The 56,957-nt window shown below is 63.8% G+C and carries 49 protein-coding genes and 6 tRNA genes; 40 read left to right on the top strand and 15 right to left on the bottom strand.

What is annotated here, in order from left to right; genetic code table 11:
* Positions 1–32 precede the first annotated feature (32 nt).
* Genes NMG10_RS21485 through phhA form a run of 3 tightly spaced genes read right to left on the bottom strand, consistent with a single transcriptional unit; the run spans position 33 to position 2,409 of the window.
* Complete coding sequence (locus tag NMG10_RS21485) at positions 33–1,229, bottom strand: amino acid aminotransferase (RefSeq protein ID WP_203651522.1); 1,197 nt, start codon at positions 1,227–1,229, stop codon at positions 33–35.
* Positions 1,226–1,582 (bottom strand): 4a-hydroxytetrahydrobiopterin dehydratase, encoded by a 357-nt coding sequence (locus NMG10_RS21480; protein ID WP_203651524.1) that lies wholly within the window; start codon positions 1,580–1,582, stop codon positions 1,226–1,228. The genes NMG10_RS21485 and NMG10_RS21480 overlap by 4 nt, the downstream gene beginning before the upstream one ends.
* Before the next feature lie 38 nt (positions 1,583–1,620).
* Positions 1,621–2,409, bottom strand: a complete 789-nt coding sequence (gene phhA / locus NMG10_RS21475) for a phenylalanine 4-monooxygenase (protein ID WP_062360651.1) — start codon at positions 2,407–2,409, stop codon at positions 1,621–1,623.
* Positions 2,410–2,664: 255 nt separating this feature from the next.
* Here phhA and NMG10_RS21470 point away from each other — a divergent pair, with 255 nt between their 5' ends.
* Entirely contained in the window at positions 2,665–4,224 is a 1,560-nt protein-coding gene (locus NMG10_RS21470) for a sigma-54-dependent transcriptional regulator (RefSeq protein WP_203651526.1), read from the top strand.
* Positions 4,225–4,446: 222 nt separating this feature from the next.
* Here the strand turns inward: NMG10_RS21470 and NMG10_RS21465 are convergent, their stop codons facing one another.
* Entirely contained in the window at positions 4,447–4,701 is a 255-nt protein-coding gene (locus tag NMG10_RS21465) for a DUF2790 domain-containing protein (RefSeq protein WP_023630669.1), read from the bottom strand.
* A 406-nt stretch (positions 4,702–5,107) separates the two neighbouring features.
* Here NMG10_RS21465 and acs point away from each other — a divergent pair, with 406 nt between their 5' ends.
* From acs to mgtE, 22 genes are all read left to right on the top strand, one after another.
* Positions 5,108–7,069: an acetate--CoA ligase gene (gene acs / locus NMG10_RS21460; RefSeq protein WP_254465090.1), complete on the top strand. Its 1,962-nt coding sequence runs from the start codon at positions 5,108–5,110 to the stop codon at positions 7,067–7,069.
* A 549-nt stretch (positions 7,070–7,618) separates the two neighbouring features.
* Entirely contained in the window at positions 7,619–8,404 is a 786-nt protein-coding gene (locus tag NMG10_RS21455; protein ID WP_203651530.1) for an ABC transporter substrate-binding protein, read from the top strand.
* 91 nt (positions 8,405–8,495) lie between these two features.
* Positions 8,496–9,185 carry an ABC transporter permease gene (locus NMG10_RS21450; RefSeq protein ID WP_028691070.1) on the top strand — a complete coding sequence of 230 codons (690 nt, stop codon included), beginning with the start codon at positions 8,496–8,498 and terminating at the stop codon, positions 9,183–9,185.
* Complete coding sequence (locus tag NMG10_RS21445) at positions 9,182–9,880, top strand: ABC transporter permease (protein ID WP_203651534.1); 699 nt, start codon at positions 9,182–9,184, stop codon at positions 9,878–9,880. The genes NMG10_RS21450 and NMG10_RS21445 overlap by 4 nt, the downstream gene beginning before the upstream one ends.
* Before the next feature lie 22 nt (positions 9,881–9,902).
* Positions 9,903–10,667 (top strand): ABC transporter ATP-binding protein, encoded by a 765-nt coding sequence (locus NMG10_RS21440; RefSeq protein WP_023630946.1) that lies wholly within the window; start codon positions 9,903–9,905, stop codon positions 10,665–10,667.
* A 103-nt stretch (positions 10,668–10,770) separates the two neighbouring features.
* Positions 10,771–11,751, top strand: coding sequence for a transcriptional regulator ArgR (argR, locus tag NMG10_RS21435; protein WP_254465089.1), 981 nt, complete (start codon positions 10,771–10,773; stop codon positions 11,749–11,751).
* Positions 11,752–12,091: 340 nt separating this feature from the next.
* Positions 12,092–13,312, top strand: coding sequence for an aspartate aminotransferase family protein (locus NMG10_RS21430; RefSeq protein WP_203651539.1), 1,221 nt, complete (start codon positions 12,092–12,094; stop codon positions 13,310–13,312).
* A 136-nt stretch (positions 13,313–13,448) separates the two neighbouring features.
* The gene (gene aruF / locus NMG10_RS21425; protein WP_203651541.1) at positions 13,449–14,468 is read left to right on the top strand and encodes an arginine/ornithine succinyltransferase subunit alpha; all 1,020 of its coding nucleotides are present in this window, start codon (positions 13,449–13,451) and stop codon (positions 14,466–14,468) included.
* 55 nt (positions 14,469–14,523) lie between these two features.
* Complete coding sequence (astA, locus tag NMG10_RS21420; RefSeq protein WP_232857738.1) at positions 14,524–15,552, top strand: arginine N-succinyltransferase; 1,029 nt, start codon at positions 14,524–14,526, stop codon at positions 15,550–15,552.
* Positions 15,553–17,016: a succinylglutamate-semialdehyde dehydrogenase gene (astD, locus tag NMG10_RS21415; protein ID WP_254465088.1), complete on the top strand. Its 1,464-nt coding sequence runs from the start codon at positions 15,553–15,555 to the stop codon at positions 17,014–17,016.
* Positions 17,017–17,039: 23 nt separating this feature from the next.
* Positions 17,040–18,389, top strand: a complete 1,350-nt coding sequence (astB, locus tag NMG10_RS21410; protein WP_234561803.1) for an N-succinylarginine dihydrolase — start codon at positions 17,040–17,042, stop codon at positions 18,387–18,389.
* A gap of 15 nt (positions 18,390–18,404) precedes the next feature.
* Positions 18,405–18,695 (top strand): hypothetical protein, encoded by a 291-nt coding sequence (locus NMG10_RS21405; RefSeq protein ID WP_011534960.1) that lies wholly within the window; start codon positions 18,405–18,407, stop codon positions 18,693–18,695.
* A gap of 10 nt (positions 18,696–18,705) precedes the next feature.
* A complete protein-coding gene (astE, locus tag NMG10_RS21400; protein WP_232857741.1) occupies positions 18,706–19,713 on the top strand; it encodes a succinylglutamate desuccinylase in 1,008 nt (335 codons plus the stop codon).
* Between the two features lie 731 nt (positions 19,714–20,444).
* On the top strand, positions 20,445–23,069 hold the full coding sequence (gene alaS / locus NMG10_RS21395; RefSeq protein WP_254465087.1) for an alanine--tRNA ligase: 2,625 nt from the start codon (positions 20,445–20,447) through the stop codon (positions 23,067–23,069).
* A gap of 83 nt (positions 23,070–23,152) precedes the next feature.
* Positions 23,153–24,388 carry an aspartate kinase gene (locus tag NMG10_RS21390; protein ID WP_028691060.1) on the top strand — a complete coding sequence of 412 codons (1,236 nt, stop codon included), beginning with the start codon at positions 23,153–23,155 and terminating at the stop codon, positions 24,386–24,388.
* A gap of 168 nt (positions 24,389–24,556) precedes the next feature.
* Positions 24,557–24,745 carry a carbon storage regulator CsrA gene (gene csrA, locus NMG10_RS21385; RefSeq protein ID WP_003254503.1) on the top strand — a complete coding sequence of 63 codons (189 nt, stop codon included), beginning with the start codon at positions 24,557–24,559 and terminating at the stop codon, positions 24,743–24,745.
* Positions 24,746–24,817: 72 nt separating this feature from the next.
* A tRNA-Ser gene (locus NMG10_RS21380) sits at positions 24,818–24,908 on the top strand.
* Positions 24,909–24,956: 48 nt separating this feature from the next.
* A tRNA-Arg gene (locus NMG10_RS21375) sits at positions 24,957–25,033 on the top strand.
* Positions 25,034–25,103: 70 nt separating this feature from the next.
* Positions 25,104–25,180: transfer RNA gene (locus tag NMG10_RS21370), tRNA-Arg, on the top strand.
* Between the two features lie 72 nt (positions 25,181–25,252).
* Positions 25,253–25,329 (top strand) — tRNA-Arg (locus NMG10_RS21365).
* Positions 25,330–25,400: 71 nt separating this feature from the next.
* Positions 25,401–25,477, top strand: a tRNA-Arg gene (locus NMG10_RS21360).
* 399 nt (positions 25,478–25,876) lie between these two features.
* Complete coding sequence (gene mgtE / locus NMG10_RS21355; protein WP_110738608.1) at positions 25,877–27,319, top strand: magnesium transporter; 1,443 nt, start codon at positions 25,877–25,879, stop codon at positions 27,317–27,319.
* A gap of 229 nt (positions 27,320–27,548) precedes the next feature.
* Here the strand turns inward: mgtE and NMG10_RS21350 are convergent, their stop codons facing one another.
* The gene (locus tag NMG10_RS21350) at positions 27,549–27,875 is read right to left on the bottom strand and encodes an Arc family DNA-binding protein (protein WP_003254499.1); all 327 of its coding nucleotides are present in this window, start codon (positions 27,873–27,875) and stop codon (positions 27,549–27,551) included.
* A gap of 346 nt (positions 27,876–28,221) precedes the next feature.
* Here NMG10_RS21350 and phnN point away from each other — a divergent pair, with 346 nt between their 5' ends.
* Positions 28,222–28,845 (top strand): phosphonate metabolism protein/1,5-bisphosphokinase (PRPP-forming) PhnN, encoded by a 624-nt coding sequence (gene phnN / locus NMG10_RS21340; RefSeq protein ID WP_254465086.1) that lies wholly within the window; start codon positions 28,222–28,224, stop codon positions 28,843–28,845.
* A gap of 74 nt (positions 28,846–28,919) precedes the next feature.
* A tRNA-Arg gene (locus tag NMG10_RS21335) sits at positions 28,920–28,996 on the top strand.
* A 23-nt stretch (positions 28,997–29,019) separates the two neighbouring features.
* Here the strand turns inward: NMG10_RS21335 and NMG10_RS21330 are convergent.
* Positions 29,020–30,222, bottom strand: coding sequence for a benzoate/H(+) symporter BenE family transporter (locus NMG10_RS21330; RefSeq protein WP_254465085.1), 1,203 nt, complete (start codon positions 30,220–30,222; stop codon positions 29,020–29,022).
* A 360-nt stretch (positions 30,223–30,582) separates the two neighbouring features.
* Here NMG10_RS21330 and NMG10_RS21325 point away from each other — a divergent pair, with 360 nt between their 5' ends.
* Both NMG10_RS21325 and NMG10_RS21320 read left to right on the top strand, forming a co-directional pair.
* Positions 30,583–31,974: a PLP-dependent aminotransferase family protein gene (locus NMG10_RS21325; protein ID WP_254465084.1), complete on the top strand. Its 1,392-nt coding sequence runs from the start codon at positions 30,583–30,585 to the stop codon at positions 31,972–31,974.
* 380 nt (positions 31,975–32,354) lie between these two features.
* The gene (locus NMG10_RS21320) at positions 32,355–33,353 is read left to right on the top strand and encodes a diguanylate cyclase (protein ID WP_203651564.1); all 999 of its coding nucleotides are present in this window, start codon (positions 32,355–32,357) and stop codon (positions 33,351–33,353) included.
* Between the two features lie 65 nt (positions 33,354–33,418).
* Here NMG10_RS21320 and lpdA read toward each other — a convergent pair whose 3' ends face one another.
* Genes lpdA through NMG10_RS21300 form a run of 4 tightly spaced genes read right to left on the bottom strand, consistent with a single transcriptional unit; the run spans position 33,419 to position 38,362 of the window.
* Positions 33,419–34,798: a dihydrolipoyl dehydrogenase gene (lpdA, locus tag NMG10_RS21315; protein WP_203651566.1), complete on the bottom strand. Its 1,380-nt coding sequence runs from the start codon at positions 34,796–34,798 to the stop codon at positions 33,419–33,421.
* A gap of 2 nt (positions 34,799–34,800) precedes the next feature.
* A complete protein-coding gene (locus NMG10_RS21310; RefSeq protein WP_254465083.1) occupies positions 34,801–36,069 on the bottom strand; it encodes a dihydrolipoamide acetyltransferase family protein in 1,269 nt (422 codons plus the stop codon).
* Positions 36,070–37,128: an alpha-ketoacid dehydrogenase subunit beta gene (locus NMG10_RS21305; protein ID WP_254465082.1), complete on the bottom strand. Its 1,059-nt coding sequence runs from the start codon at positions 37,126–37,128 to the stop codon at positions 36,070–36,072.
* A gap of 1 nt (position 37,129) precedes the next feature.
* Positions 37,130–38,362, bottom strand: coding sequence for a 3-methyl-2-oxobutanoate dehydrogenase (2-methylpropanoyl-transferring) subunit alpha (locus tag NMG10_RS21300; protein ID WP_110738599.1), 1,233 nt, complete (start codon positions 38,360–38,362; stop codon positions 37,130–37,132).
* A gap of 198 nt (positions 38,363–38,560) precedes the next feature.
* Between NMG10_RS21300 and bkdR the strand changes: the two genes are divergently transcribed.
* The 3 genes from bkdR (at position 38,561) to NMG10_RS21285 (ending at position 42,040) form a co-directional block, all read left to right on the top strand.
* Positions 38,561–39,049 (top strand): Lrp/AsnC family transcriptional regulator, encoded by a 489-nt coding sequence (gene bkdR, locus NMG10_RS21295; protein ID WP_203651586.1) that lies wholly within the window; start codon positions 38,561–38,563, stop codon positions 39,047–39,049.
* A gap of 296 nt (positions 39,050–39,345) precedes the next feature.
* Positions 39,346–40,587, top strand: a complete 1,242-nt coding sequence (locus tag NMG10_RS21290) for a glutamine synthetase family protein (protein ID WP_232857538.1) — start codon at positions 39,346–39,348, stop codon at positions 40,585–40,587.
* A gap of 130 nt (positions 40,588–40,717) precedes the next feature.
* Positions 40,718–42,040, top strand: coding sequence for an MFS transporter (locus NMG10_RS21285; protein ID WP_203651588.1), 1,323 nt, complete (start codon positions 40,718–40,720; stop codon positions 42,038–42,040).
* Positions 42,041–42,235: 195 nt separating this feature from the next.
* Here NMG10_RS21285 and NMG10_RS21280 read toward each other — a convergent pair whose 3' ends face one another.
* The 4 genes from NMG10_RS21280 to flgA form a co-directional block, all read right to left on the bottom strand.
* The gene (locus NMG10_RS21280) at positions 42,236–42,979 is read right to left on the bottom strand and encodes a flagellar brake protein (RefSeq protein ID WP_232857533.1); all 744 of its coding nucleotides are present in this window, start codon (positions 42,977–42,979) and stop codon (positions 42,236–42,238) included.
* A gap of 81 nt (positions 42,980–43,060) precedes the next feature.
* A complete protein-coding gene (locus tag NMG10_RS21275) occupies positions 43,061–43,528 on the bottom strand; it encodes a flagella synthesis protein FlgN (protein ID WP_186735519.1) in 468 nt (155 codons plus the stop codon).
* A 47-nt stretch (positions 43,529–43,575) separates the two neighbouring features.
* Entirely contained in the window at positions 43,576–43,890 is a 315-nt protein-coding gene (gene flgM, locus NMG10_RS21270; protein WP_203651596.1) for a flagellar biosynthesis anti-sigma factor FlgM, read from the bottom strand.
* Between the two features lie 177 nt (positions 43,891–44,067).
* A complete protein-coding gene (gene flgA / locus NMG10_RS21265; RefSeq protein ID WP_186714868.1) occupies positions 44,068–44,817 on the bottom strand; it encodes a flagellar basal body P-ring formation chaperone FlgA in 750 nt (249 codons plus the stop codon).
* A gap of 63 nt (positions 44,818–44,880) precedes the next feature.
* Here flgA and NMG10_RS21260 point away from each other — a divergent pair, with 63 nt between their 5' ends.
* On the top strand, positions 44,881–45,810 hold the full coding sequence (locus tag NMG10_RS21260) for a chemotaxis protein CheV (RefSeq protein ID WP_050706714.1): 930 nt from the start codon (positions 44,881–44,883) through the stop codon (positions 45,808–45,810).
* A gap of 51 nt (positions 45,811–45,861) precedes the next feature.
* Positions 45,862–46,689 carry a protein-glutamate O-methyltransferase CheR gene (cheR, locus tag NMG10_RS21255; protein WP_050706713.1) on the top strand — a complete coding sequence of 276 codons (828 nt, stop codon included), beginning with the start codon at positions 45,862–45,864 and terminating at the stop codon, positions 46,687–46,689.
* A 247-nt stretch (positions 46,690–46,936) separates the two neighbouring features.
* Here cheR and NMG10_RS21250 read toward each other — a convergent pair whose 3' ends face one another.
* Positions 46,937–49,519, bottom strand: a complete 2,583-nt coding sequence (locus NMG10_RS21250) for an autotransporter outer membrane beta-barrel domain-containing protein (protein WP_254465081.1) — start codon at positions 49,517–49,519, stop codon at positions 46,937–46,939.
* A gap of 348 nt (positions 49,520–49,867) precedes the next feature.
* Between NMG10_RS21250 and flgB the strand changes: the two genes are divergently transcribed.
* The 8 genes from flgB to NMG10_RS25980 all read left to right on the top strand — a co-directional run.
* Positions 49,868–50,275: a flagellar basal body rod protein FlgB gene (gene flgB, locus NMG10_RS21245; RefSeq protein WP_203651598.1), complete on the top strand. Its 408-nt coding sequence runs from the start codon at positions 49,868–49,870 to the stop codon at positions 50,273–50,275.
* Between the two features lie 2 nt (positions 50,276–50,277).
* Positions 50,278–50,721 (top strand): flagellar basal body rod protein FlgC, encoded by a 444-nt coding sequence (gene flgC, locus NMG10_RS21240; protein ID WP_198743001.1) that lies wholly within the window; start codon positions 50,278–50,280, stop codon positions 50,719–50,721.
* 15 nt (positions 50,722–50,736) lie between these two features.
* Entirely contained in the window at positions 50,737–51,435 is a 699-nt protein-coding gene (gene flgD, locus NMG10_RS21235) for a flagellar hook assembly protein FlgD (RefSeq protein ID WP_186735515.1), read from the top strand.
* Between the two features lie 30 nt (positions 51,436–51,465).
* Positions 51,466–52,839, top strand: a complete 1,374-nt coding sequence (flgE, locus tag NMG10_RS21230; RefSeq protein ID WP_203651599.1) for a flagellar hook protein FlgE — start codon at positions 51,466–51,468, stop codon at positions 52,837–52,839.
* Between the two features lie 72 nt (positions 52,840–52,911).
* Entirely contained in the window at positions 52,912–53,097 is a 186-nt protein-coding gene (locus tag NMG10_RS21225) for a hypothetical protein (RefSeq protein ID WP_050706708.1), read from the top strand.
* Between the two features lie 118 nt (positions 53,098–53,215).
* A complete protein-coding gene (locus NMG10_RS21220) occupies positions 53,216–54,946 on the top strand; it encodes a type I secretion system permease/ATPase (protein ID WP_232857535.1) in 1,731 nt (576 codons plus the stop codon).
* The gene (locus NMG10_RS21215) at positions 54,943–56,256 is read left to right on the top strand and encodes an HlyD family type I secretion periplasmic adaptor subunit (RefSeq protein ID WP_254465080.1); all 1,314 of its coding nucleotides are present in this window, start codon (positions 54,943–54,945) and stop codon (positions 56,254–56,256) included. The genes NMG10_RS21220 and NMG10_RS21215 overlap by 4 nt, the downstream gene beginning before the upstream one ends.
* Positions 56,257–56,322: 66 nt before the next feature.
* Positions 56,323–56,957, top strand: a 635-nt coding sequence (locus tag NMG10_RS25980; protein WP_368044648.1) for a calcium-binding protein, incomplete at its 3' end; no start/stop codon positions are given.

Genomic DNA, 56,957 nt, shown 5'->3' with positions numbered 1-56,957 from the left:
CGGCTAAAGCCGCTCCCACAGGTACTGCGATATCAGCGACAGACGTCGGCGATGGCCGCCGCCAGCTTCTCCAGGCGCTGCGCATCCGCCCCGGCGATGTTCGCCCGGCCGGTACCGACCATGTACACACTGTGCCGTTCACGCAGCAGGCGCACTTGCTCGGGGTTCAGCCCGGTGTAGGAGAACATCCCGCGTTGCGCGGCGATGTGCGCGAAGCGCTCGGCCAGGCCGTGTGGCGCCAGCGCCTGCACCAGGCCCTGGCGAAGCTCGGCAATGCGCTGACGCATGGCGTTCACTTCCTCGACCCACAGCGCCTTGAGCGCCGGATCACCGAGGATCTCGGCGACCACTGCGGCACCATGGTCCGGTGGCGTCGACCACAGGTTGCGCGCAATGAACGCCAATTGGCTGCGCACATCCAGCAGTTTCTCGGCATCGTGGCTGCACACCAGCAGGGCGCCGGTGCGATCGCGGTACAGGCCGAAGTTTTTCGAGCAGGAGCTGGTGACCAGCAGTTCCGGCAGTTCGGCGGCAAACAGGCGCACCGCCCAGGCGTCTTCCTCCAGGCCGTCACCGAAGCCCTGGTAGGCAAAATCGATCAGTGGCAGCAGGTTGCGGCGCTTGACGATGTCGAGTACCGCGCGCCAGTCGTCCTGGCCCAGGTCGAAGCCGGTCGGGTTGTGGCAGCAGGCGTGCAGTAGCACCACGTCGCCTTCCGGTGCCTGTTCCAGCGCGGCGAGCATGCCGTCGACGTTAAGGCGGTTGTCCTTGCCCACGTAGGGGTAGTGGGACACCTTGAGCCCGGCGCCGGCGAAGATCGTCTCGTGGATCGGCCAGGTCGGGTCGCTCAGCCAGATGCCACGCCCCGGCAGGCAATGGGCGATGAACTCCGCCGCCAGGCGCAGGGCGCCGGTGCCGCCCGGGGTCTGGGTGGCACCGGCGCGCTGGCTGGCCAGCAACGGCGATTCGCTGCCCAGCACCAGTTCGCTGATCAGGCGCCCGAACGCCGCGTCACCATGGCCACCGATGTAGCTTTTGGTGGCCTGGCGTTCGACCAGGCGCTGCTCGGCCTGCTTGACCGCTGCGGGAATCGGCGTCAGGCCCTGGGCGTCCTTGAACACGCCGACCCCCAGGTCGAACTTGGCCGGATTGTCGTCGCGGGCGTAGGCCTCCATCAGCCCCAGGATCGGGTCGCCAGGGACCCGTCCGATGGCCGCGAAGTGCATCACTTGCGCCCTTCGGCGGTTTTGGCGACCTCGTCGGTGCGCGCGCACATGATGAAGTCGTTGCGGTGCAGGCCCTTGATCGAGTGGCTCCACCAGGTCACGGTGACCTTGCCCCACTCGGTCAGCAGGCCCGGGTGATGGCCTTCGGCTTCGGCGATCTCGCCGACGGCGTTGGTGAAGGCCAGGGCGTGCTTGAAGTTCTTGAACAGGAACACGCGCTCGAGCTCCATGTGGCCGTCGCGGGTTTCGATGTTCCAGTCCGGGATCTGCCGGATCAATACCGGCAGTTCCTCGTCGCTGACTTTCGGCGCATCGGCGCGGCAGGCTTCGCAGTGGGCTTGGTTCAAGGCATTCATGGGTGTTTTCCGGTTTGAGTTGTTATCGACAGGGGCGCTCAGGCGGCGACCTTGGGTGGAAACTTCGGTGCGTGCAGGCCCAGCTGCATGGCCTGGTGGACCATGGCCATGATGTCTTCGTGGGCCAGGTCGAACAGGCGTTTCATGTTCGGCAGGACGAAGTACAGGGGCTGCAGGATATCGATGCGGTACGGCGTGCGCATGGCCTCGATCGGGTCGAAGGCCTGGTGCTCCGGCTCGCCGGACAGGCTGTAGACGGTCTCCTTCGGCGAGGAGAGGATGCCGCCGCCATAGATCTTGCGACCCTGCGCGGTCTCCATCAGGCCGAACTCGATGGTCATCCAGTACAGGCGCGCCAGGTACACACGCTGTTCCTTGGTCGCCGCCAGGCCCAGCTTGCCGTAGGTGTGGGTAAATTCGGCGAAGAAGGGGTTGGTCAGCAGCGGGCAGTGGCCGAAGATCTCGTGGAAGATGTCGGGCTCCTGCAGGTAGTCCAGTTCTTCCGGGGTGCGGATGAAGGTGGCGACCGGGAAGCGCTTGCTGGCCAGCAGCTCGAAGAAGGTCTGGAAGGGGATCAGCGCCGGCACGCGGGCGACCTGCCAGCCGGTGGTGGCGCCCAGCACCTTGTTGATTTCGCCGAGCTGGGGGATGCGGTCATGGGGCAGCTTGAGCTGCTCGATGCCGTCCAGGTATTCCTGGCATGCCCGGCCTTCGATCACTTTCAGTTGGCGAGTGATCAGGGTGTTCCACACCGCATGCTCTTGCTGCGGGTAGTCGATAAAACCATGCGCATCGGGCTCGCGTGCCACGTATTGCGTCTGTTTCATGTGGCTCTCCTGGTGAGGGCGTTCTTGTTATGTACAGGACATACCTTAGGAATATCCCTACAAACGCTGCTTTGCACTGGGGTGAAGGGCAGTTAATCGTCGCCGCTCATCCTGAATTCGTAACGATAATTTTACAAAAATACCCTTATCCCGGAAAATCACGGGTGTCGAGCTGGGCAGAAGGTTGATTTTGTCAGCTTATCTTTACGACTTTTCCGCGCGCCGGGTAAAAACCTGGCCGCTTCGAGAGCCTTCATGCGTATCAAAGTGCACTGCCAGAACCGCATCGGCATCCTGCGGGACATCCTCAACCTGCTGGTGGAGTACGGCATCAACGTGCTGCGCGGCGAGGTGGGGGGGGATCACGGCAACGCCATCTATCTGCATTGCCCGAACCTGATCAACCTGCAGTTCCAGGCCCTGCGGCCGAAGTTCGAGTCGATCGCCGGGGTGTTCGGGGTCAAGCGCGTCGGCCTGATGCCCAGCGAGCGCCGGCACATGGAACTCAATGCGCTGCTGGGCGCGCTGGACTTCCCGGTGCTGTCGATCGACATGGGCGGCAGCATCGTTGCCGCCAACCGTGGCGCGGCGCAGTTGCTCGGGGTGCGGGTGGACGAGGTGCCGGGCATTCCGTTGTCGCGCTATGTCGAGGACTTCGACCTGCCGGAGCTGATCCGCGCCAACAAGTCGCGGATCAACGGCCTGCGCATCAAGGTCAAGGGCGATGTGTTCCTCGCCGATATCGCGCCGTTGCAGTCGGAGCATGATGACAGCGAGGCCCTGGCGGGCGCGGTGATCACCTTGCATCGCGCCGATCGCATCGGCGAGCGCATCTACAACGTGCGCAAGCAGGAGCTGCGTGGCTTCGACAGCATCTTCCAGAGCTCGCGGGTGATGGCTGCGGTGGTGCGCGAGGCGCGGCGCATGGCGCCGCTGGATGCGCCGCTACTGATCGAGGGCGAGACCGGTACCGGCAAGGAATTGCTGGCGCGCGCCTGCCATCTGGCCAGCCCTCGTGGCCAGGCGCCGCTGATGGCGCTCAACTGCGCCGGCCTGCCGGAGTCGATGGCCGAGACCGAGCTGTTCGGCTATGGCCCAGGGGCGTTCGAAGGCGCACGGGCCGAAGGCAAGCTGGGGCTGCTGGAGCTTACCGCCGGTGGCACGCTGTTCCTCGATGGCGTCGGGGAGATGAGCCCGCGCTTGCAGGTCAAGTTGCTGCGCTTCCTGCAGGATGGCTGTTTCCGCCGGGTCGGCAGTGACGAGGAGGTGTACCTGGATGTGCGGGTGATCTGCGCGACCCAGGTCGATCTGTCCGAGCTGTGCGCCCGGGGCGAGTTCCGACAGGACCTCTACCATCGCCTCAACGTGCTGTCGCTGCACATTCCGCCGCTGCGCGAATGCATGGATGGCCTGGAGGGGCTGGTGCAGCACTTCCTTGACCAGGCCAGCCGGCAGATCGGCTGCCCGATGCCGCGCCTGGCGCCGGCGGCGATGGACAAGCTTGCTCAATATCATTGGCCGGGCAACGTGCGCCAGCTGGAGAACGTGTTGTTCCAGGCGGTGTCGTTGTGCGAGGGCGGGGTGGTGAAGAGCGAACATATCCGTTTACCGGATTATGGCGCGCGCCAGCCATTGGGCGAGTTTTCCCTGGATGGCGATCTTTCGCAAATTGTCGGGCGGTTTGAAAAGGCGGTATTGGAAAGTTTGATGAGTGAATTTACAAGTAGCCGGGCGCTGGGGAAAAGATTGGGTGTTTCCCATACGACCATTGCCAACAAGTTGCGGGATTACTCGCTGAACAAGTCGGTGGAGTGAGGGTGGCTAACTACCTTGAAAGTTACACTTGTCCCTGTAGGAGCGGCCTTGTGCCGCGAAAGGGCCGCAAAGCGGCCCCGACGATCTTGGCATGCTGCTGAAAACCCGGGGCCGCTACGCCGCCCTTTCGCGGCACAAGGCCGCTCCTACAGGGATCGCGCAAGGCCTGAGGTTGGCGCGGTCGGAGTGGGAGCGGGCTTGCCCCGCGATAAACCTATGGCCTCAGCCGTTGGAACAACCGTTCCCCATCACGCGGTATTCGAGAATGTGCTTCTGGCCCTGGGAGTCCTCGTAGGTCATGCGGGCCGGCACCACTTCACAGACGTTCGGCACTTCGCTCATGGAGATGACGCGGGCGATGTCCAGGTGCTGCGAATAACTGTACTGTTCAACCGGAATCTGCTCGACATCTTTTGCTTCGCCGGCCAATGCCGCGCCGCAAAAACCGCCAAGTACCAATACCAGTAAAGCTTTCATTTTCAAGTTACCTGTCTAAGGTCGTGAGGGGGCACGCGGCGCTTATGGCGCCGCGAGTACAGCAAGTTTCAACTATCGGGATGAGGTACGGATTAACGCTGCCTGCGTGGGGGCTGTTACCAAGTTAATCGCGTTGCCGTTGCTGGCGAGATGAATTTTAGGGAGGCGCCCACGGCTGAAACAGAGGGGGTTTTGATAAAGTCTTTTGACAGAATCTGTAACAATCCCCGTCGAAACCCTGTCTTTTCCTCTCGGAGATAGCTGCATGCCATGTACTAGAGCGGTCGCGCCTGATTGGTGAGTCGACGGCCCGTCGTGTTACTACCAACGTCGAATGGCCTTGGCCGCTCTGGTACAGTTACAAACGGTTCCATACAAAAACAACTATTACACCGAGGTAACACAGATGAGTGCGGCTCCACTGTATCCCGTTCGTCCCGAGGTTGCGGCCAGTACCCTGACCGACGAGGCCACCTACAAGGCCATGTACCAGCAATCGGTGATCAACCCGGACGGCTTCTGGCGCGAGCAGGCCCAGCGTCTGGACTGGATCAAGCCTTTCACCAAGGTCAAGCAGACCTCGTTCGACGACCACCATGTCGATATCAAGTGGTTCGCCGACGGCACTCTGAACGTTTCCTACAACTGCCTGGACCGCCACCTCGAAGAGCGCGGCGACCAGCTGGCGATCATCTGGGAGGGCGACGACCCTTCCGAACACCGCAACATCACCTACCGCGAGCTCCACGAGCAGGTCTGCAAGTTCGCCAACGCCCTGCGTGGCCAGGACGTGCACCGCGGCGACGTGGTCACCATCTATATGCCGATGATTCCCGAGGCAGTGGTCGCCATGCTGGCCTGCGCCCGCATCGGTGCGATCCACTCGGTGGTGTTCGGCGGCTTCTCGCCGGAGGCGCTGGCCGGTCGCATCATCGACTGCAAGTCGAAAGTGGTGATCACCGCCGACGAAGGCCTGCGCGGCGGCCGCCGTACCCCGCTCAAGGCCAACGTCGACCTGGCCCTGACCAACCCTGAAACCAGCAGTGTGCAGAAGATCATCGTGTGCAAGCGCACCGGTGGCGACATCGCCTGGCACCAGCATCGCGACATCTGGTACGAAGACCTGATGAAGGTTGCCTCCAGCCACTGCGCGCCGAAAGAGATGGGCGCCGAGGAGGCGCTGTTCATCCTCTATACCTCCGGCTCCACCGGCAAGCCCAAGGGCGTGCTGCACACCACTGGCGGTTACCTGGTGTATGCCGCGCTGACCCACGAGCGCGTGTTTGACTACCGTCCGGGCGATGTCTACTGGTGCACCGCCGACGTGGGCTGGGTCACCGGCCACAGCTACATCGTCTACGGCCCGCTGGCCAACGGCGCCACCACGCTGCTGTTCGAAGGAGTGCCGAACTACCCGGACATCACCCGGGTGTCGAAGATCGTCGACAAGCACAAGGTCAATATCCTCTACACCGCGCCAACCGCCATTCGCGCCATGATGGCCGAAGGTGAAGCGGCGGTGGCCGGTGCCGATGGCTCCAGCCTGCGCCTGCTGGGCTCGGTGGGCGAGCCGATCAACCCCGAGGCCTGGAACTGGTACTACAAGACCGTCGGCAAGGAGCGTTGCCCGATCGTCGATACCTGGTGGCAGACCGAGACTGGCGGTGTGCTGATCAGCCCACTGCCAGGCGCCACCGCACTGAAGCCTGGCTCGGCGACCCGCCCGTTCTTCGGCGTGGTGCCGGCGCTGGTGGACAACCTGGGCAACCTGATCGAGGGCGCCGCCGAGGGCAACCTGGTGATCCTCGACTCCTGGCCGGGCCAGTCGCGCTCGCTGTACGGCGATCATGACCGTTTCGTCGACACCTACTTCAAGACCTTCCGTGGCATGTACTTCACCGGTGACGGTGCCCGTCGCGACGAAGACGGCTACTACTGGATCACCGGTCGCGTCGACGACGTGCTCAACGTCTCCGGACACCGCATGGGCACCGCCGAGATCGAGAGCGCGATGGTGGCGCATCCGAAGGTCGCCGAAGCGGCGGTGGTGGGCGTGCCGCACGATATCAAAGGGCAGGGCATCTATGTCTATGTCACCCTCAATGTCGGCGAGGAGTCGAGCGAGCAACTGCGCCTTGAGCTGAAGAACTGGGTGCGCAAGGAAATCGGCCCGATCGCCTCGCCGGATGTGATCCAGTGGGCGCCGGGGCTGCCGAAGACCCGTTCGGGCAAGATCATGCGCCGCATCCTGCGCAAGATCGCCACCGGCGAGTACGACGCGCTGGGTGATATCTCCACGCTGGCCGACCCAGGGGTGGTGCAGCACCTGATCGACACCCACAAGGCGATGAGCCTGGCCACCGCCTGAGTCGAAGCGTCGCGGCAAGTCGGCTCCTGAAGGTCGTGGGAGCGGGCTTGCCCCGCGATCAGGCCATCAGTAAAAGCCCCGCCCACACCCGGCGGGGTTTTTGCTTTACTGATGCAGACTGTTACTCCGACATTCATCGGTAACCCTGGCTGTCACCGATTTCGCCCAAATGCGGGGCTTGTGGAAACATTCATGTGCCATTTGAGTGCATTCCTGCGAGCATTTTGTGCAGGGTCGCACGCTGCGCTTGCCGGAATACAAGGCTTTGCCAATAATGGGCCCGCTTATTGCTTTGGGTATAGGTTATTTCTCTTTTGCTCTTGCATATCTCGCAGGAGCTGTCAATATCGCCCGCCGCGGTTCCTGGCGCTTCTGTAATTAGTTGTCGCTTTGAAGAAATATCGACCATCGGGCTGTCGCTAGAATGCCACTCACTCGCTCGTGGTCTGCGACCTTGGTCGAAACCTGCGCGGCTCGCGCTGTACCCATTCGCATATCGGGCAGCCGTTACAACTGCCTTGTATTGCCCCGTACCGATGGAGTTACCTGATGAAGAAGCTCGCACTGCTTGGCGCCCTGGCGCTTTCCGTGTTTTCCCTGGTATCGCAGGCCGATGAGAAGCCGTTGAAGATCGGTATCGAGGCCGCCTACCCACCCTTCGCCTTCAAGCAGCCTGATGGCAGCCTCGCCGGCTTCGACTACGACATCGGCAACGCCCTGTGCGAAGAGATGAAAGCCAAGTGCACCTGGATCGAGCAGGAGTTCGACGGCCTGATCCCGGCGCTGAAAGTGCGCAAGATCGACGCCATCCTGTCGTCCATGTCGATCACCGACGATCGCAAGAAGTCGGTCGACTTCACCAAGCGCTACTACCTGACCCCGGCGCGCCTGGTCATGAAGGAAGGCACCACCGTCAGCGACAGCCTGGCTGAGCTCAAGGGCAAGAAGATCGGCGTGCAGCGCGGCTCGATCCATGATCGCTTCGCCAAGGAAGTCCTGGGCGCGCAAGGCGCCACCGTCGTGCCTTACGGCACCCAGAACGAAATCTACCTGGACGTCGCCGCCGGTCGTCTTGACGGTACCGTGGCCGACGCCACCCTGCTCGAAGACGGTTTCCTGAAAACCGACGCCGGCAAGGGCTTTGCCTTCGTAGGCCCGGCCTTCACCGATTCCAAGTACTTCGGTGACGGTATCGGCATCGCCCTGCGCAAGGGTGACAAGGCCAACGCCGACCGCATCAACGCCGCCATCGATGCGATCCGTGCCAACGGCAAATACAAAGAGATCGAGAAGAAGTACTTCAACTTCGACATCTACGGTCCAGACTCGAAGTAAGCCATCGAGTTTCACCTGTGCAATGGTGCAAACAGCAGAAGCTCTGAGGTTTGCACCATTTTTCATTCCCAAGCCCTGAGGAATTCGAATCATGTTGAAAGGCTATGGGGCAGTCATCCTCGACGGAGCGTGGCTGACGCTGCAGCTCGCCCTGTCGTCGATGGCCCTGGCCATCGTCCTCGGCCTGATCGGCGTGGCGCTGCGCTTGTCGCCGGTGCGCTGGCTGGCCTGGCTGGGGGATCTGTATTCCACGGTGATCCGTGGCATCCCTGACCTGGTCCTGATCCTGCTGATCTTCTACGGCGGCCAGGACATCATCAACCGGGTGGCGCCGCTGCTCGGCTATGACGACTACATCGACCTGAACCCCCTGGTCGCCGGCATCGGCACCCTGGGCTTCATCTTCGGTGCCTACCTCTCGGAAACCTTCCGCGGCGCCTTCCTGGGGATTCCCAAGGGGCAGGCCGAGGCGGGTGCGGCCTACGGCATGAGCGGTGTCCAGGTGTTCTTCCGGATCATGGTGCCGCAGATGATCCGCCTGGCGATCCCGGGCTTCACCAACAACTGGCTGGTGCTGACCAAGGCGACCGCGCTGATTTCGGTGGTCGGTCTGCAGGACATGATGTTCAAGGCCAAGCAGGCGGCGGACGCCACCCGCGAACCCTTCACCTTCTTCCTCGCGGTGGCGGCGTTGTACCTGGTGCTGACCAGTGTCTCGCTGCTGGCGCTGAAGTATCTCGAGAAGCGCTACTCGGTGGGCGTCAAGGCGGCTGAACTATGATCTTCGACTACAACGTCATCTGGGAGGCCCTGCCGCTGTACCTGGGCGGCCTGCTGACCACCCTCAAGCTGCTGGCGCTGTCGCTGCTGTTCGGCCTGCTGGCGGCAATTCCGCTGGGCCTGATGCGCGTCTCCAAGCAGCCGCTGGTGAACATGAGTGCCTGGCTGTACACCTACGTGATCCGCGGCACGCCGATGCTGGTGCAGTTGTTCCTGATCTACTACGGCCTGGCCCAGTTCGAGGCAGTGCGCGAGAGCTTCCTGTGGCCGTGGCTGTCCAGCGCGACCTTCTGCGCCTGCCTGGCCTTCGCCGTCAACACTAGTGCCTACACCGCCGAGATCATCGCTGGCAGCCTCAAGGCCACGCCCCATGGCGAGATCGAGGCGGCCAAGGCCATCGGCATGTCGCGCATGAAGATGTACCGCCGCATCCTCCTGCCGTCGGCCCTGCGCCGGGCGCTGCCGCAGTACAGCAACGAAGTGATCATGATGCTGCAGACCACCAGCCTGGCGTCGATCGTCACCCTGATCGACATCACCGGTGCCGCGCGCACGGTCAACGCCCAGTACTACCTGCCTTTCGAGGCCTACATCACGGCGGGCGTGTTCTACCTGTGCCTGACCTTCATCCTCGTGCGCCTGTTCAAGATGGCCGAACGCCGCTGGCTCGGCTACCTGGCGCCGCGCAAGCACTGACCGCTCTGTGAGATCCGACAGCATGTACAAACTTCAAATCCAAGACCTGCACAAGCGCTACGGCAGCCATGAGGTGCTCAAGGGCGTCTCCCTCGAAGCCAAGGCAGGCGACGTGATCAGCATTATCGGCTCCAGCGGCTCGGGCAAATCGACCTTCCTGCGCTGCATCAACCTGTTGGAGCAGCCGCACGCGGGCAAGATCCTGCTCAACAACGAAGAGCTCAAGCTGGTGGCCGGCAAGGACGGCGCGCTCAAGGCCGCCGATCCGAAACAGCTGCAGCGCATGCGCTCGCGCCTGTCGATGGTGTTCCAGCATTTCAACCTGTGGTCGCACATGACGGCGCTTGAGAACGTCATCGAGGCGCCGGTGCATGTGCTGGGCGTGAACAAGAAGGAAGCGCTGGAGAAGGCCGAGCACTACCTGGCCAAGGTCGGCGTGTCCCATCGCAAGGATGCCTTCCCCGGCCACATGTCCGGCGGCGAGCAGCAGCGCGTGGCCATTGCCCGCGCCCTGGCCATGGAGCCTGAGGTGATGCTGTTCGACGAGCCGACCTCGGCGCTCGACCCGGAGCTGGTGGGCGATGTGCTCAAGGTCATGCAGTCGCTGGCCCAGGAAGGCCGCACCATGGTGGTGGTCACCCACGAGATGGGCTTTGCCCGCGAGGTGTCCAACCAGCTGGTGTTCCTGCACAAGGGGCTGGTGGAGGAGCGCGGCTGCCCGCGCGAGGTGCTGGTCAATCCGCAGTCCGAGCGCCTCAAGCAGTTCCTTTCCGGCAGCCTGAAGTAATCGCTGCAAATTTGCACCATAATGGGGCATGCTGCGCCATCCGCGCGGCATGCCCTGGCGCCACAAGCGCGAACCTTTCCTTCCAGGTTTCGGACCACGCCCTATGACCACCCAGCGAATCGGATTTCTCATCTGGCCAAGCACCAAGCCGCTGACCCTGGCGTTGGCCGAAGAGGTGCTGCAGGTGGCCCAGCGGGTGCATCCGGACGTGGTCTACGAGCTGGCCTATCTGCAGGCCGAAGCCGTGCAGGAGGGTGCCTGGCGCCTGCCGGGCGAGGCCTGGAACGGTCGTCTGGAGGGTTGCCACAAGCTGTTCCTGCTGGCCGACGAGCCGCCGACGGCCATCGGCTCGTCGCTGTCCGCCGCGCTCAAGCAGCTGGCGCGCAGCGGCTGCATGATCGGCGGCCTGTCTGCTGGGGTGTACCCGCTGGCGGCGCTGGGCCTGCTTGATGGCTACCGCGCCGCGGTGCACTGGCGTTGGCAGGATGATTTCGCCGAGCGCTTCCCCAAGGTGATCGCCACCAGCCACCTGTTCGACTGGGACCGTGATCGCCTGACTGCCTGCGGCGGCATGGCGGTGACCGACCTGCTGCTGGCGGTGCTTGCGCGCGATCATGGCGCGGAGCTGGCGGGCGCGGTGTCGGAAGAGCTGGTGGTCGAGCGTATCCGTGAAGGGGGCGAGCGCCAGCGCATTCCGCTGCAGAATCGCCTGGGCTCCAGCCATCCCAAGCTCACCCAGGCGGTGCTGCTGATGGAGGCCAATATCGAGGAGCCGCTGACCACCGACGAGATCGCCCAGCATGTGTGCGTGTCCCGTCGCCAGCTGGAGCGGATCTTCAAGCAGTACCTCAATCGCGTGCCCAGTCAGTATTACCTGGAGCTGCGCCTGAACAAGGCACGGCAGATGCTGATGCAGACCAGCAAGTCGATCATCCAGATCGGATTGTCCTGCGGTTTCTCCTCGGGGCCGCATTTCTCCAGTGCGTACCGCAATTTCTTTGGCGCCACACCGCGTGAAGACCGTAACCAGCGGCGCAGCAGCAGCCCGTTCGAGCTGAGTTCGGCGCCGGCCGAGCGGGGCTGATTTCTCTATTGTCTGTGCCGGCCTCTTCGCGGGTAAACCCGCTCCCACAGGCAATCTGCTGTTTTCAGGTACGGTGCCATCCTGTGGGAGCGGGTTTACCCGCGAAGAGGCCGGTGCAGGCAACCTCTTTTCATATGTGAACGGTCGTTCACCCGATTCCTATCTCCCGTTACACTGCGCGATTGCGACACTGTTTGTCGCATTGCCGAAAACCGCGTGAAAACACGGTTTGGCGCTGTAACAAGTTGTCGCCTGGCAGCAAGGACAGGCGCCGATCAGTCCTTACAATCCCTTCATCGCTCGCCACTTCCAGGCCAGCGTTCCTCTTCAGGAGACTCAGATGTCCGTTGAGCAAGCCCCGGTGCAACGTGCCGATTTCGACCAGGTCATGGTTCCCAACTACTCCCCGGCGGCGTTCATTCCTGTGCGAGGCGAGGGTTCCCGAGTCTGGGACCAGACCGGTCGCGAGCTGATCGACTTCGCCGGCGGCATCGCGGTTAATGCCCTGGGCCACTGCCATCCGGCGCTGGTCAAGGCGCTCACCGAGCAGGCCAACACCCTCTGGCACGTCTCCAACGTGTTCACCAACGAGCCGGCCCTGCGCCTGGCGCACAAGCTGGTGGACGCGACCTTCGCCGAGCGTGCGTTCTTCTGCAACTCTGGTGCCGAGTCCAACGAGGCCGCCTTCAAGCTGGCCCGTCGCGTCGCCCACGACCGCTTCGGCCCCGAGAAGCACGAAATCATCGCCACCGTGAACAGCTTCCACGGTCGCACCCTGTTCACCGTCAGCGTCGGTGGCCAGCCCAAATACTCCGACGGCTTCGGTCCGAAGATCACCGGCATCAGCCATGTGCCGTACAACGACCTGGAAGCGCTGAAAGCGCAGATTTCCGACAAGACCTGCGCCGTGGTCATTGAGCCGATCCAGGGCGAGAGCGGCGTGGTCCCGGCCGACCAGGCCTACCTGGAGGGCGCGCGCAAACTGTGCGACGAGCACAACGCCCTGCTGATCTTCGACGAAGTCCAGACCGGTGTCGGCCGTACCGGCTCGCTGTACGCCTACCAGCACTACGGCGTCACCCCGGACATCCTCACCAGCGCCAAGAGCCTGGGCGGCGGCTTCCCGATCGGCGCCATGCTGACCACCAGCGACCTGGCCAAGCACCTGGCCGTCGGCACCCACGGCACCACCTACGGTGGCAACCCGCTGGGCTGCGCCGTTGCCTGCGCGGTGCTGGATGTGATCAACACCCCGGAAACCCTGGCGGGCATCAAGGCCAAGCATGAGCGCTTCAAGACTCGTCTGGAGAACATCGGCCAGCAAACCGGCCTGTTCACCCAGGTGCGTGGCGTCGGCCTGCTGATCGGCTGCGTGCTGAGCGAGGCCTGGAAAGGCAAGGCCAAGGACATCCTCAACGCCGCCGAGAAAGAAGGCGTGATGGTCCTGCAGGCAGGTCCCGACGTGGTGCGCTTCGCCCCGAGCCTGGTGGTCGAGGATGCCGACATCGACGAAGGCCTGGATCGTTTCGAACGCGCCGTGGCAAAACTGATCAAGGGCTGATCGCCCTTCGCCGGCCCCGAGAAGGGGCTGGCGATACCCGAATTCCAGTGCGGGCACCTGCTTGCAGGTGGTGGCGCGTGCCCGCCGTTTTTCCGTGCCGATGTGATCGGCGCGCTTTCCCGAAAGGAGTGACACCATGCTGGTGATGCGCCCCGCGCAAATGGCTGATCTGAACGAAGTGCAGCGCATGGCTGCCGACAGCCCCATTGGTGTCACCTCGCTGCCGGATGACGCCGGCCGCCTGGGCGACAAGATCGCCGCCTCGGAAACCTCGTTCGCTGCCGAGGTCAGCTTCAATGGCGAAGAGAGCTACTTCTTCGTGCTTGAGGACAGCGCCACCGGCAAGCTGGTCGGCTGCTCGGCCATCGTCGCTTCGGCCGGCTACTCCGAGCCGTTCTACAGCTTTCGCAACGAGACCTTCGTGCACGCCTCCCGCGAGCTGAAGATCCACAACAAGATTCACGTCCTGTCGCTGTGCCACGACCTCACCGGCAACAGCCTGCTGACCAGTTTCTACGTGGTGCCGGAACTGGTGAGCAGCGCCTTCGCCGAGCTCAACTCACGGGGCCGCCTGCTGTTCATGGCCGCGCACCCCGAGCGCTTCGCCGAGTCGGTGGTGACCGAGATCGTCGGCTACAGCGACGAGCAGGGCGAGTCGCCGTTCTGGGACGCCATCGGCCGCAACTTCTTCGACCTCAACTACGCCGACGCCGAGCGCCTGTGCGGCCTGAAGAGCCGCACCTTCCTCGCTGAACTGATGCCGCACTACCCGATCTACGTGCCGCTGCTGGCCGACGAGGCGCAGGAGGCCATGGGCCAGGTGCACCCGCGGGCGCAGATTACCTTCGACATCCTCATGCGCGAAGGCTTCGAGACCGAGCATTACATCGACATCTTCGACGGCGGCCCGACCCTGCACGCCCGCGCCTCGGGCATCCGCTCCATCGCCCAGAGCCGGGTGGTGCCGGTCAAGCTCGACGAGACGCCAGTCAAGGGCGGCCGTCCGTACCTGGTGTGCAACGGCCAGTTGCAGGATTACCGCGCCGTGCTGCTGGAGCTGGACTGGGTGCCGGGCAAGCCGGTCAGCCTGAGCGGCGAAGCCGCCGAGGCCCTGGGTGTCGGCGAAGGCGCCAGCGTGCGCCTGGTCGCGGTCTGAACCGCCGGAACAGAGAGTTTCGCGGCAGGCACAGACCGCCGCACAAGGAGATAGCATGATCGTTCGTCCTGTACGCAGCAGCGATTTACCCGCGCTGATCGAATTGGCCCGCAGCACCGGCACCACCGGCCTGACCACGCTGCCGGCCAACGAGGAGCGCCTCGGCCAACGGGTCGGCTGGGCCGAGAAAAGCTTTCGCGGCGAAGCCGAGCGCGGCGACACCGACTACCTGTTCGTGCTGGAGAACGACGAAGGCATGGTGGTCGGCATCAGTGCCATCGCCGGTGCCGTCGGCCTGCGCGAGCCCTGGTACAACTACCGGGTCGGCCTGACCGTCAGCGCCTCGCAGGAGCTGAACATCTACCGCGAGATCCCCACGCTGTTCCTGGCCAACGACCTGACCGGCAACTCCGAGCTGTGCTCGCTGTTCCTGCGCAGCGACTACCGCAGTGGCCTCAATGGCCGTCTGCTGTCCAAGGCGCGGATGCTGTTCATCGCCGAGTTCCCGCAGCTGTTCGGCAACAAGATCATCGCCGAGATGCGCGGCATGTCCGACGAGGCAGGCCGTTCGCCCTTCTGGGAGAGCCTGGGCCGGCACTTCTTCAAGATGGAGTTCAGCCAGGCCGACTACCTCACCGGCGTGGGCAACAAGTCGTTCATCGCCGAACTGATGCCCAAGTTCCCGCTGTACACCTGCTTCCTCTCGGAAGCGGCGCGCAGCGTCATCGGCCGCGTGCACACCGACACGGAGCCTGCGCTGGCCATGCTCAAGCGCGAAGGCTTCAACTACCAGGGCTACGTCGACATCTTCGACGCAGGTCCCGCCATCGAGTGCGAGACCTCGAAGATCCGCGCCGTGCGTGACAGCGAGACCCTGGTACTGGCCGTCGGCACCCCGGGTGACGACGCCACCCCTTACATCATTCACAACCGCAAGCGCGAAGACTGCCGCATCACCGCCGCACCGGCGCGCCTGGCGGCAGGCACCCTGGTGGTCGATCCGCAGACCGCCAAGCGCCTGCGCCTGGGCGCTGGCGACAATGTCCGCGCCGTGCCGCTGTCCGCCGGTCGGGAGGCCCAGTAAATGAACACGCATTACATCGCAGGCCACTGGCTGGCCGGCCAGGGTGAAACCCTGCAGTCGCTCAACCCCGTCACCCAGGCGCTGATCTGGCAAGGGCAGGGCGCCGACGCCGCCCAGGTCGAAACCGCCGTGCAGGCCGCCCGCCAGGCGTTCCCGGCCTGGGCATCGCTGAGCCTGGAGGCGCGCATCAGCGTGCTGGAGGCCTTCGCCGAGAAGCTCAAGGCCAATGCCGAGGCGCTGTCGCGCTGCATCGGCGAAGAAACCGGCAAGCCCCTGTGGGAGTCGGCCACCGAAGTGACCAGCATGGTCAACAAGGTCGCCATCTCGGTGCAGAGCTACCGCGAGCGCACCGGTGAGAAGAGCGGCCCGCTGGCCGATGCCACCGCCGTGTTGCGGCACAAGCCCCATGGCGTGGTGGCGGTGTTCGGCCCGTACAACTTCCCCGGCCACCTGCCCAACGGCCATATCGTTCCGGCGTTGCTGGCCGGCAACTGCGTGGTGTTCAAGCCCAGCGAGCTGACCCCCAAGGTCGCCGAGCTGACGGTGCAGTGCTGGATCGAGGCCGGCTTGCCGGCCGGCGTGCTCAACCTGGTCCAGGGCGCCCGCGAAACCGGCGTGGCGCTGGCTGGCAACCCGGGTATCGATGGCTTGTTCTTCACCGGTTCCAGCCGCACCGGCAACCTGCTGCACCAGCAGTTCGCCGGCCGCCCGGACAAGATCCTCGCCCTGGAAATGGGCGGTAACAACCCGCTGGTTGTCGATGAGGTCAAGGACCTGGACGCTGCGGTGTACACCATCATCCAGTCGGCGTTCATCTCCGCCGGTCAGCGTTGTACCTGCGCCCGCCGCCTGCTGGTGCCGCAGGGCGACTGGGGTGACGCGCTGATCCAGCGCCTGGTCGAGGTGAGCCGCAGCATCAGTGTCGGTGCCTTCGATCAGCAGCCCGCGCCCTTCATGGGTTCGGTGATTTCGCTGCAGGCCGCTCGCGCACTGCTGGCGGCCCAGGCCGAGCTGCTCGGCAAGGGCGCCGTGGCATTGCTGGAGATGACCCAGCCACAGGCCGGCGCTGCCTTGCTCACGCCGGGCATCATCGATGTCAGCGCCGTGGCCGAGCGCCCGGACGAAGAGTTCTTCGGCCCGCTGCTTCAGGTGATCCGCTACGCCGACTTCGACGCGGCGATCGAGGAGGCCAACAACACCCAGTACGGCCTGGCCGCTGGGCTGCTGTCGGACTCCAACGCCCGCTACCAGCACTTCTGGCTGCGCAGCCGCGCCGGCATCGTCAACTGGAACAAGCAGCTGACCGGCGCCGCCAGCAGCGCGCCGTTCGGTGGCGTCGGCGCCAGCGGCAACCACCGCGCCAGCGCCTACTACGCGGCGGACTACTGCGCCTACCCCGTGGCTTCGCTGGAGACCGCGAGCCTTGCACTGCCGGCGACCCTGACGCCGGGCGTCACCCTATAACAACAGGTCTCGGAGCCTTGCCGATGAAATCCTTTGAAGTGAATTTTGATGGCCTGGTGGGGCCGACCCACAACTACGGCGGCTTGTCGTACGGCAACGTGGCCTCGCAGAGCAACAGCCAGCAGGGTTCCAACCCGCGCGAGGCGGCGCGCCAGGGCCTGGCGAAGATGAAGGCGCTGATGGAAATGGGCTTCCAGCAGGGCGTGCTGGCCCCGCAGGAGCGTCCGGACGTGGCCGCGCTGCGTCGCCTGGGCTTCACCGGCAGCGATGCCGAAGTGATCCAGCGTGCGGCCAAAGACGCAATGCCGCTGTTGGTCGCCAGTTGCTCGGCCTCGAGCATGTGGGTGGCCAACGCCGCCACCGTCAGCCCCAGCGCCGATACCGCCGATGGCCGCGTGCATTTCACCGCCGCCAACCTCAACTGCAAGTACCACCGCAGCATCGAGCACCCGACCACCAGCCGCGTGCTGGGCGCCATGTTCAGCGATGACAAGGTCTTCGCCCACCATGAGGCGCTGCCGGCGGTTGCCCAGTTCGGCGACGAAGGCGCGGCCAACCACACCCGCTTCTGCCGCGCCTATGGCGAGGCCGGCGTCGAGTTCTTCGTCTATGGCCGCAGCGCTTTCGACAGCCGCTATCCCGCGCCGCAGAAGTATCCGGCGCGCCAGACCCTGGAAGCCTCCCAGGCCGTCGCTCGCCTGCACGGGCTGAGCGATGAAGGCGTGGTCTACGCTCAACAGAATCCGGCGGTGATCGATCAGGGCGTGTTCCACAACGACGTGATTTCGGTGGGCAACGGCGAGGTGCTGTTCTATCACGAGGACGCGTTCCTCGAGACCGACACCGTGCTCGGCCAGCTGCAGGCTAAACTGGCCAGCAAGGGCGGCAACTTCCAGGGTATCTGCGTGCCGCGCGCGGCGGTGACGGTGGAGGACGCGGTGCGTTCCTACCTGTTCAACAGCCAGCTGCTCAGCCGCGAAGACGGTTCGATGCTGCTGGTGGTGCCGGAGGAGTGCCGCAACAACGAGCGCGTCTGGGCTTATCTGAGCCAGCTGACCAGCCAGGGCGGCCCGGTGAAGGAGGTCAAGGTTTTTGACCTCAAGCAGAGCATGCAGAACGGTGGCGGCCCGGCTTGCCTGCGTCTGCGCGTGGCGCTGAAGGAAAACGAACTGGCGGCGGTCAATCCAGGCGTTATCATGACCGCCTCGCTGTACGACACCCTGGTGCAGTGGGTCGACAAGCACTACCGCGATCGCCTCGGCGAAGCGGACCTGGCCGACCCGCAGCTGCTGGTGGAATGCCGCACGGCCCTGGATGACCTGACCCAGATCCTCAAGCTGGGCTCGGTGTATCCGTTCCAACGCCAACCTTGATAGAGAGAAATTGCAATGTCCGACGCCCTGCGCCTGATCCTGGAAGATGAAGACGGCACCCAGCTGGAAACCTCGTGCACCCGTTTTGCCGTGGTCTGGCAAGGCAAGGAAGTGTGGATCCAGCAGGACGGCCGCGGCCAGCTGCTGATCGGCGTCGATGTCGAGGAAGACGACACCGAGTACGCCAACCTGCTGCTGCGCCCGATGGCCACCAACCTGGTCAGCCTGCAACTGGAAATGGAACCGGCCGACGTTGCCGGTGACGACGACCACGTCCACGGCCCGGACTGCGGCCACCACCACTAAGGAAGCGCCTATGCTCGCCCTCGGCAAACTGCTTGAGCTGACCCTGACCGATCACGAACCGGCCGAGAAGACCCAAGTGACCACCCGGGGCGTGCGTTTGCGCTGGCTGGGGGAGGGCGCACTGGAAGTGCGCCCGCCCGAAGGTGAGGATTGCGGGCTCGACCTGCTGTTGTCGGCCGGTATCCATGGCAACGAGACGGCGCCGATCGAGTTGCTCGAAAGGCTGCTGCACGGCGTGGCCAACGGCAAGATCAAGCCGCGTGCGCGGGTGCTGTTTTTGTTCGGCAACCCGGCGGCGATCCGCAAGGGCGAGCGCTTCATCGAGCAGGACATCAACCGCCTGTTCAATGGCCGCCACGAACTCTCCAGTGGCTTCGAGGCGCTGCGCGCCGCGGAGCTTGAGCAGTTCGCCCGGGTGTTCTTCAGCAAGCCTGAGCGCACTCGTTTGCATTACGACCTGCATACTGCCATCCGCGGGTCCAAGATCGAGCAGTTCGCCTTGTATCCCTACAAGGAGGGCCGCACGCATTCCCGACGTGAACTGGCGCGCCTGGCTGCGGCAGGGATGGAGGCAGTGCTGTTGCAGAGCAAGTCTTCGATTACTTTCAGTGCCTTCACCTATGAGCAGCTGGAGGCCGAGGCCTTTACCCTCGAATTGGGCAAGGCGCGGCCATTTGGGCAGAACGAAGGCGTCAATCTCGACAAGCTCGAAGAACGCCTCATCCAGATCATCGAAGGTACCGAGCCTGAGACCGGCGACTCGCTCGATAGCCTGAAGCTGTTCAGCGTCGCCCGCGAGATCATCAAGCACAGCGACAGCTTCCACCTGCACCTGCCGGCGGACATCGAAAATTTCTCCGAGCTCAGCAAGGGCTACCTGCTGGCCGAAGACCTGGCCGAGACGCGCTGGGTGGTGGAGGAGGAGGGCGCGCGAATCATCTTCCCCAACCCCAAGGTGAAGAACGGGCTGCGCGCCGGGATCCTGATCGTACCGGATTCGGGGCAACGGCTGGCTTAAGCCTTGCGCGATCCCTGTAGGAGCGGCCTTGTGCCGCGAAAGGGTCGCAAAGCGACCCCGGCAATATCTGCTTTGCTGCTGAGATCCTGGGGCTGCTTTGCAGCCCTTTCGCGGCACAAGGCCGCTCCTACAGGAACGCTCAGCGCTTGGCCGGTTTTGGATCCCTTCGGTGATGAAATTCTTTTAATTCACCAACCTGTTAATTTTCCCCGTCCCGGGACCGTAATTGGCTTGCCAGTAGCGAAACGCTGGCTTTAGCATCGCGGTCATGCCGTTTTCTGCCCGACTCGGGCTAACGGCTGGCTTAAGCCTTGCGCGATCCCTGTAGGAGCGGCCTTGTGCCGCGAAAGGGTCGCAAAGCGGCCCCGGCAATATCTGCTTTGTTGCTGAGATCCTGGGGCTGCTTTGCAGCCCTTTCGCGGCACAAGGCCGCTCCTACAGGAACGCTCAGCGCTTGGCCGGTTTTGGATCCCTTTGGTGATGAAATTCTTTTAATTCACCAACCTGTTAATTTTCCCCGTCCCGGGACCGTAATTGGCTTGCCAGTAGCGAAACGCTGGCTTTAGCATCGCGGTCATGCCGTTTTCAATTGCTGTAGTCCGACAAACCGTCCATTCGACGGTTTCTATCGCATAAACACACTGCACCGAGACTGCAGGACCGATATAATGCGGCCCTTTGCCGTCGTTTCGTCGATTCGACGTGTGGCCGCCGTTTCCGTGGAAGAACCTATGAAAAGCGCAGAAATCCGTGAAGCCTTCCTCCGCTTCTTCGAAGAGCAGGGACATACTCGCGTTGCCTCCAGCTCCCTGATCCCGGGCAATGACCCGACCCTGCTGTTCACCAACGCCGGCATGAACCAGTTCAAGGACTGCTTCCTCGGCCAGGAAAAGCGCGCCTATACCCGCGCCGTGAGCAGCCAGAAGTGCGTACGCGCCGGTGGCAAGCACAACGACCTGGAAAACGTCGGCTACACCGCCCGTCACCACACTTTCTTCGAGATGCTGGGCAACTTCAGCTTCGGCGACTATTTCAAGCGCGATGCCATCACCTTCGCCTGGACCTTCCTGACTTCGGACAAGTGGCTGAACCTGCCGAAGGAAAAACTGTGGGTCACCGTCTACGCCAGCGACGACGAGGCCTACGACATCTGGACCAAGGAAGTCGGCGTGCCGGCCGAGCGCATGGTGCGCATCGGTGACAACAAGGGCGCCCCGTACGCCTCCGACAACTTCTGGACCATGGGCGACACCGGTCCGTGTGGCCCGTGCACCGAGATCTTCTACGACCACGGCGCCGACATCTGGGGCGGCCCACCCGGCTCGCCGGAAGAAGACGGCGATCGCTACATCGAGATCTGGAACAACGTCTTCATGCAGTTCAACCGCACCGCCGACGGCGTCCTGCACCCGCTGCCGGCGCCGTCGGTGGATACCGGCATGGGCCTGGAGCGCATCAGTGCGGTGATGCAGCACGTGCACTCGAACTACGAGATCGACCTGTTCCAGAGCCTGCTGGCCGCTGCCGCCAAAGCCATCGGTTGCGCCAATGACGACCAGCCATCGCTGAAAGTGGTTGCCGACCACATCCGTTCCTGCGGCTTCCTGATCGCCGACGGCGTGCTGCCGTCCAACGAAGGCCGCGGCTACGTGCTGCGCCGCATCATTCGTCGCGCCTGCCGCCACGGCAACAAACTGGGCGCCAAGGGCAGCTTCTTCCACAAGATCGTCGCCGCGCTGGTGGCCGAGATGGGCGAAGCCTTCCCTGAGCTTACGAGCCAGCAGGCGCACATCGAGCGCGTGCTCAAGACCGAGGAAGAGCAGTTCGCCAAGACCCTCGAGCAGGGCCTGCGCATCCTCGAGCAGGACCTGGCCCAGCTGCAGGGCCAGGTCGTGCCAGGGGATGTGGTGTTCAAGCTGTACGACACCTATGGCTTCCCCATGGACCTGACCGCCGACATCGCCCGCGAGCGCGAGCTGACCATCGACGAAGCCGGCTTCGAGCGCGAGATGGAGGCCCAGCGTGAGCGTGCCCGCTCCGCCAGCGCCTTCGGCATGGACTACAACAGCCTGGTCAAGGTCGACACCGCCACCGACTTCCTCGGCTATGACGCCACCGAAGGCCAGGGCAAGGTCATCGCCCTGTACAAGGACGGCCAGGCCGTCGAGCAACTGGCTGAAGGCGAGGAGGGCGTCGTGGTCCTCGACCGCACCCCGTTCTACGCCGAGTCCGGCGGCCAGGTTGGTGACTGCGGCTACCTGCAGGCCGGCGCCGTGCGCTTCGACGTGCGCGACACCACCAAGACCGGTGGTGCCTTCCTGCACCACGGCGTGGTCGCCAGCGGAGCGCTGACTGTCGGTGCCGCAGTTGATGCCCGCGTCGATGCCGACGTGCAGCACGCCACCTCGCTGAACCACTCCGCCACCCACCTGCTGCACGAAGCCTTGCGTCAGGTGCTGGGCGAGCACGTGCAGCAGAAGGGCTCGTTGGTCGACAGTCAGCGCCTGCGTTTCGACTTCAGCCACTTCGAGGCGGTCAAGCCAGAGCAGATCAAGGCCCTGGAAGACATCGTCAACCGCGAAGTGCGTCGCAACACCGAGGTACAGACCGAACTGACCGATATCGAGACCGCCAAGGCCAAGGGTGCCATGGCGCTGTTCGGTGAGAAGTATGGCGACACCGTGCGCGTGCTGAGCATGGGCGGTGACTTCTCCGTCGAGCTGTGCGGTGGCATCCACGCCAAGCGCACCGGCGACATCAGCCTGTTCAAGATCATCAGCGAAGGTGGCGTGGCCTCTGGCGTGCGCCGTATCGAAGCGATCACCGGCGCCGCCGCGCTGGCCTACCTGAACACTGCCGAAGAGCAGGTCAAGGAAGCCGCGCAGCTGGTCAAGGGCAATCGCGACAACCTGATCGACAAGCTGTCGGCTGTGCTCGAGCGCAACCGCCAGCTGGAAAAGCAGCTCGAGCAGCTGCAGGCCAAGGCCGCCAGCGCCGCCGGGGATGATCTCTCCAACGCGGCCGTTGAGGTCAAGGGCGCCAAGGTCCTCGCCGCCCGCCTGGATGGGCAGGACGGCAAGGCGCTGCTGGCGCTCGTCGATCAACTGAAGAACAAGCTCGGCCACGCAGTGATCCTGCTGGGCAGCGAGCATGAGGGCAAGGTCGTGCTGGTGGCTGGCGTGACCAAGGACCTCTCCAGCCAACTCAAGGCTGGCGACCTGATGAAACAAGCTGCTGCGGCGGTCGGTGGCAAGGGCGGCGGTCGTCCTGACATGGCCCAGGGTGGTGGCGTCGACGTCGCCGCGCTGGACCAGGCGCTGGCCCTGGCCGTGCCGTTCGCCGAGCAGGGACTTTGAGATGGCGGGGGCGTCGGTCTAGTCGGCGTCCCCGCCATGTTGGATTGTTTTTTGGGGCCCTTGAGGGCTGAGGCACCTTTGAAATGGCGTTGATCGTACAGAAATTTGGCGGTACCTCTGTCGGTTCCATCGAGCGGATCGAGCAGGTTGCCGACAAGGTCAAGAAATTCCGCGAGCAAGGCACCGACCTGGTGGTTGTGCTGTCGGCGATGAGCGGTGAAACCAATCGCCTGATCGACCTGGCGAAGCAGATCACCGACAAGCCCGAACCCCGCGAGCTGGACGTGATCGTCTCGACCGGCGAGCAGGTCACCATCGCCTTGCTGTCCATGGCCCTGATGAAGCGCGGCGTGCCGGCGGTGTCCTACACCGGCAACCAGGTGCGCATCCTCACCGACAGCGCGCACAACAAGGCGCGCATCCTGCAGATCGACGACCAGAAGATCCGCGCCGACCTCAAGGCCGGCCGGGTCGTGGTGGTCGCAGGTTTCCAGGGCGTCGACGAGCACGGCAACATCACCACCCTCGGCCGTGGCGGCTCCGACACCACCGGCGTGGCCCTGGCGGCGGCGCTGAAGGCCGACGAGTGCCAGATCTACACCGATGTCGATGGCGTCTACACCACCGACCCGCGTGTCGTGCCCCAGGCCCAGCGCCTGGAGAAGATCACCTTCGAGGAGATGCTGGAAATGGCCAGCCTCGGCTCCAAGGTGCTGCAGATTCGCTCGGTGGAGTTCGCCGGCAAGTACAACGTCCCGCTGCGCGTGCTGCACAGCTTCAAGGAGGGTCCGGGTACCCTCATTACCATCGATGAAGAGGAATCCATGGAACAGCCGATCATTTCCGGTATCGCCTTCAACCGTGATGAGGCCAAGCTGACCATTCGTGGCGTCCCGGATACCCCGGGCGTCGCCTTCAAGATCCTCGGCCCGATCAGCGCCGCCAACATCGAAGTCGACATGATCGTGCAGAACGTCTCGCACGATAACACCACCGACTTCACCTTCACCGTGCACCGCAACGAGTACGAGAAGGCGCTGAGCGTGCTGGAGAACACCGCCCGCGAAATCGGCGCGCGTGAAGTGATCGGCGACACCAAGATCGCCAAGGTGTCGATCGTCGGCGTCGGCATGCGCTCCCACGCGGGCGTTGCCAGCCGCATGTTCGAGGCCCTGGCCAAGGAGAGCATCAACATCCAGATGATCTCCACCTCCGAGATCAAGGTCTCGGTAGTGATCGAAGAGAAGTACCTGGAGCTGGCCGTACGCGCGCTGCACACCGCGTTCGAACTCGATGCGCCTGCCCGACAGGGTGAGTGACACGCTGCCTGGAGGGGCGCGGCTTGCCGCGCCCTTCGCGTTTCTGGCCGCTGCGGCTGTCCCTGTCCAGGCAGTCGTGGTGGTCGATCCGGGCCAGTGCCGTCGTCCCCGGCCAGGCCCTGCTTTTCAAAGACTGTTGTCCCTGAAGATTCATGTGAGGAGAAAACTATGCTGATTCTGACTCGTCGGTGCGCCGAGAGCCTGATCATTGGTGACGGTGAGATCACCGTGACGGTCCTGGGTGTCAAAGGCAACCAGGTGCGTATTGGCGTTAGCGCGCCCAAGGAAGTGGCTGTTCACCGCGAGGAAATCTACCTGCGGATCAAGAAAGAGAAGGACGAGGAGCCAAGCCTTTAATTTTTTTGAAGTTTTTTTCAAAAAAAGGGTTGCAAACGAGGAAGGGTGTGTTTAATATTCGCCTCGTGTTGCGGTGAGGTGGCCGAGTGGCCGAAGGCGCTCCCCTGCTAAGGGAGTATACCTCATAAGGGTATCGGGGGTTCGAATCCCCCCTTCACCGCCATTATTTGCCTGGAGCGCTTCAAGCGATCCGAATGGCACAGCAAGACACGGACTCATAGCTCAGCTGGATAGAGTACTCGGCTACGAACCGAGCGGTCGGAGGTTCGAATCCTCCTGAGTCCGCCACTTTTGAAGTGGCTTTGCCTGCAAGGCTGCTTCAATCCACCAGTGGTAATCTGGTCTAAAACTACCCCACGGACTCATAGCTCAGCTGGATAGAGTACTCGGCTACGAACCGAGCGGTCGCAGGTTCGAATCCTGCTGAGTCCGCCACTTTTGAAGTGGTTTTGCTTGCAAAGGCACTTCAACAAGCCAGTGGTAATCTGGCCTAAAACTACCAACCACGGACTCATAGCTCAGCTGGATAGAGTACTCGGCTACGAACCGAGCGGTCGCAGGTTCGAATCCTGCTGAGTCCGCCACTTTTGAAGTGGTTTTGCTTGCAAAGGCACTTCAACAAGCCAGTGGTAATCTGGCCTAAAACTACCACCACGGACTCATAGCTCAGCTGGATAGAGTACTCGGCTACGAACCGAGCGGTCGCAGGTTCGAATCCTGCTGAGTCCGCCACACATCAAGAAGCCCGCTCGTTAGAGCGGGCTTTTTGTTTTTCTGGCGCGCTGAATTGTCACGGATGTCCATCTACGCTGTTCTGTAGATGTTCCCGAAAGGGGCCAGGCGCCGCAAATCGAACCAGCGCAAGACGAATGTGCTTTTCACGCCAGAGCGACCGTCGCACTGATGGCTTCGAGCGTTGTCACAGCTTTAGCGCGCAAACGATTGTTCTGGCCAAAAATTTAAGCGATCCGACAGCTTGCACAGTGTATGATTGCGCCCGTCAGCCCCGCCGGGGCTTGTGGAATCCCACCATGGACTTACCCAGTAGTTACTCGCCAACACGCTTCATACAGCCTGATCTGACCGATTGATTCTCCCGGCGTGCTCCGCTGCTGGGAGTGGAGTTCGCCTATGACCGAAATCGAAGTAAAGAAAGCCCAAGACAGCCTGCAGGATCGCCTGGCCCAGGTGATCGAACTGCTGCAGCGCCAACGGGTGGTCGAGGACCTGACGCACCGTCAGGAAGGTCACCACCATGACCTGGTGGAAAACCTTGTCCACCGCCAGAACCTCGTCGAACTGCAGCGCAAGCTCGACGACCTGCACCCCGCCGACATCGCCTATATCCTCGAAGCCTTGCCGCTGGACGACCGCCTGACGGTCTGGCAGCTGGTGCGCTCGGATCGCGACGGCGACATCCTGCTCGAAGTCTCCGATGCCGTGCGCCAGACCCTGATCGCCGACATGGACGATCACGAGTTGCTGGCCGCCGCCAAGGAAATGGACGCCGACGAACTTGCCGACCTGGCGCCGGAGCTGCCTCGCGACGTCGTGCACGAGCTCATGGAAACCCTTGATGCCCAGCAGCGCGAGCGTGTGCGCTCGGCCCTGAGCTATGACGAAGAGCAGGTCGGTGCGCTGATGGACTTCGAGATGGTCACCATCCGCGAAGACGTCAGTCTCGAGGTGGTATTGCGCTACCTGCGCCGGCTCAAGGAGTTGCCAGGGCATACCGACAAGCTGTTCGTCGTCGATTACGATGGCATTCTCAAGGGCGTGCTGCCGATCAAGCGGTTGCTGGTCAACGACCCGGACAAGAAAGTTGCGGAGGTCATGGCCAATGACCCGGTGACCTTCCACCCCGAGGAAGATGCCTACGACGCCGCCCAGGCCTTCGAGCGCTACGACCTGGTTTCCGCCCCGGTGGTGGACAAGAACGAGCGCCTGATCGGCCGTCTGACCATCGATGAAATGGTCGACTTGATTCGTGAAGAGAGCGAGAGCGAAGTGCTCAACATGGCCGGTCTGCGCGAGGAGGAAGACATCTTCGCCTCGGTCTGGCGCTCGCTGCGCAACCGTTGGGCGTGGTTGGCCATCAACCTGATCACCGCCTTCGTCGCCTCGCGGGTGATCGGCCTGTTCGAAGGCTCCATCGAAAAGCTGGTGGCGCTGGCGGCGCTGATGCCGATCGTGGCGGGTATTGGCGGCAACTCGGGTAACCAGACCATCACCATGATCGTGCGCGCCATGGCCCTCGACCAGGTGTCGCCGGGCAATACCAGCCGCCTGATGCGCAAGGAGCTTGCGGTGTCGCTGCTCAATGGCCTGATCTGGGGTGGCGTGATCGGTGTCGTGGCGTTCTGGCTCTATGGCAGCTGGTCGCTGGGCCTGGTGATGACGGCGGCAATGACCCTGAACCTGTTGCTGGCCGCCTTGATGGGCGTGCTGATCCCGATGACGTTGACGCGCCTGGGGCGTGATCCGGCGATGGGGTCGAGTGTGATGATTACGGCGGTCACCGACAGTGGTGGTTTCTTTATCTTCCTGGGGCTGGCTACGCTGTTCCTGCTGTAAACGTTGGGTTCAGGTCATGCGCACCCCCCCTGTAGGAGCGGCCTTGCGCCGCGAAAGGGTCGCATAGCGACCCCAGGATTTCAGCGTTGATGCAAAGATCGCCGGGGCCGCTTTGCGGCCCTTTCGCGGCACAAGGCCGCTCCTACAGTAGGGGTGTGCGTGACTCGGCAATCAGATGCAAAAAAGCCAGCTTGCGCTGGCTTTTTTGTGTGCGGTGTCGCTGCCTGGATCAGGACGCGTCGGCGGCCATTTCCACATCGTGAGCGATGAGGGCGACCAGGGCATTCTGCTGGCGGTGGGACAGTTGGCGGAAGCGCTGCAGCAGTTCACGTTCGTGGAGGCTGAGCTCTGGGCTGTCCAGGCGCATGCTCAGTTCATCACCCAGGGCGCCTTCCTGGATAAGGCTCTGCTCCAGGCGGGCGATGATCTCGGAGTTCATGCTGCGGTGGTGGTTGCGCGCTACCTCGGCAATGCGCTCACGCATCCCGTCTGGCAGGCGGACGACAAACTTGTCAGCGGTGCGGCTCGAATAGATAGCCTGTTTCATTGGGCGCATATAAATTGACCGGTTGTTCTGGTTCAGGGGGAGCGGTTCGCAAATTGGCCGCACGGTGGAAGTACGACCGCGGCGACGACAAAATGTTCAACCGTGATGTGATTTTGGTTCTTCATCTTGCCTCAGGGTCGCCGTTTCCTTGGCGTCAATTCTGTGACAAATAGTGATCTCGATAAAGGCTTTTTGCCAGTACCAATTATCAGAAATGAGCACTGGTTTGAAAAGTTTCACATTCATCGAATTACACCGGTGTCAGACAAATGCCGTCAAAATCTGGTAAAAGACGGTAAAGGCCTAGGGAAAATCCTGGAATAGGCTGGTTTCCCATACATTGAGCATAGTGGCTATGCAATATGACGCAAGCGGTGGGGCAACCTCAAGGGGGCGCCTTGTATTCCTCATGGGACCGTCGGGTTCGGGAAAAGATTCCCTGATCGATGCGGCGCGTGAGCGATTGTTCACCCTAGGTGTCGAAGTCGCCCGGCGGGTCATCACGCGCTCAGCCGAGGCCAAGGGCGAAGCTGCCCTCGGAGTGAGCGTCGAGCGCTTCGAGGCGATGCGCGAGGCGGGGGCCTTTGCCCTGGACTGGCAGGCTAACGGCTTGAGCTATGGCATTCCTGTTCAGCTGGACGCATGGCTCGCTGCGGGTCGGTCGGTGCTGGTCAATGGTTCGCGTGCCTACCTGGCCAATGCCCGGCAGCGCTATCCCGACCTGGTGGCCGTGGGGCTGACCGTTTCACAGCAGGCGCTGCGCCAGCGTCTGCTGGCCAGGGGGCGGGAGAGCAACGAAGAGATCGAGCAGCGCCTGGCCCGCAACTTCAGGTTGCAGGCGTATGATCCCGGCGTGCATGTCGTGGACAACTCCGCTTCGCTGGCCGGTGCGGTCGAGGCGTTGCTCGCGCTATTGCGCAACGAAGGCGTGATCGCCGACGCGCAGGGGAAAAAGCCGACGTGCAAAACGCCCGATTGATACATGACAAATGCCTGCACGCTGGTTAACATGCTCGCCGTCCCCGCCGCACAGCGTCTGTTGTCGGCTTCAGTGTCTCAGTAGCTCAATTGGATAGAGCATCCCCCTCCTAAGGGGAAGGTTGGCAGTTCGAACCTGCCCTGGGACGCCATTTCCCCATTCCCCTTGTCTTCTTCACCGTACCTGAACGCTTGCCTGCGGCTGTTGGGCCGTGCGGCTGTAGCTCAGGGCGAAGTGTGCCGCCAGCCCGAAGATCAGCCCCCAGAACGCGGCGCCAAGACCGAGCAGGCTCATGCCCGATGCGGTGACCAGGAAAGTGATCAGCGCCGGCTCCCGCTGTTTCTCGTCACTCATGGCGCCTGCCAGGCCGTTGGCGATGGCACCGAACAGTGCCAGGCCGGCGAGGGCGGCGATCAGTTCCCTCGGCAGGGCGGCGAACACCGAGGCCAGGGTGGCGCCAAAACTGCCCATCAGCAGGTAGAAGGCACCGCAGGCCATGCCGGCGATATAGCGTTTATCCGGGTTCTCGTGGGCCTCGCGGCCGGTGCAGATGGCAGCGGTGATCGCCGCCAGGTTGACGCCGTGGCAGCCGAACGGCGCCAGCAGCAGCGAACCCAGGGCGGTGACCGAGACGATCGGGCGTGCCGGCACCTGGTAGCCGGAGGTGCGCAGTACGGCGATGCCGGGCACCGACTGGCCGGTGAGCGATACCAGGGCCAGGGGCAACCCGATATTGACGATGGCCTGCCAGCTCCACTGCGGGCTGGTCCAGGTCGGGATGGTCATTTCCAGCACCAGCGCCTGGGTGTCCAGTTGGCCCAGGCCGGCGGCGAGGCCGCAACCGACGATCAGCACCGAAAGAATCGCGTAACGCGGCGACAGGCGCTTGAACAGCAGGTAGCTTGCCAGCATCGACAGTACCAGCACGGGCTGCAGGCGGATCGAGCTGAACAGCTCGGCGCCGAAGCGGAACAGGATGCCGGCCAGCATCGCCGCGGCAATGGCCTTGGGCAGGCGATTCATCAGCTTGTCGAAGGCGCCGCTCAGCGCGATCACGGCAATCAGCAGCGAGGCGACGATGTAGGCGCCCACCGCCTGGGCCAGTGACACACTCGGCAGCATCGACACCAGCAGCGCCGCGCCGGGCGTGGACCAGGCGGTGATCACCGGCACCCGCAGTTTCCAGCTCAGCAGCAGGCCGGTCAGGCCGCTGCCGATGGAGATGGCCCAGATCCACGAAGCGGTCGCTGCGTTGTCCAGACCTGCCTGGTCGGCGGCCTGGAACACAATGATCAAGGGGCCTGCGTAGGAGATGATCACGGCGATCAGGCCGGCGACCAGGGCGGAGAGGGAAAAATCCTTTCTGAGGTTGTCCATGGCGAGTCCAGGTGAGTTAATTGATTCGATTGAGTCGATTCAAATTGAATCTATACGTTAAAGGGTCCTGAATTCAAGTGGGGCTGCTCTCCAGCCCATCGCGGGCACGTTCACTCCTCATGGAGCAAGCTGTAACTTGTTGATTCAGTGAGTACCTGTGGGAGCGGGTTTACCCGCGAAGCATTCGGCGCGGTGGATGGCACCGGCTCCGCCGGTGCTCGCGGGCAAGCCGGCTCCCACAGAGGGACAATTTCATCCGAGATTTCATGGCAGGAAGGCACAACTTGAATCGCTCGGAGGATCGACTCAAGTCGGCCTGTGTGTTCAAATTTCAATCATTTTCAGCCCGGTAGCCGTCTCATGTGGGTTCCACGGATCAGCGAAAGCAATCAGCCTGTCTACCTGTCCATCGCCGATGCGCTGGCACATGACATTGCCAGCGGCGCGCTGCGGCGCGGCGAGCGCTTGCCGACGCTGCGCGAACTGGCGCAGGCGCTGGATGTCACGCCCGGCACCATCAGCCGCGCCTACACCGAGGCGTCGCGCCGTGGCTTGACCCAGGGCGAGGTGGGGCGTGGCACCTACGTCCTTGACCGGATCACCGAGACGGACGAGGCCCCCGTTGCCGCCCGTGCTGCCCCCGCGGTCCGCAGCGAAGTGCTCGACCTGTCGATCATCAAGCCCTACGGCGAAACCCTGCAGTACTGGTTGCGCAACGCCTTGACCGAGCTGGCCAATACCTCACGGCTGGAGCAGGTGCTGGACTACGCCCCCGACGGTGGTCATCCGGCGCATCGTGAGGCGGGCGCGCAATGGTTGCGTCAGTGGCTACCGGGTGCGCAGTGGCAGCAGGTGGTCATCACCAGCGGTGCCCAGCATGGGCTGATGGTGGCGATCAGCGCCCTGACCGGGGCGGGCGACCTGATACTGTGCGAGTCGCTGTGCTATCCGGGCATCATTTCCGTGGCCCATGGCCTGGGCCGCCGCCTGCGTGGCGTGCCGATGGACGAGCAGGGCATCATCCCCGAGGCCTTGCGCGAGATCTGCCAGCGCGAGCGGCCCGCCATGCTGGTGTGCGTGGCGACCTGCCAGAATCCGACCACGGCAATCATGTCCAATGAGCGGCGCGCCCAGATCGCGGCGCTGGCGGAGGAATTCGACTTCCTGCTGCTGGACGATGACATCTACGGCTTCCTCGCCACCGACCCGCAGACCCGGCCGCTGGCGACCTTCGCCCCGGAGCGTTCGATCTACCTCACCAGCCTGTCCAAGTCGGTCATGCCGGCGCTGCGCATCGGCTACCTGTACAGCCCGCCGAAGCTGCTGTCGCGCCTGACCGCCATGGTACGCAGCACGGTGTGGATGCCTTCGCCATTGACCGCGCAATTGGCCAGCCATGTGATCGGCGAAGGGTTGGACAGCCAGTTGATCCGCATGCACCGCGCCGAGGCGGCGGCACGTCAGGCCATCGCCCGTGAAGTCTTCGGCAGTGCGTCGTTGCAGAGCCAGTCGCACTGCTATCACCTCTGGCTCAACCTGCCCGAGCCGTGGCGCAGCGACGAGTTCGCCCTGCTGGCGCGGGCCAATGGCGTGGTGGTCATGAGCGCCAGTCAGTTCCAGGTGGAGCGCACGGACGATCCACGTGGCGTGCGGGTCGTGCTGATGGCGCCGACCAGTCGGGAGGAGTTGCGCTTCGCCCTGACCCAGCTGGCCAGCCTGCTTGAGTCAGGGGATCCGCAGCGCTTTTACTGACGGATGCTCAGGGCTACAGCTTGGCGCTGTACTTGCGCTCGGTGTCCCTGTCATCCGCCGAGGTCATGGCGCCCTGGGCGCGCTGCGCTTCCTGATCGTTTCATCTCGGTCTCCTCCTGCATGCGTTGGGCGATCTGTCGAGCGATCGCGGTGATAAGCATGATGGCTCCCGGGATGGAGCTGAAGACACGACGAAAGGGGCAAAAGCAGTACCAGTAGTGGTACCGGGGCGAAATAGGCCGTCAGGGCTATTCCGGCAGCCAGTTGCTCGGAATATGCTTGCCCGGCATAGGAACAGGATTGCCGCTTGCGGCAAATACAAGCATGTGTCGGCAGCACCGGATACGGGGCGCAGTTGCTGGACAACAGGGAGCGCGTCCATGAGTCAGGCAACAAAGCCGCTACCGGCTGGCTTCACCGAGCAGCAATTGCACACCTTGTTCGATCTGATCAGCGACGGTATCTGGGACTGGGATGCCAACAGCGGCTATGTCTACCGCAACCCGGGCTGGTACGCGATGTTGGGCTACGCCAGCCATTCGCTGGACAATTCCGTGCTGACCTGGGAAAGCGTGATTCACCCCGAGGATTACCCGCGGGTGATGGCGCATTTCGAGGCTTACATCAACCAGCGCAACGAGCGTTATCTCATCGAGTACCGTTGCCGCTGCCAGGATGGCAGCTATCTGTGGATCGAGGACAGCGGCCATGTCATCGCCCGCAACACCGACGGTTCGGTGGCGCGCATGCTCGGCGCCCACCGCAACATCGACGCGGGCAAGCGCCTGGTCGCCGAACTCGAGCAGCGCAACCTGTCCCTGGAAAGCCTGGTGGCCGAGCGCACCCGCGAACTGTCTTGGGTCAACCAGCAGTTGCAGCGCCAGCTCGACGAGAATCGCGAGTTGGCCGAGCGCGACGCCCTGACCCGTACCGCCAATCGCTATCGCCTGGAAAAGACCCTCGAGGAGGCGTGCGAGCGTGCCCGGCGCTTCCGTGAACCGCTGGCGTTGATCGCCATGGACCTGGACGACTTCAAACCGATCAACGACCTGCACGGCCACGCCCGTGGCGATGCCGCACTGGTCGAGGTTACCGAACGGATTCGTCGGTGTCTGGGCGAGCAGGACTTGTTGGCACGTTGGGGCGGCGATGAATTCGTGGTGGTCTTGCCGCGAACTTCGCAGGAGCAGGCACGTGAAGCGGCGCAGCGAATCCAGGAGGCCTTGGCCAAAGTGCCGCCGATAGGCCAGTGCCAGCTGACCATGAGCTATGGCGTGGTGCAGTGGCGCGAAGGGGAGGACCGTCAGGGGTTGCTGGGCCGTGCCGACAAGGCGCTGTACCGGGCCAAGGCAGCCGGCAAGAACGTCGTCGCCGAGTGAAAAAAAGACCCGCTGCGCCAGGGGCGTAGCGGGCCAAATACGGCGATTGCCGCTTCAGTGTCAGGTCAGATGTGCAGGGCGTGGCCCAAGGCGCGCAATGCCGCTTCCTGCACCGCCTCGCCCAGGGTCGGGTGGGCGTGGATGGTGCCGGCGATGTCTTCCAGGCGTGCGCCCATCTCCAGCGACTGGGCGAAGGCGGTGGACAGTTCCGACACCGCCACGCCCACGGCCTGCCAGCCGAGGATCAGGTGGTTGTCACGGCGGGCCACCACGCGCACGAAGCCGGTCTTTGATTCCAGGCTCATTGCCCGGCCGTTGGCGGCGAAGGGGAACTGCGCGACGATGCAGTCCACGCCCTGCTGGCTGGCTTGTTCCGGGGTCTGGCCGACCACCACCACTTCCGGGTCGGTGAAGCACACCGCGGCGATTGCGCTCGGCTCGAAGCGCCGGCTCTTGCCGGCGATGATCTCGGCGACCATCTCGCCCTGGGCCATGGCCCGGTGCGCCAGCATCGGCTCGCCGGCCACGTCGCCGATGGCCCAGACGTTGCGCATGCTGGTCTGGCAGCGCTCGTCGATGGCGATGGCCGCGCCGTTCATCTTCAGATCCAGGCTTTCCAGGCCGAAGCCTTTGGTACGAGGGCGACGGCCCACGGCCACCAGCACCTGGTCAGCCTCAAGGCGCAGCTGGCCACCTTGGCCATCGCTGGCCAGCAGGCAGCCGTCGGCATAGCCTTCGACACTGTGGCCCAGGTACAGGGCGATGCCGAGTTTCTTGATCGAGTCGGCCACCGGCGCGGTGAGTTCGGCGTCGTAGGTCGGCAGGATGCGTTCGCGGGCTTCCACCACGCTGACCTTGGCGCCAAGCTTGCGGTAGGCGATGCCCAGTTCCAGGCCGATGTAGCCGCCGCCGACCACCACCAGGTGCTGAGGCAGCGCCTTGGGCGCCAGGGCCTCGGTGGACGAGATGATCGGCCCGCCGATCGGCAGCATCGGCAGTTCGACGCTGTTCGAGCCGGTTGCCAGCAGCAGGTGCTCGCACTGGATGCGCTGGCCATCGACCTCGACGCTCTTGCCGTCGAGGATCTTCGCCCAGCCATGGATCACCTTCACGCCGTGCTTTTTCAGCAGGGCGGCGACGCCGCTGGTGAGGCGGTCGACGATGCCGTCCTTCCACTCGACGCTGCGCGTGATGTCCAGGCGCGGCGAGGATACGCTGATACCCAGCGGCGAAGGTTCGGTGAAGCGACTGGCCTGGTGGAACTGCTCGGCCACATGGATCAGCGCCTTCGAGGGAATGCAGCCGATGTTCAGGCAGGTGCCGCCCAGGGCCTGGCCTTCGACCAACACGGTGGGGATGCCCAGTTGCCCGGCGCGGATGGCGGCCACATAACCGCCGGGGCCGCCGCCGATGATCAGCAGGGTGGTGTTGATGAGCTCTTGCATGATCACTCCACGAACAGGCAGGCAGGCTGTTCCAGCAGGCCGCGCACGGCCTGGATGAACAGGGCGGCATCCATGCCGTCGACCACGCGGTGGTCGAACGAACTGGACAGGTTCATCATCTTGCGCACGACGATCTGGCCGTCGATCACCACCGGCCGTTCGACCATGCGGTTGACGCCGACGATCGCCACTTCCGGGGTGTTGACCACCGGGGTGCTGACAATGCCGCCCAGGGCGCCGAGGCTGGTCAGGGTGATGGTCGAGCCGATCAGCTCTTCGCGGCTGGCCTTGTTGTTGCGCGCGGCGTGGGCCACGCGGGCGATCTCGCCGGCGTTGCTCCACAGGTTGCCGGCCTCGGCATGACGCAGTACCGGCACCATCAGGCCGTTGTCGCCCTGGGTGGCGATGCCGACGTGCACCGCGCCGTGGCGGGTAATGACCTGGGCCTCGTCGTCGTAGGTGGCGTTGATCTGCGGGAAGTCGCGCAGGGCGACGACCATGGCGCGCACCAGGAACGGCAGCAGGGTCAGCTTGCCGCGGCTGTCGCCGTACTTGGCGTTGAGCTGCTGGCGCAAGGCTTCCAGGTTGGTGACGTCGATTTCCTCGACGTAGCTGAAGTGGGCGACGCGACGCTTGGCGTCCTGCATGCGCTGGGCGATCTTGCGGCGCAGGCCGATCACCGGTACCTGCTCGCTGTCGGTGCGCTTGCCGTAGCCCCCTGGTGCCTGACCGGCGCCGGTCTGCGGCTTGCTGATGAAGGCGTCGAGGTCTTCATGCAGGATGCGCCCGGCCGGGCCGCTGCCATGCACGTAACGCAGCTCGATCCCGGCGTCCAGGGCGCGCTTGCGCACGGCCGGGGACGCCAGTGGCTTGTCGTGGGCTTCGCGCGGCACGATAGGCGCGGCGGCATGGGTCGCGGCGGCCAGGGGTTGTGCCTCGATGCGTGGCTCGGGCTGGGCCACGGCCTTGACCGGCGCGGCTTCCGGCTCAACCGGCTTGGCCTGTGGCGCGTCGACATGGTTGCCGCTGCCTTCGACCTCGATGCGGATCAGCTCGCTGCCGACCGCCATCACTTCACCCGGCTGGCCGCCCAGGGCCAGCACCTTGCCGCTGACCGGCGAGGGGATTTCCACGGTGGCCTTGTCGGTCATGACATCGGCCACCACCTGGTCCTCGGCGATCATGTCGCCGACCTTGACGAACCATTCCACCAACTCGACTTGCGCGATGCCTTCACCGATATCCGGCATCTTGATGACGTGCGTGCCCATTCAGACCTCCATGACCCGTTTCAGTGCCGCGCCTACCCGCGAAGGGCCGGGGAAGTAGGCCCATTCCTGTGCGTGGGGGTAGGGCGTGTCCCAGCCGGTGACGCGCTCGATGGGCGCCTCGAGGTGATGGAAGCAGTGCTCCTGGACCAGCGACACCAGTTCGGCGCCGAAGCCGCAGGTACGGGTGGCCTCGTGCACGACCACGCAGCGACCGGTCTTCTTCACCGAGGCGACGATGGTCTCCAGGTCTAGCGGCCAAAGGCTGCGCAGGTCGATGACCTCGGCGTCGACGCCGCTCTCCTCGGCGGCCACTTGCGAGACATACACGGTGGTGCCGTAGGTCAGCACGGTGACGTCATTGCCTGGGCGGGTGATCACCGCCTTGTCCAGCGGCACGCTGTAGTAGCCATCAGGCACTGCGCTTTGCGGGTGCTTGGACCACGGCGTTACCGGTCGGTCGTGGTGGCCGTCGAACGGGCCGTTGTACAGGCGCTTGGGCTCGAGGAAGATCACCGGGTCGTCGCATTCGATCGAGGCGATCAGCAGCCCCTTGGCGTCGTACGGGTTCGACGGCATCACGGTGCGCAGGCCGCAGACCTGGGTGAACATCGCCTCGGGGCTCTGGCTGTGGGTCTGGCCGCCATAGATGCCACCACCGCAGGGCATGCGCAGGGTCAGCGGCGAGATGAACTCGCCGGCCGAGCGATAACGCAGGCGGGCCATCTCCGAGACGATCTGGTCGGAGGCGGGATAGAAGTAGTCGGCGAACTGGATCTCGACCACCGGACGCAGGCCATAGGCGCCCATGCCCACGGCGGTGCCGACGATGCCGCTCTCGGAGATCGGCGCATCGAACACGCGGGACTTGCCGTACTTGGTCTGCAGACCTTCGGTGCAGCGGAACACGCCGCCGAAGTAGCCAACGTCCTGGCCGTAGACCACCACGTTGTCATCGCGCTCGAGCATGACATCCATGGCCGAGCGCAGGGCCTGGATCATGGTCATGGTGGTGGTGGACATGGCGTTTTCCAGATGGATGCTGTTGTTGTGATCGTTCATCTCAGACCCCCAGTTCCTGGCGCTGACGGCGCAGGTGGTCGGGCATTTCCTTGTACACATCCTCGAACATCGAGGCGGCGCTGGGGATATGGCCATTGCTCAGGGTGCCGAACTGCTCGGCGTCCTTCTGCGCCTTGATCACCTCGGCCTCGAGCTCGGCGGTGACCGCCTGGTGCTCTTCCTCGGACCAGTGGCCGAGCTTGATCAGGTGCTGCTTGAGGCGGGCAATCGGGTCGCCCAGCGGGAAGTGGCTCCAGTCGTCGGCCGGGCGGTACTTGGACGGGTCGTCCGAGGTCGAGTGCGGGCCGGCACGGTAGGTGACCCACTCGATCAGCGTCGGGCCCAGGCCGCGGCGGGCGCGTTCGGCGGCCCAGCGCGAGGCGGCGTAGACGGCGATGAAGTCGTTGCCGTCGACCCGCAGCGAGGCGATGCCGCAACCAACGCCACGGCCGGCGAAGGTGGTCGACTCGCCACCGGCGATGGCCTGGAAGGTCGAGATCGCCCACTGGTTGTTGACCACGTTGAGGATCACCGGGGCGCGGTAGACGTGGGCGAAGGTCAGGGCGGTGTGGAAGTCGGACTCGGCGGTGGCGCCGTCACCGATCCACGCCGAGGCGATCTTGGTGTCGCCCTTGATCGCCGAGGCCATGGCCCAGCCGACCGCCTGGACGAACTGGGTGGCCAGGTTGCCGCTGATGGTGAAGAAGCCGGCTTCGCGCACCGAGTACATGATCGGCAGCTGGCGGCCCTTGAGCGGGTCACGGGTGTTGGACAGCAGCTGGCAGATCATGTCCACCAGCGACACCTCGCGGGCCATCAGGATGCTCTGCTGGCGGTAGGTGGGGAAGCACATGTCGCTGCGGTTCAGGGCCAGGGCCTGGCCGCTGCCGATGGCTTCCTCGCCCAGGCTCTGCATGTAGAAGGACATCTTCTTCTGGCGCTGGGCAACCACCATGCGGCTGTCGAAGATACGCGTCTTGAGCATGGCGTGCATGCCCTGGCGCAGTACCTGCGGCTCGATGCCCTCGGCCCAGGGGCCGACGGCGTCGCCGTGCTCGTTGAGCACGCGCACGAGGCTGTAGGAGAGGTCCGCCGTGTCGGCAGGCTCCACATCGATAGGGGGTTTACGGACTTGACCGGCGTCGTTCAGGCGCAGGTAGGAGAAATCGGTCTGGCAGCCTGGCCGGCCTGTAGGCTCGGGCACATGCAGACGCAGGGGGGCGTACTCGTTCATGCTTTTTACGCTCGCTCGAATGTTGTTTTTGTGAGCTTTGAAGCGGCCGCCGCTGACTGCCGGCTCGTGACTGGCAGGTCAGCGTCTTTTTACATCATAGGGGGACGGCAGGAGAATTTTTCTCTCAAGTTCATTGCCTTTGTCCGGCGGCGCAGATAAACATTCCGTACAAACACAAAAACCAGGTCAATTTCTCTCATGCGTAAACTGGATCGAACGGATATCGGCATCCTCAACAGCCTGCAGGAAAACGCCCGGATCACCAATGCAGAGCTGGCGCGCTCGGTCAACCTGTCGCCCACGCCGTGCTTCAACCGGGTCAAGGCCATGGAGGAGCTTGGGGTGATCCGCCAGCAGGTCACGCTGCTGTCGCCCGAGGTGCTGGGGCTGGATGTGAATGTGTTCATCCACGTCAGCCTGGAAAAGCAGGTGGAGCAGTCGCTGCACCGCTTCGAGGAGGAGATCGCCGAACGGCCGGAGGTGATGGAGTGCTACCTGATGACCGGGGATCCGGACTACCTGCTGCGGGTGCTGCTGCCGAGCATTCAGGCGCTGGAGCGCTTCCTCGATTACCTCACGCGCTTGCCCGGGGTGGCGAACATTCGTTCCAGCTTTGCCTTGAAACAGGTGCGTTACAAGACCGCGTTGCCGCTGCCGGCCAATGGCATGACGCTGCGCGAGCAGTAACCTGGGCTGGCCCTTTCGCAAGTAAACCCGCAGGTTCACCTTTGCCCTGAAGGCTGGCCAGGTTCCTGTGGGAGCGGATTTACCCGCGAAGAGGGCGCCACGATCCCTGGGGTGCTTGATATTTTAAACACCCCCGGCCTATGTTGTGTGCGTCGCCATTCCCGGCATGCGAACACAACAAGAAGGACAGCGTCATGACGACCGAAGGCCCGCGCAACCAGGCAGCGTTCCTCAAGGGCATCGATGAAATCGAGTGCGTCACCCCCGACCTCAACGGCGTGCCCCGCGGCAAGGTGATGACCGCCGAGGGCTTCCTCGAGGGCCGCCGCCTGCAGATGGCTCGCGGCGTGCTGCTGCAGTGCATCATGGGCGGCTACCCGGCGGCCAAGTACTATGGCAGCGACGACGGCGACCTGGCGCTGGTGGCCGAGCCTTCGCAGATTCACCGCCTGCCCTGGAGCGACGAGCCTCGCGCGCTGGCCATCTGCGATGCGGTGGAGCTCGATGGCACGCCCTCGGGCCTGTCCAGCCGTGGCCAGCTCAAGGCGGTGATCGCCCGCTACGCCGAGCGCGGGCTGGCGCCGGTGGTGGCGACGGAACTGGAGTTCTTCGTGTTTGCCGCCAACAGCGACCCGACCCAGCCGTTCCAGCCGCCACTGGGCAAGGACGGTCGTCGGGAAATGGGCCACTCGGCCTTCAGTGTCAGCTCCAACAACGGCCTGCGTCCGTTCTTCAACGATGTGTACCGCTGCATGGCGGCGTTGGGGCTGCCGCGTGACACCTTCATGCACGAGATGGGCGTCAGTCAGTTCGAGATCAACCTGCTGCACGGCGATCCCTTGCTCTTGGCCGACCAGACCTTCCTGTTCAAACACCTGCTCAAGGAAGTCGCGCTCAAGCATGGCCTGACCGTGGTGTGCATGGCCAAGCCCCTGGCGCACACCCCCGGCAGTTCGATGCATATCCACCAGAGCCTGGTCGACAGCGCCAGCGGGCGTAACGTGTTCAGCGACGAGCAGGGCAGGGCGACCGACACCTTCCACCATTTCATCGGTGGCCTGCAGGCCTGTCTGGCCGACTTCACCGTGCTGTTCGCGCCGAACGTCAACTCCTACCAGCGCCTGTGCCACCCCTATGCGTCGCCGAACAATGCCTGCTGGTCCGAGGACAATCGCGCAGCGGGCCTGCGCATCCCGGCCAGCTCGCCTGCGGCGCGGCGAGTGGAGAACCGCCTGCCGGGCGCCGACGCCAACCCTTACCTGGCCCTTGCCGCGAGCCTTGCCGCCGGCCTGCATGGAATCGAGCGGCAGCTTGCGCCGACGCCGGCGATCCAGGGCGAGTTCGAGGTGCCCGAGCACCTGAGCCTGCCCTGCACCCTGCACGCCGCGCTGGAGCGCCTCAAGCGCAGCAACCTGGCGCGGGAACTGTTCGGCAGGGAGTTCATCGAAGGCTACATCGCCACCAAGACCCTGGAGCTGAGCGATTTCTTCGATGAGATCACGCCCTGGGAGCGCCGCGTGCTCGCCGCGCAAGCCTGAGCGCGACACGACCGCTACTGGATGCGCCCCCGGCGGCCGATTTCGCCGTCCGGGGCCTGCGCCGCGATGGATTTGCTTTTATGCTTGGCAGCAACCCCGCGCCACCAGATCAAGGAGCTTGACGGGACGTATGCGAAATATCTGGAAGCCGTTTCAGTCGTTGTACTTCGCCGCCCTGATGATGCTGATCGGTTCGGGCCTGCTCAGTACCTACCTGGCCCTGCGCCTGGCCGCCGACCATGTCGACAGCCTGTGGATCGGTGCGTTGATGGCGGCAAACTACTTCGGCCTGGCGGTGGGCGGCAAGGTCGGGCACCGGCTGATCGGCCGGGTCGGGCATATCCGCGCCTACGCCACCTGTGCCGGCATCGTCGGCGCGGCGGTGCTCGGGCACGGGCTGACCAGCTGGCTGCCGGTGTGGATCGGGCTGCGGATGATCGTCGGCCTGGGGATGATGTGCCAGTACATGGTCATCGAAAGCTGGCTCAACGAGCAGGCCGATGCCAAGCATCGCGGCGCGGTGTTCAGCGGCTACATGATCGCCTCGTATCTTGGGCTGGTGCTTGGCCAGTTGATCCTGGTGGTGCATCCGCAGCTGGGGCCTGAGTTGCTGATGCTGGTGGCGATGTGCTTTGCCCTGTGCCTGGTGCCGGTGGCCATGACCCGGCGTATCCACCCCGCGCCTTTGCGGCCGGCGCCGATGGAGCCGAAGTTCTTCATCAAGCGCGTGCCGCAGTCGTTGTCCACGGTGCTCGGCTCGGGTCTGATCGTCGGTTCGTTCTATGGTCTGGCGCCGCTGTATGCGTCCAGCCAGGGGCTGTCCACCGAGCAGATCGGTCTGTTCATGGGCAGCTGTATTTTTGCCGGCCTGCTGGTGCAGTGGCCGCTGGGCTGGTTGTCCGACCGTTATGATCGCGCCGTGCTGATCCGCAGCGTGGCGATCGGCCTGGCGCTGGCCTCGGCGCCGCTGGCGATTCTGCCGGGCGTGCCGTTGGCGCTATTGTTCGGCATCGGTTTCGTCATATCGCTGTTGCAGTTCTGCTTGTATCCGCTGGCGGTGGCGTTCTCCAACGACCATGTGGAAAGCGAGCGGCGGGTCTCGTTGACCGCCATGCTGCTGGTCACCTATGGCGTGGGCGCCTGCATCGGGCCGCTGGCGGCGGGGGTGCTGATGAAACTGCTGGGTGCGCAGATGCTGTACGCCTTCTTCGTGTTCTTCGCCCTGGTGCTGGTCTGGCGCATTCGGCCCAAGGCGGTCACCGGGCTGCACCAGGTCCAGGATGCGCCTCTGGGGCACGTGGCCATGCCGGCGGCGGGGTCGCCCTTGTCGGCGGCCCTTGACCCTCGGGTGGATGAGCAGACCGTGCAGGAGGTGATGCAGGCGCCGGTGGCGGCGGAGGATACCGAAGAGGAGGCCGGCGCGGAGCGGGAAAGCGAGATGAGCAAATCCTAGCCAGTCAGTTAAGCCAATTGGGGTCGCTGCGCGGTAAACCCGCTCCCACAGGATCGCGCAGACGCTGAATCGAGCGCTGTACCTGTGGGAGCGGGTTTACCCGCGAAGGGCTGCAAAGCAGCCCCAATAAGTGCGATCAAGCGCTAACTGCCTGGCATTAACCCGTGGGGTGGCGTTTTCGTGCCCTGCTGACGCTCAATAGTCGTCTTTGTCGAACCGCCGCGCCTCGCGCTGCAGTTGATAGACGAAACTCTCGATCTTGCGCTGCGCCTGACCGTTGAGGTTATGGAAGCGCACCCCGGCGAAGGTGGTGTTGATACGCTCCTCGAAGTGTAGGTGGCGCAGTTCGACCAGGGTGTCGGTCAGCCCCAGTGGGTTGCTGGCCTTGAAGCGCTCGTAGACCTGGCCCAGTTGCAGGCGGTCCTCGACGTTGCCGTCGAAGCGCAGCTTGCAGCCGGTGGCGGAAATGTCCAGCAGCTTGCCGCGCAGGGCGCCGTTGCCCTTGAGGTGGGCGCCGTCGAGGACGATGTCGACCAGTTGCGACAGCTTCAGCGCGGCGCGGAAGGCGTTGCGGCGCTGGTGGTAAGTCACTTCCTCGGGCAGCGGGCCACGGTAGCAGCGGTGGCCGTCGATCTCGCCGATGGTCAGCGCCGTGTTGGATTCCCAGGCGATACGCACACCGTCATGGAAGCCTTCGACACGGAACGGTTCGCCGTTCTCGATGTACTTCTCACCGTCGCGGGGGATCATTTCATCCAGCGCCAGGACGCCGCTGTCCCGGTCGACATGCACCACGTAGCTTTGAAACCGCTGGCTGCGCTCATGGAAGCTGATGATCAGCGGGTCGTGGCTCTCCAGCAGTTGGCGCAAGTTGGCCGTGATCTCCAAAGGGGTGCTCAGCACCTTTGGTGGCTGGGGAGCATCGGATTCATTGAACACAGGTAATCAATCTCCAGGCGAATACGGCACACGCAAGTAACGGCATTATGCCAGTATGTTCCGTGCCTTGATCAGGGTCAATCAGACTTGGCCGATGGCCCTGGGCTTGTCCATTGGCGAGGTGGCGCCGCGGCTGTCATAGAGCGACGGCGAGTCGCCGCCCATGAGGATTCTGATCTGGTTGGCCGTGGCGTACTGCTGCATCTGGATGATCCGGCCGTTGTTCTCGTTGACCTTCTGGCAGGCATCCATCAGTTGGGTGAGCTCATTGAGCTGCTGCATGATGAGTTCGCCGTTGGGCGACTGGTCGGCCACCGCCTGCACGCCTGCGCGGTCGGCGCTGAGGCCGAGATCGATGAGCAACTGGTTGCGCCGTTGTCCCTGCTGCTCGAGCAGCACGACCAGCGACTGCTTGCGGGCAAGGATATGCTCCAGCGCCATGATTTCCCGGCCATGCAGGGAAACTGCCTCCTTTTGCAGAAGGTCGAGCAGTTCCTGGGTCGGCGCGATGTCGTCTTCGATCAGTTGCAGCAGGGTGATGTCGTGCATGGCTAACTCTTGGCGTTTTGCGTCCTTGAAGTCAGCGCCCCTGGAGGTCAGCGCTGGGCTTCGAAATCAAGCAGTTTGCTGGCGACCCGGTCGGCATCGACCTTGTAGCTGCCGTCCGCGATGGCCTGTTTCAACTCGGCCACGCGGGCGCTGTTGACGGTCGGCTGATCGCGCAGCTTGTCGCTGATCTTCTGCAATTGCTGGGCCTCTGGGCTCAGGTGTACCGCTTCTCCGCTGACACTGGCGTGCTTGGGCGCTGCGCTGGCCTCGCCGGCTTTATCGGCGTTGCCCGGCGCGGCATTGCCGCGAACGCCGCCCGTGACGGACGGAGAGTTGTTGAGACGACTGAAGTCGATGACCATGTTCAGAACCCCTGGGAATTAGGACGCATGCCTTGCTTTCGGCCTACCCGAGCAAAACTTTAGGCGTGAATGCATCACCGCCTCTCGGCACACGTGCGCAACCCGATCTGTGACACAGTTTAGGGGGCGCGGTTCCACATCGCCAGCGTTGCGTCACTATCCCGACGCAGTGCAGCCCTACATGGCCACCTCGACCTGCCCCGGGCCCGTGACGCGGGCCTTGACCACGCGTTTGGAGTTCAGGTTGCGTACCCGGATCTGCGTCTGCAGGCCACCTTTGTCCAGGGCCTCGCCGGGCATGCGCACGCTCAGGCTGCCGCTGCGGGCGATGATCACCACGTGATCGCCCTTGCGCACCACATCGGCCTGCTCCAGGTGCTGTTGCGTCAGCACCTGGTCGAGCACAGTGGGGCGCAACAGCTTCAAGCCCACGGCCTGGTCAAGCTGGGTCAGGTAGCCGACGCCGAGGGTGCCCACATCGCGTTCGCGCAAGGCCACATCGCCTTCACCCACCACGCTTTCACGTTTCAGGGGGCGAGTCATGACCACCACGTCGCGCATCAGGCGCACCTGGGCTGGGACGAATACCGTCCAGGGCGCCGTGCCGTCGCAGCGGACCCGTACCGTAACCCGCCCCAGGGGCGTCGAACCTTCCAGCGAGGCGTCCAGCTGCTGGCTGCACAGCGGCATGCGCAGGCGTGGGTCGAGGTTGTTGACCTGGATCTCGTAGCGGCCCGGGGTCTGGGTGGTCGCCAGGTAGTCCTCCACGGTGAATTCAAGAAACCCCTGAGTGACACCGATAAGCTGTTCAGGCAAGGTAAAAGAGTCCGCCAACGTACGAATGCCGGGTGCCAGCAGGCACAGGGCGGCCAGTGAGCCGGTCAACAGGCGCGTCAGTCGTCGGAAATTTGTCGTTTTCGTGTACATGGCGTTCAAAAAAGCAAAGCCCGTGCCGATTCGGTACATAGGCAATCGTTGAAGGAGTCTGGCATGGCTGGAGTGATGGATTCGGTCAACCAGCGCACGCAACTGGTGGGGCAGAATCGCCTGGAGCTGCTGTTGTTTCGCCTCAATGGCGATCAGCTCTACGGCATCAATGTGTTCAAGGTACGGGAGGTGCTGCAGTGCCCGGACCTGACGCTGCTGCCCAGGTCCCATCCGGTGGTGCGCGGCGTGGCTAACATTCGGGGGGCTACCATCCCGATCCTGGACCTGTCGATGGCCACCGGCCTTCCGCAGCTGAAGGAAGAAACGCGCAACAGTTTCGTGATCATTACCGAGTACAACACCAAGACCCAGGGCTTCCTGGTGCATTCGGTCGAGCGCATCGTCAACATGAACTGGGAAGAGATCCATCCGCCACCCAAGGGTACCGGACGCGATCACTACCTGACAGCCGTGACCCGGGTCGACAACCGCATGGTCGAGATCATCGATGTGGAGAAGGTGCTGGCCGAGGTGGCGCCTTCGTCCGAGTCGGTGTCCGATGGCGTGATCGATGCCGAGGTGCAGGACAAGGCGGTGATGCTGCGGGTGCTGACGGTCGATGACTCGTCGGTGGCGCGCAAGCAGGTGAGCCGTTGCCTGCAGACGGTGGGGGTCGAGGTGGTGGCGCTCAACGATGGTCGCCAGGCCCTGGATTACCTGCGCAAGCTGGTGGACGAGGGCAAGCGTCCGGAGGAGGAGTTCCTCATGATGATTTCGGATATTGAAATGCCGGAAATGGACGGCTATACCCTCACGGCGGAGATCCGCAGCGATCCGCGCATGCAAAAACTGCACATCTGCCTGCATACTTCGCTGTCCGGGGTATTCAACCAGGCGATGGTCAAGAAAGTCGGTGCCGATGACTTCCTGGCCAAGTTCAGGCCGGATGACCTCGCCCAGCGCGTGGTCGACCGGATCAAGGCAAGTCATTGAAACGGCCGGGGCCCGTCCCCGGCGCTAGCGATTTAAGAAGAGGCGGCAGCATTGTCTACGGGTAATTTGGATTTCGAACAGTTCCGGGTCTTCCTGGAGAAAGCCTGTGGCATCCTGCTGGGCGAGAATAAGCAGTACCTGGTCTCCAGCCGTCTCAACAAGCTGATGGAGCAACAGGGCATCAAGTCGCTGGGCGAGCTGGTACAGCGCATCCAGACCCAGCCACGCAGTGGTCTGCGCGAGCAGGTGGTCGATGCCATGACCACCAACGAGACGCTGTGGTTTCGCGACACCTACCCGTTCGAGGTGCTCAAGAGCAAGGTGATCCCGGAGTTCATCAAGAACAACCCGGGCCAGCGCCTGCGCATCTGGTCGGCGGCCTGTTCGTCCGGTCAGGAGCCGTACTCGATCTCGATGTCGATCGACGAGTTCGAGCGCACCAACCTCGGCCAGCTGAAGATGGGTGCGCAGATCGTCGCCACCGACCTGTCGGGCGCCATGCTCAACAACTGCAAGACCGGCGAGTACGATAGCCTGGCCATCGCCCGCGGCTTGTCGCAGGAGCGCCTGCAGCGCTACTTCGACCCCAAGGGTCCGGGGCGCTGGGCGATCAAGTCGCCGATCCGCAGCCGTGTCGAGTTCCGTTCGTACAACCTGCTCGACAGCTATGCGCCGCTGGGCAAGTTCGACATCGTGTTCTGCCGCAACGTGCTGATCTACTTCTCGGCCCAGGTCAAGAAGGACATCCTCATGCGCATTCACGGCACCCTCAAGCCCGGTGGCTATCTGTTCCTGGGGGCGTCCGAGGCGCTCAACGGCCTGCCTGACCATTACCAGATGGTCCAGTGCAGCCCGGGGATCATCTACCAGGCCAAGTAAGGCTGGGCGAAAAAAGGCCGGTATCCTGCGATACCGGCCTTTTTGTTTTCAAGGTCATCCCTTTCAAGGTCTTTGGGTGCGAAGATTATTGACCGAGTGAGGGCCACCAAGTGTTCGCCGCAACCTTTGCAGCGCCTATAAAACCGAGCGCCGCCCGCGCGGCGCTCGGTCTGATAGGCGCTATAGCTCTGGCGTCGAACACCTTGAAAGGGTTGGTTTTCAAGGTGGAATAGTCTGCGATGGCGTGTCAGAACGCGTAGCGCAACCTGGCCGAGAACACGTCGGCATCGAAGCCCGACTTGCCCATGTAGTCATAGCTGACGCCGACGCTCACCGCTCCCAGCTTGTAGTCAGCCCCCAGCCCGGCCTCGTAGCTGTTGCGCGCCACGCTGGCGCCATGGCTGACGAACGGCGTGGTGCCCAGCACGAAGGTCGCGGTGTTCTGCACAGGATCCGCGGCAAAGTCGTGGTAGGCCATGACTTTCAGCTGCGGCTCCAGGATGCCGGCGCCAAGCGGCAGTTGGCTGGCCACGCGCACGCCGGCGCCCAGCTCGATGGCCTCGTAGCGCTGCGCCTCGACCTTGAGTGCGGCCGACGAGCCTTTCTCGTTGAAGCTGTCGATGTCGACGCGGCTGTAGCGCGCCGCCAGGCGCGGCTCGACCAGCAGTCGCGGATCCGGCTGCCAGCTATAGCCGCCCACCAGGTTCAGGCCCAGCAGGTTGCTGTCATAGTCCGACTTGGCCCGGGTGCCGGCGATCTCGCGCTTGCCTTGGTTGTCGTTGAAGCCGTAGGTCAGGCTGGCATCGACGAAGTAGTTGTCCAGGGTGTAGCTGCCATACAGCGAGAAGGCGTGGCTCTGTACCTGGGTCTTGTTGCCGCGTTTGCCGTTGATGTCGGTGTCGATGAAGCTGTAGGCCGCGCCGAGGGTGAGCTGGTCGTCCAGCTGGCCATCGGCACCGACCGCCACGCCGCGGCTGTAGGCGTTGTAGCCGGCAATGCCGTCGCGTTGTTGCTGGCTGGCGTCGCTGTACAGCGACTGCATCCACACGCCGGAGGCGCGGCGTGCCTCGTCGGCGCGAGGGGCGTGCAGGCTGCTGGAGCGGTTGTCGATGGCGTTGCCGATCAGGCGCTGGCTGGCCAGGGCGGCCTGGCGCGCGCCGTCGCTGACGTCCGGCGCCAGTTGCTCGGCGAGCCTGGTCAGTTGCGCTTCGTCGGCGCTGGCGGCGGCGAGGAACAGTGGGTCCTGGTTGCCCAGGCGTGCCAGCAGGCCGGCTTCGGCCAGGTTGCCCAGGGCACGCTGTGCATTGCTGTCGCCACCCTGTTGCGCGACGATCTGCTCAAGGTCCTCGGTCGGCTTGGTGCTGACGGTGACGTAGACCTTGTTGTCATCGAGCGTGCTGCTCAGCACGTTGAGCATGGCCGAGGTGCTGGCGACCTGGGGCTTGGCGTTGACCTGCAGGCCGTTGGCGTCGAGGACCTGCACCTGGCCGGCCTCGAGCAGCAGGTAGCGGCTGCCGCTGGCCTCGAAGTCGGTGTCCTCCGGCTCCAGCAGGATCCGCGCGTTCTGGGCGAACTCGGCGATGCCGCTGACCTTGAGCACCGCCGTGTTCGGGTCGGTACTGCTTGCCAGCCACAGGCCCAGCGCCGAGTTGTCGGCAATCCTCAGGTTGCCGTCGAGGGTGGTGTGAAGGCTGTGCAGGGTGAAGGTAGTGGGTGGCTCGCTGCTGTCGCCCACATCGATCCAGCCACCGTTTGCCAGGCGGATGCTGTTGCTGCCGGGGGGGCCGTAGGCGACGCCATAGGTGCTGTCGCCTTCGACCTCGATGTTGGCCAGGCCGACAAGGTCGCCGTAGACCTTGCTGCCCTGGCGCAGGATCAACTCGACCGGGCGGTTGCTGGCGGTGGCGTCGATGGCGGTGTTGCCCCAGATCGTCCCGCTGTTGAAGATGTTCAGTGCGCCGTTGGCCTTGTACCAGGCCGACAAGCCTGTGCCGTCGAAGGCGGTGTTGCCGATACGGATGGCGGTTGTGGTGGCTGTGATCCTGCCGCTGTTGACCAGGTGGCGGTCCATGCTGTCGACCAGGGTGGCGCCGTCGAGCGCGATGGCCTGGTCACTGGCGAAGATCCGACCGGTATTCTCGATGCCGGCCAGGATGGTGGGCCGGTTGCTGGTGCCTGCAGTGGCACTGATGGCAACGGCGCCAGGGCCGGATACATCGATGTTGCCGCGGTTGACGACCTTGCCTTCCAGGCTGGCGCCCGCCAGGTTGATGCCGCGTGCGTCCCTGCCTTCGACGGTGATGCTCGCGCCATCGGCGTTGATCACATCGCCGTGCAGGACAGTGGCGCCGCTCGGGCTGGACAGGTCGATGCCGTAGGTCGGCCCGCCATTGAAGTAGGAGATGCCGGTGCCGACCCTGAGGCTTCCCTCGTTGGTGAGATCGCCGTCTACCAGGGTGCCTTGCAGGCGCAAGGCCGCGCCATCGAGGCTGGTGGTTTTCACGTTGCCGCGATTGTACAGGTAGCCGCCGATGCTGCTGTTGGCCAGGCGGATGCCGTCGCTGCGGTTGACCATGTCGACCGTGCGCTGGTCGTTGTCGTTGATGGCACTGTTGAAGACCAGGTCGCCCATCACGCGGGTATTGGCGAGATTGATCGCGTCACGTCGCAGGCCGGTGTAGCTGCCAGTGAATTCGAGGTCTGCGGGGTGGCTCTGGTTCTGCTCGGCGTGGCCGGCATCGGTCAGTTGAATGGTCTCGGCCAGCGAGGGCAGGGGGCTGGCGCCGATCAAAAGGGCCAGGAGGGTCTTGCGTGCGTTAAGCGGTGGCACGGTTTCGTTCCTTTGAAATCGTAGAGCAAGCAGTGCGCATCCATGCGGGCGTATGACCGTAACGGCTGGGGCTTTTCGCCACGACAATGCGCGGGGGGGGCGAATGCTACCGTGGATGATGGCAGATTGGCATTGTTGTTTGACGTCAATTTTTTGTTTTGCCGCTTTTGCCGCCTGCCAATTGCCGCTTGGTGGTGGTGTGGCGGAAGCACTTTGCCGCTTTTCTGGCATCACCAGCGCCCTGATACCTGGGTAGCCCCCGGTTTACTGGGGTTGCGCTGGTTGGCACAGCCCTTGCTAAAGCCTAAGCCAACGAAACTCTGGTCAACCTTTGAAGGTTTCCCCGATATGAGCATCAGCTTCGACAAGGCGCTTGGCATCCACGAAAAGGCATTGGGCTTCCGCGCCCAGCGTGCCGAGGTGCTGGCCAATAACATCGCCAACGCCGACACGCCCAACTACAAGGCGCGTGACATGGACTTCTCGTCGGTACTCGCCGCCGAGGCCGACAAGCAGCAGAAGGGGCGCATCGCCCTGGACCGTACCAACAACCGCCACATCGAGGCCGAAGGCCTGGCGATGATGGACGACACCCTGCAGTACCGTACGCCGATGCAGCCGTCGATCGACCAGAACACCGTGGATGCGCAGATCGAGCAGTCGAACTACGCGGAAAACGCCGTTGGCTTCCAGGCCAGCTTCACCCTGCTCAACAGTAAATTCAAAGGGCTGGTATCGGCCCTGCGTGGAGAGTGACCATGTCCCTTGCCAGTGTCTTCAACATCGCCGGTAGCGGCATGAGCGCGCAGAACACGCGCCTGAACACCGTTGCCTCGAACATCGCCAACGCCGAGACGGTGTCCTCGAGCATCGACCAGACCTACCGCGCCCGCCATCCGGTGTTCGCCACCACCTTCCAGAACGCGCAGAACGGCATGGGCCAGTCGCTGTTCGAGGAGCAGGGCGAGGCCGGGCAGGGCGTCCAGGTCAAGGGCATCATCGAGGACCAGAGCAACCTCGAGGCCCGTTACGAGCCCAATCATCCGTCGGCGAACAAGGACGGCTACGTCTACTACCCGAATGTCAACGTGGTCGAGGAGATGGCCGACATGATCTCCGCCAGCCGTGCGTTCCAGACCAACGCCGAGCTGATGAACACCGCCAAGACCATGATGCAGAAAGTACTGACCCTGGGTCAGTGATAAGGAATCCCGACCATGGCAGTCGAAAACCCCAGCGTGAACCTCAATGATGTGCTGACAAAATCCGGGGTCAGCACCGGCACCAAGAAAACCACCACCGAGCCTGTCGACAAGAATGCGCTGGGCAAGGATGCGTTTCTCAAGCTGCTGGTCACCCAGATGCAGCACCAGAACCCGCTGGATCCCCAGGACAACGGTCAGTTCATCGCCCAGCTGGCGCAGTTCAGCAGCCTGGAAGGCATCCAGACCCTGAACAGCTCGGTCAACTCGATCATCAGCGGCATGGGCTCGTCCCAGGCGCTGCAGGCCTCCTCCCTGGTAGGGCGTTCGGTGATCGTGCAGAACGACAAGGCCCTCTTCGATCCGAAGGAAAGCCTCAATGGCCAGGTGGTCGTGCCGCAGAACATCACCGACGGCAAGGTGACCATCAAGGACAAGGATGGCAACGTGGTCAAGACCATCCAGTTGGGCGAGCAGAAGAAAGGCACCGCCGATTTCATCTGGGACGGCACCAACGACAAGGGCGAGAAAGTCGAGGCGGGTACCTATACCTTCACCGCCACCACCACTGTCGACGGCAAGTCGCAGGAGATGTACACGATGCTGCCGGCCAAGGTCACCAGTGTCAGCTTCCAGAACGGCGGCGAGATGATGCTCAACCTTGCCGGGATCGGCAAGCTGGGCATCTCCAAAGTACAAACCATCGGAATCTAAGGCCGCTAGCACGGCATAAGGAGTGAATGCATGTCTTTCAATATCGGCCTTAGCGGTCTGTACGCAGCCAACAAGAAGCTGGACGTCACCGGCAACAACATCGCCAACTCCGAGACCGTCGGCTTCAAGTCGTCGCGCGCCGAGTTCGCCGACGTCTACGCTGGCGCCAACCGCCTGGGCGTGGGCAAGAACCAGGTCGGCAACGGCGTGCGCCTGGCCACGGTTTCCCAGCAGTTCGGCCAGGGCGACGTCAACAACACCGGCAACGTGCTGGACATGGGCATCCAGGGCCAGGGCTTCTTCGTCCTGTCCGACAACGGCTCGCTGAGCTACACCCGCGCCGGTGCGTTCCAGACCAACAAGGACGGCTATGTCGTCACCTCCGATGGCCTGGGTCTGCAGGGCTATGGGGTCGATGCCAATGGCAAGATCATGAAGGGCGTGCTGACCGACCTGCGGATCGATACCTCGGCAATGGCGCCGAAGGCGACCACCCTGATCGATCAGGGCATCAACCTGAACTCCTCGGCCCCCGACATTCCGCTGCAGGTCCCGGACAATTCCACGCCGCCCGTGATGGTGCCGAACAAGCCGTTCGACCCGAAGGATCAGAGCACCTACACCAAGTCGTTCCCGACCAAGGTGTACGACAGCCAGGGCAACGAACACGTCATGGAGCAGTTCTACCGCAAGACCGGCGAGAACCAGTGGACCATGTACACCCTGGTGGAAGGTCGCAACCCTTACGATCCGAGCAAGACCACGCCGCTCATTGGCAACATCGACTTCAACCCCGATGGCAGCGTCAAGGCCATGACCGCCAGCCCCGACAACGTGCCGACCACGCCGGTGGGAGCGTTCGACTGGAGTGTGGTCAACAACACCTTCACCATGAAGGGCTGGATCCCGGCCGCCAAGGACGCCGCGGGCAACTGGGGTTCCAACGGCTCGGTGGGTAACGCCGACGGCATGCGTCTGTCGATGAACAGCACCACCTCCTACAACCTCGAGACCGCGCGCAGCTCGCAGTCCCAGGACGGTTATGCCACGGGTGTCCTGTCGAACCTGTCGATCGACTCCACCGGCGTGATGTTCGCCAGTTTCAGCAACCAGCAGTCCCGCGCCATCGGCCAGGTAGCCATTGCCAGCTTCGCCAACGAGCAGGGCCTGCAGCAGGTCGGCGGTACCCGCTGGAAGGAAACCTTCTCCTCGGGTATTCCAGGTATCGACGCGCCAAAAACTGGCACCCTGGGCTCGGTGGAGTCCAACTCGCTGGAGGCTTCCAACGTCAACCTGACCAAGGAGCTGGTCGAGCTGATCAAGGCGCAGAGCTTCTATCAGGCCAACGCCAAGACCATCTCCACTGAAAGCACCATCATGCAGACCACCATCCAGATGACCTGATGGTCGCTGGCTGAGCGTTTGTCGACGAACCCCTTTGCACGAAGGGGTTCGTCGTTTTCGAGGAGAGGCTCCATGAAAAAGTTGGTCGCTGCCGCTGTTGCGGCGCTCTGCCTGCTCCAGGCGCAGGCCGCGATGGCCCCCTGGTGGCGCTGGGAGAGCCAGGCCGATGGGCGTCTGGTGTGTTCGCAATGGTCACCTGGCGAGGGCTGGAAACGCTTTGCCGGGCCGTTCGACAATGCCGGTTGCAGGTCGCTTTGACCCAAGGCAAAAATTGATGGCTTGAGGCCATCGATTGGCGGATTTGCTTCAGGTATGATCCGCGTCATTCCATTCGTTCGAGTGGCTGGCAAGCGTCATTTTCCAAGGATCGGAACTCTTGAAAAGCAGTAAGGATACTGGCGCGCGCGTGCTGCCGGCGCCGCTTCGCGTGGCCTTGAAAAAGGGCCTGGTCGGCGCAGCCCTGTTCTCTGGTGTGATCAACCTGCTGGCGTTGATCGGCCCCCTGTTCATGCTCGAGGTCTATGACCGGGTCATCCCCAGTCGCAGCCTGCCCACCTTGGTGGCGCTGGGGCTGCTGGTGGCGGGTGCGTACCTGGTGTTCGCCGTGCTCGACATCATTCGCTCGCGGGTCATGTCGCGTATCGCTGGAGCTGTGGACGGAGCGCTTTCGACGCAGGTGTTCAGGATCATCGCCGGCACGCCGCTGAAGATCGCCCTGGACCAGGATCCGCTCAAGCCCGCCCAGGAACTCGAACAGATCCGCGCCTTCATCGCCGGCCCCGGGCTCATGGCGTTCTTCGACCTGCCGTGGATGCCGGTGTACCTCGCGGTCAGCTTCTACATCCATCCATCACTGGGCTGGCTGGCGTTGGGCATGATCGTGCTGATGGTACTGCTGACCTGGCTCACCGACCGTGGCACGCACCAGGCCATGCGCGACAGCGCGATACTGGCCAGCCAGCGCAATCGCCTGGGCCAGCAGGCCCATGGTGGTGCCGAAGTGCTCGCCGCGATGGGCATGACCGAGCGTGCCGCTGCACGTTGGCAGGTGCTGCAGGAGCAGTACGCCACGTTGCAGCGGCGCAGCGCCGATGTCGGCAGCTTCTATGGCGGGATCACCAAGGCCCTGCGCCAGTTGGTGCAATCGGCGTCCCTGGGTGTGGGTGCCTGGTTGGTGATCGGGGGCGATCTCAGCGGCGGTGCGATTGTCGCCGCCTCGATCATCGTTGCCCGCACCCTGGCCCCGGCCGAGCAGATCATTGGCACATGGCGCAGCCTGGTGTCCGCGCGATTTGCCTGGCAGCAGTTGCGCGGCGTGCTGGCGATCTTTCCGGCACCCGCGCACAGGACTGCGCTGCCGACTGCTCGCAGCCAGCTGCTGGTGAGCGGCCTGTGTGTGGCGCCGCCGGGCGTGCAGCGGCTGGTGCTGCAAGGGGTGAATTTCAGCCTGGCTGCCGGCGGCTCGCTGGCGGTGATCGGCCCCAGCGCCTCGGGCAAGTCGTCGCTGGCGCGGGCCTTGGTCGGCGCGTGGCCGGCGCTGCGCGGCCAGGTCTGCCTGGATGGCGCGGCACTGGAGCTCTGGCCGGATGCGGCGCGGGCGGTCATGACCGGTTACCTGCCGCAGAGCGTCGATCTGTTCGAGGCGAGCGTGGGGCAGAACATCGCGCGTCTGGATCCGCAGGCCGATGCCGCGGCGATTGTCGCGGCGGCGCGTCAGGCCGGCGTGCACGAGTTGATCCTGCAACTCCCGCAGGGCTACGACACGCCGGTCGGCGAGGGCGGCGTCAATCTTTCGGCAGGGCAGCGCCAGCGTATCGGCCTTGCCCGTGCGTTGTATGGCGAGCCGTTCCTGGTGGTGCTCGACGAGCCCAATGCCAACCTTGATGCCGAGGGCGAACGGGCGTTGGCCCGGGCGATCGAGGGCGTCAAGGCGCGCGGCGGGGTGGTGGTGGCCATCGCCCACCGTTCCGGGCTGCTGGCGGTGATGGACCAGGTACTGGTGCTTGAGCAGGGGGCGCAGGCGGCATTTGGCCCGCGCGATACCGTGCTGGCGCGACCGGTGACGCTCGCCGAGCCGCGAGTGGTCAAGGGAGGTGTGCAGGCATGATGCGGATCGATGATGAGCAGGGGCTGCTGCGTTCGCTGCGTGGCCGCCTGTGGGCCGGTGCCGGGGTCGTGGTGGTGTTGCTGGGCGGCGCGCTGACGTGGTCGGCCGTCACTGAACTGGCCGGTGCGGTGATTGCGCCGGGGGCGGTGGCGGTGCAGGACAGCGTGAAGAAGGTCCAGCATCCCAGTGGTGGCGTGGTGGCGCAATTGCTGGTTGGCGAGGGGCAATCGGTGCAGGCCGGTGACGTGTTGCTGCGACTGGACGCGACCTTGCAGGAGGCCAGTCATGCCATCGTCGCCAAGGCCCTTGACCAGGCCTTGGCGCGTCAGGCTCGGCTCGAGGCGGAGCGCGATGGCCTGGCGCAGGTGGACACGCCGTCACGGCTTGTCGCGCGCGAGGGTGAGGCGCAGGTGCAGGCGGTGCTGGCCAGTGAGCGGCAGTTGTTCGTCGACCGCCGCCAGTCACGGGACGGGCAGAAGCAGCAATTGCGCGAGCGTATCGAGCAACTGACCCAGACCATCGCCGGTCATGACCTGCAGCAGCGCACCAAGGGCGAGGAAATCCGCCTGATTGATGAGGAATACCAGGCCGTCAAGATCTTGCAGAAGAAGGGCCTGATGACCCTCGACCGGGTCAATGCCCTGGCCCGCGGCATCGCTCGCCTGCAGGGCGAACGTGGCCAGTTGGTCGCGGCCATCGCCGAGGCGCGGGCGCGCATTGCCGAAACCCGTCTGGAGCTGTTGCAGGTGGACCAGCGGTTCCGCGAACAGGTTTCCGGCGAGCTGCGTGACCTGATGGCGCAGCAGGGCGAATGGGTGGAGCGCGAGGTCGCTGCGGCCGACCAGCTCAAGCGCATAGAAGTGCTGGCGCCCAGTGCCGGGCGGGTCCAGCAGTTGGCGGTACACACCGTGGGCGGTGTGATCTCGCCGGCCGAGACCCTGATGCAGATCGTCCCGCTGGACGACGAACTGTTGGTCGAGGCGCGCATCAGCCCGCAGGACATCGATCAGGTCGTGCTCGGCCAGGAGGCGTTGCTGCGCTTCAGTGCGTTCAATCGCGCGACCACCCCCGAAGTGCTCGGGCGGGTGGTGCGTCTCTCCGCCGACCTGGTGACCGACCCGCAGAGCGGGCTCGGCTTCTACCGCGCCGGCATTCATATCGACAAGGCCGAGCAGCGCAAGCTGGACGGCCTCACGCTGGTGCCGGGCATGCCGGTGGAGTCGATGATCCAGACGGGTCATCGCACCGTGCTGTCCTATCTGCTCAAGCCAGTAGGCGACCATGCGCAACGGGCATTCAGGGAAGGATGAGCGTCGACCGGAGGGTGGGCGCTGTCATGCAGGGATTGTTCAACCATTGGCAAGGAATCAGTAGACATGGCTGTTATCCAGGGAACCGAAGGCGCCGACAATCTGGTCGGTACCAGCGCGGACGATCAGATTTTTGGCAAGGGTGGCGATGACATCATCAATGGCGGTGATGGTAACGACACGCTATACGGTGGCGCGGGTGCCGATCGCTTCATCGGTGGTGCGGGCAACGACACCGTGTCGTACACCGATGCCAGTGCCGGCATTACCCTGAACTTCAAGACCGGCGTGCATACCGGTATCGCCGCTGGCGATACCTTTGAAAGCATCGAGGTGTTCCAGGGTTCGAACTACGCCGACACCTTCATCAGCGATGCGCGCGCGCAGACCTTCAATGGCGGCCTGAACGACACGATGGACTATTCGCTGTCCGACCAGTCGGTGACGATCACCATCGACAACACCGGCGGCAAGGGCCAGGGCGGCGATGCCGAGGGCGACAAGTTCACCGGCATGTACAGTGTCATCGGCAGCAGTCAGAACGACACCTTCATCATGCAGGCGACGGGTTCGAGCAAGAGCTTCGCCGGTGGTGCCGGCAACGACGTGTACTACCTGCATGGCGCGGCCGGCGTGTTCGAGCAGGCCGGTGGCGGCATCGACGAGGTGCGCACCTCCCTGGCCAGCTACACCCTGACCAG

This window comes from Pseudomonas sp. DVZ6, from assembly GCF_024259445.1.
Taxonomy (GTDB): Bacteria; Pseudomonadota; Gammaproteobacteria; order Pseudomonadales; family Pseudomonadaceae; genus Aquipseudomonas; species Aquipseudomonas peradeniyensis.
Note: the sequence above shows the minus strand (reverse complement) of the source record. Positions and strands in the feature narration are given on the sequence as shown.

Excerpts from the sequence above, each read along its gene's own strand:
- NMG10_RS21480 (WP_203651524.1), bottom strand. The coding sequence starts at position 1,582 with ATGAATGCCTTGAACCAAGCCCACTGCGAAGCCTGCCGCGCCGATGCG.
- phhA (WP_062360651.1), bottom strand. The coding sequence starts at position 2,409 with ATGAAACAGACGCAATACGTGGCACGCGAGCCCGATGCGCATGGTTTT.
- NMG10_RS21470 (WP_203651526.1), top strand. The coding sequence starts at position 2,665 with ATGCGTATCAAAGTGCACTGCCAGAACCGCATCGGCATCCTGCGGGAC.
- NMG10_RS21465 (WP_023630669.1), bottom strand. The coding sequence starts at position 4,701 with ATGAAAGCTTTACTGGTATTGGTACTTGGCGGTTTTTGCGGCGCGGCA.
- acs (WP_254465090.1), top strand. The coding sequence starts at position 5,108 with ATGAGTGCGGCTCCACTGTATCCCGTTCGTCCCGAGGTTGCGGCCAGT.
- NMG10_RS21455 (WP_203651530.1), top strand. The coding sequence starts at position 7,619 with ATGAAGAAGCTCGCACTGCTTGGCGCCCTGGCGCTTTCCGTGTTTTCC.
- NMG10_RS21450 (WP_028691070.1), top strand. The coding sequence starts at position 8,496 with ATGTTGAAAGGCTATGGGGCAGTCATCCTCGACGGAGCGTGGCTGACG.
- NMG10_RS21445 (WP_203651534.1), top strand. The coding sequence starts at position 9,182 with ATGATCTTCGACTACAACGTCATCTGGGAGGCCCTGCCGCTGTACCTG.
- NMG10_RS21440 (WP_023630946.1), top strand. The coding sequence starts at position 9,903 with ATGTACAAACTTCAAATCCAAGACCTGCACAAGCGCTACGGCAGCCAT.
- argR (WP_254465089.1), top strand. The coding sequence starts at position 10,771 with ATGACCACCCAGCGAATCGGATTTCTCATCTGGCCAAGCACCAAGCCG.
- NMG10_RS21430 (WP_203651539.1), top strand. The coding sequence starts at position 12,092 with ATGTCCGTTGAGCAAGCCCCGGTGCAACGTGCCGATTTCGACCAGGTC.
- aruF (WP_203651541.1), top strand. The coding sequence starts at position 13,449 with ATGCTGGTGATGCGCCCCGCGCAAATGGCTGATCTGAACGAAGTGCAG.
- astA (WP_232857738.1), top strand. The coding sequence starts at position 14,524 with ATGATCGTTCGTCCTGTACGCAGCAGCGATTTACCCGCGCTGATCGAA.
- astD (WP_254465088.1), top strand. The coding sequence starts at position 15,553 with ATGAACACGCATTACATCGCAGGCCACTGGCTGGCCGGCCAGGGTGAA.
- astB (WP_234561803.1), top strand. The coding sequence starts at position 17,040 with ATGAAATCCTTTGAAGTGAATTTTGATGGCCTGGTGGGGCCGACCCAC.
- NMG10_RS21405 (WP_011534960.1), top strand. The coding sequence starts at position 18,405 with ATGTCCGACGCCCTGCGCCTGATCCTGGAAGATGAAGACGGCACCCAG.
- astE (WP_232857741.1), top strand. The coding sequence starts at position 18,706 with ATGCTCGCCCTCGGCAAACTGCTTGAGCTGACCCTGACCGATCACGAA.
- alaS (WP_254465087.1), top strand. The coding sequence starts at position 20,445 with ATGAAAAGCGCAGAAATCCGTGAAGCCTTCCTCCGCTTCTTCGAAGAG.
- NMG10_RS21390 (WP_028691060.1), top strand. The coding sequence starts at position 23,153 with ATGGCGTTGATCGTACAGAAATTTGGCGGTACCTCTGTCGGTTCCATC.
- csrA (WP_003254503.1), top strand. The coding sequence starts at position 24,557 with ATGCTGATTCTGACTCGTCGGTGCGCCGAGAGCCTGATCATTGGTGAC.
- mgtE (WP_110738608.1), top strand. The coding sequence starts at position 25,877 with ATGACCGAAATCGAAGTAAAGAAAGCCCAAGACAGCCTGCAGGATCGC.
- NMG10_RS21350 (WP_003254499.1), bottom strand. The coding sequence starts at position 27,875 with ATGCGCCCAATGAAACAGGCTATCTATTCGAGCCGCACCGCTGACAAG.
- phnN (WP_254465086.1), top strand. The coding sequence starts at position 28,222 with ATGCAATATGACGCAAGCGGTGGGGCAACCTCAAGGGGGCGCCTTGTA.
- NMG10_RS21330 (WP_254465085.1), bottom strand. The coding sequence starts at position 30,222 with ATGGACAACCTCAGAAAGGATTTTTCCCTCTCCGCCCTGGTCGCCGGC.
- NMG10_RS21325 (WP_254465084.1), top strand. The coding sequence starts at position 30,583 with ATGTGGGTTCCACGGATCAGCGAAAGCAATCAGCCTGTCTACCTGTCC.
- NMG10_RS21320 (WP_203651564.1), top strand. The coding sequence starts at position 32,355 with ATGAGTCAGGCAACAAAGCCGCTACCGGCTGGCTTCACCGAGCAGCAA.
- lpdA (WP_203651566.1), bottom strand. The coding sequence starts at position 34,798 with ATGCAAGAGCTCATCAACACCACCCTGCTGATCATCGGCGGCGGCCCC.
- NMG10_RS21310 (WP_254465083.1), bottom strand. The coding sequence starts at position 36,069 with ATGGGCACGCACGTCATCAAGATGCCGGATATCGGTGAAGGCATCGCG.
- NMG10_RS21305 (WP_254465082.1), bottom strand. The coding sequence starts at position 37,128 with ATGAACGATCACAACAACAGCATCCATCTGGAAAACGCCATGTCCACC.
- NMG10_RS21300 (WP_110738599.1), bottom strand. The coding sequence starts at position 38,362 with ATGAACGAGTACGCCCCCCTGCGTCTGCATGTGCCCGAGCCTACAGGC.
- bkdR (WP_203651586.1), top strand. The coding sequence starts at position 38,561 with ATGCGTAAACTGGATCGAACGGATATCGGCATCCTCAACAGCCTGCAG.
- NMG10_RS21290 (WP_232857538.1), top strand. The coding sequence starts at position 39,346 with ATGACCGCCGAGGGCTTCCTCGAGGGCCGCCGCCTGCAGATGGCTCGC.
- NMG10_RS21285 (WP_203651588.1), top strand. The coding sequence starts at position 40,718 with ATGCGAAATATCTGGAAGCCGTTTCAGTCGTTGTACTTCGCCGCCCTG.
- NMG10_RS21275 (WP_186735519.1), bottom strand. The coding sequence starts at position 43,528 with ATGCACGACATCACCCTGCTGCAACTGATCGAAGACGACATCGCGCCG.
- flgM (WP_203651596.1), bottom strand. The coding sequence starts at position 43,890 with ATGGTCATCGACTTCAGTCGTCTCAACAACTCTCCGTCCGTCACGGGC.
- flgA (WP_186714868.1), bottom strand. The coding sequence starts at position 44,817 with ATGTACACGAAAACGACAAATTTCCGACGACTGACGCGCCTGTTGACC.
- NMG10_RS21260 (WP_050706714.1), top strand. The coding sequence starts at position 44,881 with ATGGCTGGAGTGATGGATTCGGTCAACCAGCGCACGCAACTGGTGGGG.
- flgB (WP_203651598.1), top strand. The coding sequence starts at position 49,868 with ATGAGCATCAGCTTCGACAAGGCGCTTGGCATCCACGAAAAGGCATTG.
- flgC (WP_198743001.1), top strand. The coding sequence starts at position 50,278 with ATGTCCCTTGCCAGTGTCTTCAACATCGCCGGTAGCGGCATGAGCGCG.
- flgD (WP_186735515.1), top strand. The coding sequence starts at position 50,737 with ATGGCAGTCGAAAACCCCAGCGTGAACCTCAATGATGTGCTGACAAAA.
- flgE (WP_203651599.1), top strand. The coding sequence starts at position 51,466 with ATGTCTTTCAATATCGGCCTTAGCGGTCTGTACGCAGCCAACAAGAAG.
- NMG10_RS21225 (WP_050706708.1), top strand. The coding sequence starts at position 52,912 with ATGAAAAAGTTGGTCGCTGCCGCTGTTGCGGCGCTCTGCCTGCTCCAG.
- NMG10_RS21215 (WP_254465080.1), top strand. The coding sequence starts at position 54,943 with ATGATGCGGATCGATGATGAGCAGGGGCTGCTGCGTTCGCTGCGTGGC.